Genomic DNA, 57,671 nt, shown 5'->3' with positions numbered 1-57,671 from the left:
ATACTCTTTTTGCTAACCAATTATAAAACATAAATCATGAGATGAGAAGAGATGCAGGGGTGGAATCGAACCATCCATTTGCTGCCGGCCAGCTCCTGCCATTTAGTTTAAAATGAACCCCATTTGCAAACTAATCTGTTGCAAATATATAAATATTCTATTAAATCTATATATTTAGTAGAATTTATTCATGAAAGATTCATCTTCCTTAAATATCCCATTAATTATCAGCATTTTAACTATTCTTGTCAGCGTGGGTCTGACTTGTTAGAACAGATCTTTTCGAAAGGAACAGGGTACTCTTCGCCTAATGACTTTTCATATTCGGCACTGAACTCCTCATAAATTTTCCGGGCATGTTCAATGCCTTTGGTACGGCGCAGAGCTTTAAGTTTAAACTTGATACCGATATCATTAAACGGATCGATATTCAGCACGATGCGTGAGATCTCCAATGCTTTTTTATAATCAAAGGCATCATAAACCTTTTTTATCGCCGGCAAAACAACCGGCATCAGTGCTTCCTCGTACTCCTGTTTAAAATCATCAAGCCAAATTTCAGGAATATGCTGCAACAGCCCGCCACGGGCAACCAAGTCGAAATAATTGAACGCAGACGGCTCACTTCCATTAGTCTGTTTAAGTGACTCCCTCACCACAAAATAATCGCAATAAAAATCTTCGGTGATGATAAAACTATAGGTATCATTCAGAAAGGCAAGTTCCAGGCCATCTATATCCGAAAGGATATTGCGAAGGTGATTGATGGTTACGCCTCGAATATTTTTAGTTTTAACCACATCCTTCTCAGGCCACAACGTAGTAGAGATTTTTTTTGATACCACCCCATTCTTTTCGCGGCTGTTTAACAAAATAAGAATAAACAGCTGCTTGATCTTGGGACTAAACAGGTAAGTAATATCCCGCTTGTTTTTATCGTAAACAGTAAACTCGCCCAGGAGATAAACAGCGTTGGCTTTGTTACCTATTTCAGTTTCACTTTTTTCTTCGGCAATACGCTCTTCGTTAACAACAGGAGCAGGTTCATCGTTCTCCTTTTTCCGCCTTAAGAAAAATACGACGATCCCGCATAACAACACAAGCGCAGACGCACCACCCAATATCCTGTATAAAGTAAAAGATTTGCTTTTGGGTTGGTGGGCGGCTACAAATGCCTCCTGGCTCACAGGCGGTGCAGTTAGTGCGAAGATTTTTATGGTAGACCGGGATGGTGTTTCAAACTCCTGGGTAGTGCAATAAAACACATCCTGTTTAGCATTGTAAAACAGGTTATGATCTGTTTCTATCCGCTCGGACACAACGGGGATAGTACCGCTTACAACATGGTATGAACCATCCTTTATTGAAAACTTATATAAGCGTAAACTGGTTTTAGGCCGTTCGTGCGGATAGCATAACACATAAAAAAAATGCTTATCCTTTGATACGATAAGGTTATTAGCAGGTACAAATGCCTCCTCGTCCGGCTTAATATCCCATAATTTTTTGATGGTACGACTGCTAAGGTTAACCCGGTACAGATCATAATAGTGCATCCCGCCTACTACCTGGTTGCCCGATTGATTGCCGTAACCGCCAAAAATATAAACGTCATTGTTTTGATCGGCCGTACTTGCTGCCGAGAAAAACCGCGGATTGATCACATCGCCGGTAAAGCTTTGCTGCTGCCAGGCATCCGTAATTTTATCGTATTTAAAAAAGTTATTGTAGTATTTAAATGAGCCGTACCCGCCAAACAGGTAAAAGTTATTAAAGTCCTTATCATAAAAAATATTATGATGGTGCCTTTGCTCCATTATGGTCGATTTACCATAAAAATCCCAGTTAAGGCTATCAAGGTTAAAGGAAGCAATGCTTGGAGCAGGCTGCGGGGCCCTGAGCACTTCATATATATAACACTTATTTTCCTTAAGGTTTACGATGCTTTTGCCCAGGTGCAGGGGGACGGCCAGTTTATTTTTGAACGGCTTTGTTCCCACTGCGTCACGCCCTGCATCATAAAACATAAGCGAATCACTCTTAAAAATAAAGAACTGCTCATTTTTTTCATTAAAGTTGATTCCGGCAACCTCATTAAAAGTATGCTCGAACTTTTGCTTCCAGAAATATGATTCATTGATAAGCCATGCCGGATTGTCAACATGGCCCAGGTTATCACCACCGGCTGTAAAAACATCGTTCCCCGTCCATTCACTAAGCGGGAATGTATAGGTTTTATCATCGTTACTGACAACCAGGTTTTTGATGGCCATATTGGGCACGTCCGAATAATGTTCGTTTTTACCGAAAGTGATCTTTGCAGTTATTTTACCGGTAAAACCCAGTTCGTTGGCCCGATACCATTTCCCGTTTACGGAGATGCCTACCTTATCACCTTTCAGGTCAAGATCAACTATCACCTTAAACCATTTACGTCTTTTCAGCAAAGCATCAGGAAGGGGAATGCTGAGTTTGTTGCTCCGGCTATCAATATTAAAGTTGAGGAATGAACCCTGGTTATAAATGGCACTCAGGCTGTATGAGTTGCCCTTGTCATCTGTTAAGTTTAGGATGTAGCCAAGGTGTTGGTTGTCCCATAGTGAAAGATCGAAACCAATAACAAGGCGGTCATGAAAAGTTGGCAAATCATCCTTAAAAACCTGGTAAGAGGTACGCTTGCTCATCAAGCTATCATTTGAACCAAACTGCAACCCCTGCCCCCTGCTCTTAATTGCAGACAGCAGTATAATAAAAAGCAATACAAGCTTACATGCCCTTTTTGAAAGCATTAAAACCTCACTTTTTTTCACCATTGATAATACATGTTTAAACTCGCTGATCAGGACAGCACTACAGGTTAGAATAATATGCTAAAATATACATTTTTTGAGTACCGCAGGAGGGGGATTTTCATCATTTCGACCGTCGGTTTGCTGCAACTGCACCCATTATACCTCAATACGGCCGCGCTAATTAATCAACCGTAAAAAACTTTTTACATAAGCGCGTTAAACCCGCCGCAAGCGCATTTAAGTGCACATTTTCAACTATAAACCTACCCCTCAGGCACTTACCGTAATAAAAATAATACATTACTTATGGGCCTGAGCATAGTCATACTAAAACATTTTGCCCAGAGCAGATATTCTTACTTGCACTAACGAGTAAGTATCAGCCGCTACAGGTATAATTTTAAAAACTATGCCATTGAAAGTAAAACATATCATAACGTTCTTTTTATTGCTCATGGGCTGTTCAGATCTTTACGCCCAGGATAGCACACTGGTGGGCAAATCGCTCAAGTGGGACCTGGCTAAGTGTCTCGACTATGCCAAAAAGAACAACATCCAGATCAACTCATTGCGCCTGTCGCAGCAAACCAGTCAGCAGGAATATTTATTAGCTAAAGCCGCCCGCCTGCCCGACCTTTCGGCCACGGGTTCACAAACCTTTGCTCATGGCAATAATTTCAGCAACGGCGACAACGGAAGGCACTCGGGTTATAACGTATCGGGCTCGTACGGGCTAAGCTCAAATGTTACGCTGTATAACGGCAGCTACATCAACAACAATATCCAGCAAAAAAACCTGCAGGTACAATCGGCCAACCTGGGTATACTTCAGCAGGAAAACGATATTGTTTTACAGATAACGCAGGCCTACCTTACTGTACTGCTGGATAAGGAAACCGTGATCTACAATACCGATCTGCTCAGCACTACCCAGGCACAGGTTAAACTGCAGCAGCAGCGCTACAATGTAGGCAGCGTGGCCCGTAAGGATCTGATCCAGCTGCAGGCCCAGCAGGCTACCGACCAATATACGCTGGTAAATTCAAAAAATGCCGTTCGTAATGATCTGCTTACCCTAAAGCAATTGCTGGTATTGCCAACCGATCTGAGTTTCGATATTATGCAGCCGGATACAGTGATTGCCCCAATTGATAGTATTTCATCATTCCGTGAAGCTGAACAAACAGCCCTGCAAAACCGCCCTGAGGTTAAGAGCGGTGAGTTAGGCGTTAAGATAGCACAATATGACGTGGAGAAAGCGAAAGCTGGTTATAAACCTACACTTACAGCAGGCGCATCGCTTAATACCGGGTATGCCAATGGGCAGGGAGTTTCATTCGGAAACCAGATCAATAATAACTTTTACCAGCAATTGGGGCTTACCCTGGCTATCCCAATCTTCACCAAAAGGGTGGTAAAAACACAGGTTGAAGAGGCAAAGATCAGCGTAAAGCAATCGCAGCTTGATCTTAAAAACACTAAGATCACGTTATCCCAAACCGTTGAGCGGGCTTACATTAACGTACAAAACGCACGCAGCCAGTTTGATGCCGCTGCCGAAGAATATAAATACAGCAAGGAAAGCTACCGCATTGCCAGCGAGCAGCTTAAAGTGGGCGTAGCCAATACGGTTGATTTTTTATTGCAAAAAAACTTGTTTGTGCAGGCACAGCAATCATTTGTACAGGCCAAATACAATGCCCTGCTCACATTAAAGATCTATGATTTTTACAGGGGGGTACCTATTACATTATAATACCGGTTATCATGAAAAGCAGTTATAAAAAGATACTCATTATTGCAGGCATAGTAGTAGCGCTGGCGCTCATCTGGTTCCTGTTCATCAGAAAAAAGGAAGAACCCATTGTGCTGCAAACCCAAAAGCCAGCTAAAGGCTATATAGCCCAAAGCGTAACAGCAACAGGCCGTATCGAGCCGGTGGATACTGTTACGGTAGGCACCCAGGTATCGGGCATTATTAAATATGTTTATGCCGATTTTAATTCGAAAGTTAAAAAAGGCCAGCTCATTGCCGAACTGGATAAGTCGCTGTTACAGGCCACGGTTGATCAGGCTAAGGGCACATTGCTTAATTCGCAAAGCCAGTTGGTTTTTGCGCAAAACAACTTCGGCAGGCAAAACCTGCTGTTCAAAACCGATGCCATCAGCAAAGCTGATTATGACACCGCGCTCAATACACTGAACGCGGCAAAAGCATCGGTTAAGAGTGCGGCAGCACAGGTCCGTTCGGCCGAAAAGAATTTATCTTATGCGGATATCTATTCGCCCATTGATGGTGTGGTACTTAACCGTAACGTGAGCGTGGGTCAAACCGTTGCGGCAAGTTTCAGTACCCCTACCTTGTTTGTGCTTGCTAAAGATATTACCAAAATGGAAGTTGAAGCCAATGTGGATGAAGCCGATATAGGCGATGTAAAAGCGGGCGAGCGGGCTTCATTTACGGTTGACGCTTTTATAAACGACCAGTTTGCGGGCACGGTTGAGGATATCAGGCTGCACCCTTCAGTGTCATCAAACGTGGTTACTTACACCACCATTATCAATGCCCCTAATGATGATATGAAACTGAAGCCCGGCATGACCGCCAGCATCATTATTTACACCAAAGAAGTTAATAACGCCCTGCTGATCCCGGCCAAAGCATTGAGTTTTACTCCCGATTCGGCATTAATGAAAGATTATGAAATAGTAGGTAAACTGGGACACAAAGGCAGCAAAAAAAGAAGCGGCGGTCAGGGAGGCAGCAGCGCTGCGGGCGGGGCAGGAAACGGCGGGGCCAATGACAATGCCCAGGCCATGCATACCGCCAAAAGTCGCAAAGACAGCAGCGGCGTAAACAGACAAACCGCCATAGTATGGATATTACAGGGCAAAAAGATAATTCGTAAAAAAATCCAGACAGGTTTGAATGATAATACCCAGGTTGAGGTATTATCGGGCTTAACAGCTGATGATGCGGTGATCACCGGTATTACCGGCGGGGCTTCAGGCTCGTCTACAGCAGCTACCAAATCAACAGGTAGTCCGTTTATGCCACAAAGACCACGTGGCGGAGGGGGAGGACGCCGGTAATGAGCAAAAAAATCTTAGATATACGTGAACTGAAACGCGAATTTCAGATGGGCAGTGAAACCGTACGTGCGCTTAAAGGTATTTCTTTTGAGGTAGAGGCAGGTGAGTTTGTAACCATTATGGGCAGCAGCGGCAGCGGCAAAACCACATTGCTCAATATTTTAGGCTGCCTGGATAAGCCCTCTATCGGCGACTATTTTTTGGACGGAGTAGATGTAAAGAAGCTTTCCCGGGATGAGTTAGCCCAGCTGCGCAACCGTAAAATAGGATTCGTTTTCCAGGCCTATAACCTGTTACCCCGTACATCAGCATTAGAAAATGTGGAGCTGCCACTTTTGTATAACAAAGAAATCAGCGTAAGCGAGCGCCGCGACAGGGCTATCCACGCGCTGGAAGCCGTAAAACTGGCTGAACGGCTTGACCATACGCCAAGCCAGCTTTCGGGCGGGCAGCAGCAGCGTGTGGCCATAGCCCGTGCCCTGGTGAACGAACCCGTAATGATCCTGGCCGATGAAGCAACAGGGAACCTGGATAGCCGCACCTCCTACGAGATCATGTTATTAATGCAGGAACTCAACTCACAGCAGGGCAAAACCATTGTGTTTGTAACGCATGAGCCTGATATTGCCTCCTTCAGCAGCCGTACCATTCAGTTACGTGATGGCAGGATCCAGAAGGATACCCCGAATACCAATCAACGCTCGGCAAAAGAAGTGCTTGCTGGTTTACCCGTTACTGATGATTATTAAAGTTAAGCAACCATGAATTTATTTAACCTGATAAGGATAGCTTACAAAGCACTTCAGCGTAATAAACTGAGGGCTTTTTTAACTATGCTGGGTATCATTATAGGTGTAGCATCGGTAATAGCGATGGTGGCTATTGGCCAGGGCTCAAAGCAAAGCATCCACGACCAGTTATCAAGCATGGGTTCAAATATGATCACGGTGCTGCCAAGCAGTAATTTAAACGGCGGTGTGCGCATTGCGGGGTCAAGCTTTCAAACGCTCACCCAAAAAGATATCACAGCCCTGCAAAAGGCGCAATATATCACCGCGCTATCTCCCTCAATTACCTCAAAAGGGCAGGCTATTAATGGCGCATTAAACTGGCCTACAACTATACAGGGTGTAAGTCCGGATTACCTCGACATTCGCAAGCTAAGTTTAAAAGATGGCATAGCCTTTACCGAACAGGATGTGATGACCTCGGCCAAAGTTTGTTTGATAGGACAAACGGTTATCGACAATCTTTTTCCTAATGGCGAAAATCCTATAGGCAAGGTGATCCGCTTTAACAAGATCCCTTTCCAAATTATTGGCATACTCAATCCCAAAGGACAAAACGCCTTCGGGCAGGATCAGGACGACATCCTGATAGCGCCTTATACTACCATCCAAAAAAGGATCCTGGCAACTATCTACTATCAAAATATCTATGCATCTGCAGCAAACGAACAAGTGACAGATGCAGCTGTAACCGAAATGACCCAGATCATCCGCGATTCGCACCGTTTGCGCGATAGCGAGGATAACGATTTCACCGTGCGTACCCAGGCCGAACTGATCAATACCCTAAGCTCAACCAGCGGGTTACTTACCGTGCTGCTTACCGTAATTGCCGGCATTTCGCTGGTAATTGGCGGTATCGGCATCATGAATATCATGTATGTTTCGGTAACAGAACGTACCCGCGAGATCGGCCTGCGTATGTCTATCGGTGCACGCGGAAAAGATATCATGCTCCAATTTTTAATGGAGGCTATCCTGATCAGTATTACGGGTGGTGTTATTGGTGTAGTGCTGGGGATTGTATCATCAAACCTGGTTACGCTCGCCTTATCATGGCCAACCATCGTATCTGAATCATCGGTATTACTCTCATTTGTGGTTTGCGCCATTACGGGGATCTTTTTTGGATATTACCCCGCACAAAAGGCCGCAAGGTTAGATCCTATTGAGGCTTTGAGATATGAGTAAAGTGTTATAATCGCCGGCCAGAGGCCGTGAGATGTTCCACCCGGTTGAAGCCGGGCGGCGGCGCAAAAACAATAATAAAGGTCATGTTGAACCTGTTTCAACACCCCACTCGCTAAGCGAACATGCTAAGCAAATCGTCAACCTGTCCCGTGAGGTGCTGAAACAAGTTAGCATGACAATTTGATGCCCGCCGCCGCTCGCCTTTGGCGAGTGGCAACTATACCCCGGCCTCTGGCCGGTCTGCACCATGCTATCATCACCGTATTTTAACATATCCAACCACGACCAAATGTTAAATTTTGGCGATGAAATGTTAAATCTACAGTATAAAATGTTAAATCTCTTGCACAACTAACTATTTAGTTATATTTTGGCTTTCATAATCGACCTTATGAAAATCACAATTATTGGACTACTGCTATTTTTCGTGGGTGCAGCAAACTTATCAGCCCAAACCAATTACAGCATTAAAGGAACGTTAGCCGATACCGTTGCCAATTCAAAATTAGCTAACGCCAGCATCAGCGTTATTAGCGCTAAAGATTCCATCCTGCAAAAATTCACCCGTGTTAAGGATGATGGCACCTTCACCATTAACAATTTAAGCAAGGGTAAGTTTATTGTACTGGCCACCTACCCCGGTTATGCCGATTTTGTAGAGCGCTTTACTTTAGATTCGGCCCACACTACGCATAATTTTGGACGGATCAGCATGTTACTCAAGGAGCGGCTTTTACAGGAAGTTATTGTAAAGGGTAAAGCAGCTGCCATCAAAATTAAAGGGGACACTACCGAATTTAACCCGGCAGCATATAATATCCAGCCCAACTCAAAAGTTGAAGACTTGCTGAAACAATTGCCCGGTATTGAGGTAGATAAAGACGGCAAGATCACCGCACAAGGCCAAACAGTAAAGAAAGTACTGGTTGACGGTGAAGAGTTTTTTGGCGATGACCCTACGCTGGTTACCAAAAACCTGCGCGCCGATATGGTGGATAAAGTACAGCTTTACGACAAAAAGAGCGATCAGGCAGCCTTTACTGGCATTGATGATGGCGTAAAAGACAAAACCATCAACATTAAACTTAAGGAAGATAAAAAGAACGGCTACTTTGGAAAACTTGACGGCGGTATAGGTACCGATGGCTATTACCAGGGCCAGGCCTTGTTTAACCGCTTTAAAGGCAAACAGAAATTTTCACTTTACGGCACCCTCGGCAACACCGGCAAAACAGGTTTAGGCTGGGAGGATAATAACAAGTACGGCGGCGGCGGCAATATGGAGTTTGGCGACGACGGTGGCATTTATATTTTCGGGGGCGGTGACGATTTGGATAGTTTTGACGGCAGGTACAACGGAAAAGGGAAACCCGTAGCGCGTACCGGCGGCGCGCATTATGATACCAAATGGAACAGCGATAAGGAATCGTTAAACACTAATTATAAAATAGGTTCGCTAACTGTTGATGGTACGAGCAATACCCAGCAGCAAAATAACTTTCCGGGTAATATATCAAACAGCAACAGCGATCAGCGTAACCATAATTATATGTTCCGCCAAAAGCTGGATGTAAACTATCAGGTGAAGCTCGACTCGATGCAAAACCTGAAGATCACTGCCGACGGAACTTTAAAAAACAGCAATACCAGGAATAATTTCGCTACTCAAACCCGCCGCCTTGATGGAAGCCTCATCAACAGTAATGATCGTGAAAACACTGCCGATGTTGATGGCAAGGTATTTAACGCCAATGCATTTTACACCAAAAAATTCAAGAAAAAAAGCCGTACACTTTCGATAAACTTCAAAACTGCATATAACGAAAGCGACTCCAAAGGTTTCTTAAAATCTAATACACGGTTCTACGATTCGGTTGGTACCTATGTAAGCAAAGACACTATCGATCAGTACAAGATAAATAAAACCAAAAGCACTAATATCAATACCAACATAACTTATACCGAGCCATTGGCTAAGGATTTTACCCTTGCCATTAGCTATGCCTTATCGGTAAACAACGCTACTACCGACAGGCGCACGTTCAACAAAGATGCAGGCAGAGGACCTTATACCATGCTCGATAGCGTTTACAGCAGCGATTATAAGCTAAACCAGTTGTCAAACCAGGGAGGTATGGTATTTAATGTACAAAAACAAAAATATTCATTCAATTTTGGCACCAAGGTAGCCGGCGTAAGGTTTAAGCAGGTTGATGAATTTGGGCAGATTGCCGATCTGGTACGTAATTTTACCAATTGGTATCCGCAAGCATCCTTCCAGTACAAATTCACCAAACAATCAAGCTTAAGATTGAGCTACAACGGGAATACCACACAGCCCAATATCGATCAGATCCAGCCGGTACATGTAAATACCGACCCACTGAATATACAGGTAGGTAACGCAGCGCTTAAACCATCGTTTACCAACAGGTATAATATCAGCTATAACTCATACAAGGTGATCAGCAACCAGTATATCTGGATCAGCGGATCATACTCAACTACCAGTAACCCTATCGTGAGTAACGTAATGCGCGATACTACTACGGGTATCAGTACTTATCAATCGTCAAACCTTAAAAACAAATCAACCAGCAATTTCTGGATTAATGGTTATTTTGATAGAAAGATCCCCGGCCTGGATATTAACGCAGGGCTTGGATTTAATGGCAATGGCAATACATACTATAACCTGTCAAATAACGTACTTAACGAAACTAAATCATACAGCTACTCGGGCAACATCAGGTTATCTAAATATAAAGAGAAGAAATATGATGCCTGGGTTTCGGCGGGGCCTACTTATACCATTAACTCTTCATCACTTAATACTGTGCTGAACAATAACGGTCGTGGGTTTAATGCTAACGGAGGGTTCAATATTTACCTCCCCGGCAAATTCCAGATCGGCTCGGATGGTAACTATACCTATAACGCCCCGACAAAATCATTCCCGCAGGATTTCAGAAGGTTCCTGCTGAATGCCAGCATATCAAGAACATTCATGAAAGACGCCTTGAAAGCTACTGTATCAGGCAATGACCTGCTAAATCAAAATACTGGCTATAACCGGACAGGATCGGCCAATGTGCTTACCCAGGAGCGTTATACCACCATCAGGAGATATTTTATGTTCTCCCTTACCTGGGATTTTAACAAAGTTGGAGGTGGTGCACCTAAAAAATAACCTATCATGAAAAAGATTTTAAGCATAACAACCATACTGCTATTCAGCGCAAACCTTTTATTAGCGCAGGGCAACAAACACTTTGCATTTAACGGTACCATTGAGTATAACAAAACATCAAATGTATGGGCCATGTTGCAAAAAGCCATTAATAAAGATAACGAAATGTGGTACCAGCCCAGGTATGAACAATATAAGAAAACCAAACCCCAGTTTAAGGTGTTAAAAAGCACCCTGAAGTTTGGCAATAACCAAACGCTGTTTACACCTGTTGAACCGGAAACACCAGCAGCCGGTTACTGGAGTGAGCCAATGATGACAGCTCAAAACAGCACTGTATTTTCTGACTTTAATACAGGAATGAGTACCAGCCAAAAAAGTGTATTTGAAGAAACCTTTTTAGTGAAAGACACCACCCGTCATATCAAATGGAAACTTACCGGCGAAACCCGCGAAATTGCCGGCTATCCATGTCGCCGGGCAAACGGCCTGATTCTTGATTCGATTTATGTAGTAGCATTTTATACTGAAGAAATCCCTGTTTCGGGCGGTCCCGAATCATTTAATGGCTTGCCGGGTATGATATTAGGCGTAGCCCTGCCACACGAAAACGTAACCTGGTTTGCCACTAAAGTTACCGAACAGCCGATCGACGAAAAATCATTAACAGCACCTAAAAAAGGCAAAGCAGCCACGAACAAAAGCTTCATGACCGTATTGCAAAATGCCATGAAAGATTGGGGTACGGAGGGAAAAGAATATTTGAAGGGATTTTCGTTGTAGATAAGTACACAGATTTATACGACCTGTGTACTTAAGACTTACGAAGGTTTTGAAACTTCGTAAGTTTGATAAAAGTAAGTCCATACCCAGCGTCCGTGTCCCCACGGGCGCTTTTTTATATAATTTGACCGAGAGGACACTTCAATGGAGGAAGTAACTCGCTTGGTATTCCTTTACGCATTAGCCAGCGCCCTGTCCAAATGCACATAGCCGCCATCAACATAAATTAACTGACCGGTGGTATGGCTTGATACCGGCGACAATAAAAACACTACGGTATTGGCAATCTCTTCGGATGTGGTCATCCTGTTACCCAGCGGAATTTTCGCTTCGATCTCTTTCAGCTTGGCTTCCGGATCGGGCAGGGTTTTGATCCAGTTGGCGTAAAGCGGTGTCCAGCACTCGGCCACAACCAGCGCGTTTACACGGATGCCATATTTCAAAAGCTCAACAGCCCACTCGCGGGTAAGTGCGTTACGGCCACCGTTTGATGCTGCATAGCCCGAAGTATTTCCCTGGCCTGTATCGGCAGTTTTTGAAGTAATGTTAAGGATAGCGCCTTTTGATTTTTTAAGTTCGGGCAGGGCATGGTGTGCCATCAGGTAGTAATGCACCACATTTTTATGCAAAGAGGCCATGAACCCTTCGTAATCACCGCTTTCCAGGCCAACGCCATCGTTTACACCGGCGTTGTTCACCAACCCGTCAATACGGCCAAATTTGGCTACTACTTCGTTAACCGCGTTTTCGCTTGCTTTAGGATCGGTAAGTTCGGCCACTACCTGGTACGCCTTATGGCCTGCTGCTTCAACAGCCTGAACCGCTTTCATATTATCTGCTTCACCCCTGCCTATAATAACCGGAATCGCACCTTCGGCAGCTAACACTTTCACTATGCCTTCGCCTATGCCCTTGGCCCCTCCGGTAACAATAATTACCTTATCTGTAAGTTGTAAATTCATTTTATTTATTATAGATATATTAATGACTGCCGGCCATTACCAGCTTCTTAACTTTGTGATTATTGATAGCGAATATTAAAATGCCCAGGAAACAAAAGCCCGGCACTATATAAGCCATCTGGATGTTATGTGTAGCATCAGATACCCTGCCCATGATCACCGGGAATATAGCACCACCCACAATACCCATGATCACCAGTGATGAACCAAGTTTGGTTTTAGCGCCCAGGCCACGGATACTTAACGAGAAAATAGTTGGGAACATGATCGACATAAAGAACCAGGTACACATTAACGCGTAAACAGCTACTTCGCCTTTTAGCGTTACGGCCATACCGATCAGGAAAATATTGATAATTGCATAAGTAATAAGCAGTTTAACCGGGTTGAAATAACGCATGAGCAATGTACCAATAAACCTGCCTGCCATGAAACCCGCAGAAGCGATAGTGAGATAAAAAGAAGCTGGTTTTTCAGCAAATCCGGCTACTTTTTCTGAATAGCGGATAAAGAAACTGCTTATGCCAGCCTGTGCCCCTACATATAAAAACTCAGCAAAGATACCGGCCCTTAAACTTTTCACGTGCAACAGCTCGCTTATCCTTACACCAAGCGAACGGTTGTCGTTAACTGCCTCCTCACTGGTTTCTTCAACAATTGGCGGGAAGTGCGTGCGATAAATTAAGAATGCAACTACAAGCACCACTGCGCCAATTACCACAAAAGGAATTTGTACAGATGATGCTTCATGATTAAGATATTCATTCAGCTGCTCGGGCGACATTTTGCTTGATTCCGCATCTGTTAACACTTTTCCGGAGAGGATATATTTTCCACCAATTAACGGCGCGAGTGTAGCAGCGAGGCCATTAAACGATTGAGAGAAATTGATACGGCGATCAGCTCCCTCCGGATCACCTAAAACGGTGATATAAGGGTTGGCAGCTGTTTCCAAGAAAGCTGCGCCCGAAAATACGATAAACCATGCCACGAGAAAGAAAGGATAGCTCCGTACAGCCGATGCAGGATAAATAAGGAAGGCCCCTGTAGCGAAAAGCATAAGCCCCAATAATATACCGCCTTTATAACCGTACTTTTTCATAACAAGCGCGGCCGGAATAGGCAGCACAAAGTAAGCTATATAGGATGCCAAATCAACAAATGATGACTGAAGGTCACTAAGCTGACAAGCCTTTTTTAGGTGTGGTATAAGAATAGAATTAAGATTTAATGCGAATCCCCATATAAAAAACAAACAGGTAACAAGTATTACGGCGAACAGGGTATTATTTTTTTTTGACATTAGTGTTTATCGATTGGTTGTATATAATTACTTTGTTATTTAAATGTTGCCGCGATCTCATCTAACGAAATCCCCAGCGTTTTTAATGCTATTTTATTTAATGCGGCTTTGTTGCCTGTAAAATGGAATACACTGTGTTTATGCGTAAGTTTTTCGCCCGGTTTCAGGAATGCGGCCGGCGATACGCTTTCTATCTCATAAAAAGGCCCCATTTGCTTACCATCGGCCAGCGGTCCATCATTATAAGCATTTACTGCATCGCCGCTGTAAGGTGCTGTATCCGTTTTCCATTCCTGGTTTAAGTAGGAGGCTGCGCTATCTACGTCGAACATGGTTACCGTCAATACATCGTTCTCGGCATCGTAGCTACCGGCCATATTTTTTGCCCGGTTTGGCGGGATGCCCAGTTTACCACGACTTTTACCATCAGCTTTGAATAGCAGTATCCCGTTATTATAAGTGATCCTATCTTTCGGGATCTCGCCAAAATAATTGGTTGTAGCTACTTTACCGGTAGTTTTTTCATTGTATGGTACTACGATCACCACTTTTGGCGAAGGGGTAAACATATCTAAATTCCAAAGGCATGGTGCACCGGTTGTTTTATCCCAAACCTTATCACCTGCATTAATGATAGAATTTACTGTACTAAAGCCTACTGCCTTTACAGATGTGTCGGCATCAATACCAAGTACCTGTTGTATAGCATTTGGCTCCATGATCTCCACATCGCGCTCCAGCTTTATTGATAATTCAGTGCCGGCATAATTTTGCAGATGTGTGCTTTTGCTCATGGATACCTTTTTGTCCGACGACGAAATAAGGTCCCAGCTTTCGCTATCAACAGCGGCAGGCGTGTGCCAGTTGGCAAACTCCATTTTGGCGCCTGGCTTAAAAAACAATGAAAACTGTCCGCCTTCCGGCCCAAGCCACAGGCGGTCTTCACCTCCAAAAGCGTTCATATGCGGGTCGGGCTGCTTTTGGTCGAATGTTTCATACTTGATCCAGCCAAAGCTTTTGCCATTTAAACCGTCGGCAGTTGAGGTAAAAACTTTTGCCTGGTATTTGGGTGAGACGATGACCTGCCCCAAACCGCTGTTATCTTTTAAAACGATAACGCTATCCTTTGCTTTTAAAAAATCAAGATCAGATCCAAAAGTTCCTTTCATCGGTAGTTGAGGGTTGTGCATAGTACATGACGCCAAACCGGCAAGCAGCAAAACTAATGATGACTTTTTTAAAAGCTGCATATTGCCAGTTATTTATGCTTAGGGTTAAAACCAATCACATTCACCATCGTACCAATATGATCTATGCTGATTTCCACCACATCACTGGCTTGCAAAGTAAAGCTTGGCGGCGGTACCAGGCAAGTGCCCGTCATTAAAAAGCATCCGTTAGGGAAATCACATTCACTATATAAATAGCCGGTGAGCTCGGCAAAGGATCGTTTAATGCGCGATACAGTTGTTTCGTCTTCAAAAACCAACTCTCCATCGCGTTTAATGTTCATACTAATCACCGTTTCGCCGGGGATGGGCGATGATGTAACGTAAAGACAAGGCCCAAGGGCTGCGCTTTTTTCATACACCTTGGCCTGCGGCAGATAAAGTGCATTTTCGCCCTCGATACTCCGTGAGCTCATATCATTGCCAATGGTATATCCCTGGATATTACCATCGCTATTCACAAATAGCGTAAGCTCAGGCTCTGGCACGTCCCACTCCGAGTCTTTACGGATGTAAACCTCACCGTTATGCCCGGATACCCGATGAGCAAGCGCTTTGAAAAAAAGCTCCGGGCGCGGTGCGTCATAAACCTTATCATACAGGCTCGCGCCTGTTTCCGATTCTTCCATGCGGGCATCACGGCTGCGTAAATAAGTTACGCCGGCAGCCCATACTTCCTGGTTGCCTACGGGCGGTAATATCTTGCCGTTTAGATATTCATTCTCTACCTCGGCACTTAAAGCCGTGGTATCGGCAGTGATCGATTCAAGGTAGGCGGCTAAACCATCCCTGTTAATCAGTTTGTCCCAGTCATCATCAATAATATATGATGAACCGCGATGTTGTAATAGGCTGCCTTTGGCAAGTTTATATAGTTTCATTAGTTTACTTCCAGTTCGTCTTTTGAGGGAAATTTAGGGAAAGGGCCGTGTTCGCCCGTTTGGTACCAGAATACGGTTGAAGCGATATCATCCTGCAAGGGCATATACCGGCCATCATGTCGCCAGCCCAATGCTTGTATGGTAACCTTCAGACTTTTTTCAAAGCGGATGGGATCAACGATATGCCAACGGTACAGGCCGAAGCGTTGAGCAATGTTATAATGCCCATCACCGCGGATCACCTGCGGCAAACCGCTGTACGGGCTGCAAAATTCGGTATATTCGGTTCCGGGCTTCTCTTTTCCATCGGTATCTTTATGATGGGTATCAAAATCATACGATCCGCAAAAATAATCCTCGGTACCGGTTCCGTTTATTGTAGGGAATTTGGTGTCACCATCCATAAAAAACTTGATCTCACCTTCGCCCCACCAGCCATTTTTGTTGGAGCCATAAGCTATGTAAGTACCAACATATTGCCCTTTGCCTTTAATGCTATCCACCAAAACAAAATCCCTTTTATAAGGCAACGGATTTACCCTGCGAAACTGCGCGTGAAAATATCCGGCATCTTCAGGTACATCGGTCAGGGTATAATCAACCTGGTAATATAGCACCATATCCGCATCGTCGATATTTTCCATAGTGATGCGGCATTTTTTTCGGAAGGGCATAGGCCAGTAACAATTAAATGCACTGCCAGGGTTTACCGCCACAGCCAGTGAAGTGACGGGCGCATATTTACCCCAGCCCATGCAAAAGAAATCACCCACGGGCACCTCAACTGATGGTGTAGTTTCATCGTCCCAATAAAAGCGGATGATAGAATAGCGCCAGTTGCCGGTCGGCGTCATCCAGATATGCTGAATAGCGCCCGAACCATTAATTTCGGCAACGGTAAAAGTTGTATGCTTTTTGATGACAACGCTTGGGCTCACTTTCCAGGTCTGGCCCAGATCGCGCGAGGCGTTGGCACCCGTGCCGGTTGTGGCCATCCCTCCCTTACCCTTCTCACCAGTAAAATTCTCAGGACTAATAGACCGTGTTTTAGCATCAGAGGTACGGTAAAGGTTACCGAGCCCAACATCAAGACCATTAAATTTCTGCTGCGCATTAACAAACGAAGTGACAATAACACACAGGCAGATCGTTAAAAAATAATTTTTCACCATAAAACTTATCTTTAAAATCAATTAACGCAGTAATTGGTAATGCGCTCCAGGTTTATTTGTTTATGCTTCAGGCCATATTTAAAAAGCCATTCACAATCATATTGATAATTTTTCGCTATCCATACCGCTTTATAAGCATAACATGCGCATATTTTGGCATGGCATATTTGGCGGTTGATAAAGCTAATTTAAAATTTATTAAATAAATGCCCTACGCCTGTAAAAAACAGGATATATTAATTGTTCAGCCCTCGGTAATGCGCCAAATAAAAACCATTTTTGCATATGCCGCTTGATCTGATACTTAATAATCTGGAAAAACATATCCATTTAACCCGTGAAGAACAGGAAATCTTTAAAGACTTTCTGCAACCAAAAAAAGTAAAGCGTAAGCAATTTTTGCTCACTTACGGCGAGGTATGCAAGTATTCGGCTTTCGTAACAGCCGGATGTTTACGGGGATATACGGTAGATAAAAGCGGTATCGAACACGTGTTGAGCTTTGCCCCTGCAGATTGGTGGATAGCCGATATGTACAGCCTGATTTCGCAAAAGCCGGGGATCCAGAATATCGAAGCGCTGGAAGATACAGATGTGCTGCTGCTTTCAAAAGCAAACCAGGAGAAGTTGTATATGCAGATTCCTAAGTTTGAGCACTTTTTCAGGATCCTGACCGAAAACTCATTGGTAGCCAGCCAGCAACGCCTGATTGACAGTCTGAGTCTTACCGCCGAGGAGCGTTATAATAACTTTTGTAAACGTTATCCTACCCTCATCGATCATCTGCCTCAAAAACAAATAGCCTCATACATAGGCGTAACCCCCGAATTTTTCAGCCGGATGAAGGGTGAGATGGTGAGGAAAAAGTAAGTGAACGGTTGATTGAGTTGATTAGGTGAATGGTTCTAAGCTATTCAACTACTTAACCATTCACTTAATCAACCACTCTCCAATTTCTTAACCTACATCAAGTGCCGTCAAACCACGCTCCCTTAAATTTGCATTATAATTTAAAGGAAGCACACAATGGCACAAACCGTTTTACATAAAGCTAACACCCGCGGACATGCAGACCACGGATGGCTGCACAGTTACCAATCATTTAGTTTTGCAGGTTACTATAATCCGCAACGGATGAACTTTGGCGCGTTGAGGGTGCTGAACGATGATACCGTCGACCCGGGGATGGGTTTCGGCAAACATCCGCACGATAATATGGAAATCATTTCCATTCCGCTGGAAGGCGACCTGGAGCACAAGGACAGCATGAACAATGTGGCCGTAATAAAAAACGGTGATATCCAGGCGATGAGTGCCGGCACCGGAATTTTTCATAGCGAATACAACTTTGACCGTACCAGCGAAGTTAAATTTTTACAGATCTGGATTTATCCCAATAAAAGGAACGTTGAACCGCGTTATGATCAGATCTCATTAAATCTTGAAGACAGGCACAATAAATTACAGCAGGTATTATCTCCAAATCCGGATGATGCCGGCGTATGGATCCACCAGGATGCGTGGTTCCATTTGGGTAAATTCGATAAAGGTGTAAGTACCGAATATAACATCAAGAAAGAAGGCAACGGAGTTTATGCGTTTATTTTAAACGGAGAAGTAAATATCAACGGCGAAACATTGAGCAGCCGGGATGCTTTAGGTATTTGGGACACCGACAAATTCACTATTGAAGCAGGTACTGATGCCGAATTTTTACTGATAGATGTGCCGATGAAATTTTAAGATCATGGAAAAGATTCAGATATTGGTAATTGGCCGGCACCCAGAAATATTAGCCACGGTAGTGAGATTAGTGAATAATAATCCCGACTGGAACGCAACCGGCTGCCTCAGCGATGAGGAAGCCATTGCGGCGTTCTCAATGCAGGACTTTAAATTGGTACTGATGGGAGGCGGAGTTGATGAAATTTCGGAAGGTAAATTGAGAGAATATTTCTGTGCCGAAAAGCCCGGTATCAAAATAGCTCAGCATTTTGGCGGAGGTAGCGGGTTGTTAAGTGCCGAGATTTTTGAGGCGTTGGATGGATAGCCATTTTTATTAATCCCCACCGCTACAACCTGAAGATGAGCAGCCCGAACAACCACTGCCACAGCCGCTATGCCCGCCGCAACCTGAATGGCCCCCGCTATGACAGCCGCTCCCCGAATGATCCGAATGATCACTGTGATGCCCGGAATGAAAATTTCCGTCGGTACCGCAGGTTGCTGGATGGCAGCTCCCGTCGCCCTTATCATCCCTATTCCGCCCTTCCTTCTTATAGCTAAACGCAGCGATAAGTATAAAAGCCCCTAAAAAGATCAGCGCAAAGATCTCATTGTCGGATGCCTGTATAAATATAAGCCCGGTTATTACTACCGTTGATGCCATACCAATGGTTTTACTGATCCCAGGCTTACGAACAAGCCAGTACCTGTTCATATTTACCCGTTGAAAGTTGATCTCAGAAAATCGCGTTTGGTTAGTAGGCCATATATCAGTTGGCGGAGAACCTGCAAAGCTCTCTTCATATAATTTATGAGTACCTGTATAAAATCCATCATATTTCAAAGCTTCACTATTACCCCCTTTAGTCGGATTATGATGAATTTCTTTACCAAGTGTGTCGCGGCAGAGATCTATCCAGTACGACTTTGTAAAAGTTAAATGCAGGTGCCAGGCCTGGTCAACCGCATCAGAAGGGGTAACCCCAGTTTCAGCTACGCAACAAAGGAAGATAAAACGTTTATATTCTGTGATCACCCGATTGGTATAGTCCTTGCTCCAAGTATTCTCACGCCCCAGCCGTTCTGAAAATTTAAAAACAGCATCCGGATCATCTATTTGAAAGTCCAGGATCTTTTGCCAAAGTGCAGCTTGTTCGGCTGTAAGCATATGTTTAGGTATATAGCTTAAATTTAGCAAAATAATATCAAATGAGAAATTAGGACACCACTCTGGATTTTGGATCCTTATTTATGCTTGTAAGATAAAAATTGGGTTGTCATGGGGAGCTTACGAAAAGGCCGTTAACGCAAAAAGCCTTAGGGATTAGCTAAGGCTTTTGCAATGTTGCACCATTAAAGGTGATAAAGGTTGGCACCGACCTACTCTCCCACGTTTTACCGCAGTACCATCGGCTCTGGCGGGCTTGACTTCTCTGTTCGGAATGGGAAGAGGTAGACACCGCCGATATAGGCACCTGAATATTTTTAAGTTAGTGGTTGATTGGGTGAGTGGTGAGTGGTTCTTGTATGGTGTATAGCTTTTAAACTACTCACCTAATGAACCTAATCAACTATTCACCCCCATTAACATGACATATTATTGAAAGAAGTACTTGATTGAAGAGAAAACAACAGCTTTTGTTGTTTATCTGTTTGTTTTGTTTCAGATGAGTGATCGCTTTGGTTTTTTATTTGTGTAGTCTTGCAACCACTCTCCTAATCAACTTAATCAACCACTCACCTTAATCCGTCACGAAGAAAGCTTCGGGCAATTAGTATTACTCGGCTATGATGTCACCACCTTTATACCTGTAACCTATCAACGTAGTAGTCTCCTACGACCCTCAATGGAAGTCTCATCTTGTGGCTAGTTTCGCACTTAGATGCTTTCAGCGCTTATCTATTCCCAACGTAGCTACTCTGCAGTACACCTGGCGGCATAACAGATTCACCAGAGGTTAGTCCAACCCGGTCCTCTCGTACTAAGGTCAGCCCCACTCAAACTTCCTGCGCCCACAACAGATAGGGACCGAACTGTCTCGCGACGTTCTGAACCCAGCTCGCGTGCCACTTTAATGAGCGAACAGCTCAACCCTTGGGACCTTCTCCAGCCCCAGGATGTGACGAGCCGACATCGAGGTGCCAAACCTCCCCGTCGATATGAGCTCTTGGGGGAGATCAGCCTGTTATCCCCAGCGTACCTTTTATCCTTTGAGCGATGGCCCTTCCATGCAGAACCACCGGATCACTATATCCGTCTTTCGACCCAGCTCGACTTGTCTGTCTCACTGTCAAGCAAGCTTTTGCTATTGCACTCCGCGTACGGTTACCAAGCGTACTGAGCTTACCTTTGAAAGCCTCCGTTACCTTTTTGGAGGCGACCACCCCAGTCAAACTACCCGCCAAACAATGTTCTCCGCTTTGCAGAGTTAGACACCAAATACAGAAAGGGTGGTATTTCAACGTTGACTAAATGACTCCTGGCGAAGCCACATCACAGTCTCCCACCTATCCTACACATCCTGTATCCGATATCAATGTTAAGCTATAGTGAAGGTGCATGGGGTCTTTCCGTCCCGTTGCGGGTAACCGGCGTCTTCACCGATACCACAATTTCACCGAGCTCATGGCTGAGACAGCGCCCAGATCGTTACACCATTCGTGCAGGTCGGAACTTACCCGACAAGGAATTTCGCTACCTTAGGACCGTTATAGTTACGGCCGCCGTTTACTGGGGCTTCGATTCAATGCTTCGCCTTGCGACTAACATCCCCTCTTAACCTTCCAGCACCGGGCAGGTGTCAGGCCTTATACGTCATCTTGCGATTTTGCAAAGCCATGTGTTTTTGTTAAACAGTCGCCTGGGCCTTTTCACTGCGGCTGCCATTGCTGACAGCGCCCCTTCTCCCGAAGTTACAGGGCCATTTTGCCGAGTTCCTTAGCCATGATTCACTCGAGCACCTTAGGATTCTCTCCTCGACTACCTGTGTCGGTTTACGGTACGGGTTTTTATTACCTGAAGCTTAGCGGGTTTTCTTGGAAGTCTGATTACCTGAACTATCACATCCCCCGAAGGTTCTGTGTACTATCAGCTTTCAGCAAAACATGCGTACTTAACTACACGTCTTATACCTACAGCCTTTAACGAACTATTCCGTCAGTTCGCGTCAGTGTCACTACTCCGTCACCGCATCGCAGTAATAAAAAGTACTGGAATATTAACCAGTTGTCCATCGGCTACGCCTGTCGGCTTCACCTTAGGCCCCGACTAACCCTGATCCGATTAGCGTTGATCAGGAAACCTTAGTCTTTCGGTGGGCGGGTTTCTCTCCCGCCTTATCGTTACTTATGCCTACATTTGCTTTTCTATTCCCTCCACAGTCAGTTACCTTCCTGCTTCTCCGACAAATAGAATGCTCCCCTACCAGTGCATTTACATGCAATCCATAGCTTCGGTATACTGCTTGATGCCCGTTTATTATCCATGCCCGATCGCTCGACTAGTGAGCTGTTACGCACTCTTTAAATGAATGGCTGCTTCCAAGCCAACATCCTAGCTGTCTGTGCAATCGGACCTCGTTAGTTCAACTTAGCAATAATTTAGGGACCTTAGCTGATGGTCTGGGTTCTTTCCCTCTCGGCCATGGACCTTAGCACCCATAGCCTCACTCCAGCGTATATTATAAAGCATTCGGAGTTTATCTGGATTTGGTAGGATTTGACTCCCCCGCACCCAATTAGTAGCTCTACCTCTTTATAACTCAACCGCCAGGCTGTTCCTAAAAACATTTCGGGGAGTACGAGCTATTTCCCAGTTTGATTAGCCTTTCACCCCTACCCACAAGTCATCCGGAAACTTTTCAACGTTTATCGGTTCGGTCCTCCAGTACCTGTTACGGCACCTTCAACCTGCCCATGGGTAGATCACAAGGTTTCGCGTCTACCTCCCCTGACTATACGCCCTTTTCAGACTCGCTTTCGCTTCGGATCCGTGTCTTAAACACTTAACCTTGCCAGGGAAGAGTAACTCGTAGGCTCATTATGCAAAAGGCACGCCGTCACCCGTTGCCAGGCTCCGACCGCTTGTAAGTACACGGTTTCAGGTTCTATTTCACTCCCCTGTTCGGGGTTCTTTTCACCTTTCCCTCACGGTACTGGTTCACTATCGGTCTCTCAGGAGTATTTAGCCTTACCGGATGGTGCCGGCAAATTCCCACAAGGCGTCTCCGACCTCGCGGTACTCAGGATACCACTATCCTACTATTCATTACCCGTACGCAGCTCTCATGCTCTATGGCCGGGTTTCCCACCCCGTTCCGGTTCTGTTTAATATTCATGTTGTGGTCCTACAACCCCTGCTATGCCGTAACATAACAGGTTTGGGCTTCTTCCATTTCGCTCGCCACTACTCTGGAAATCACTATTGTTTTCTCTTCCTCTGCTTACTTAGATGTTTCAGTTCGGCAGGTTAGCGCATTTATGCAATTAGTCTTCAACTAATTAGGTTTCCCCATTCGGAAATCTGCGGATCAAGTCATATTTGCTGATCCCCGCAGCTTATCGCAGCTTATCACGTCCTTCTTCGCCTCTGAGAGCCAAGGCATCCCCCGTGTACCCTTTCTTACTTTCTTCTACTCATGCGCCTTTTGCGCCGCATGGTATGTCTTTATTTTAGATAATTGTTTGTTAGCGTCAAGAGATCAGGAATCAAGAACCAGGACCGAAGTCTTGTCTCTTTTTTCTTGCAATCTTGCCTCTGAGCAAACAACGTCTCTATCTGTTGTTTTCTCTTGTTTCAATTACTTCTTCCAATATGTCAAAGAACGTTTTGATCCTCCGTCATTCTTTCATTTAGTCACTACGTCATTTTTCAATGACTCAATGACCAGATGACTTAATGACTTCCGGTTCAATGTGGAGAATAACGGATTCGAACCGTTGACCCCCTGCGTGCAAGGCAGGTGCTCTAGCCAGCTGAGCTAATCCCCCCTAAGATGAATTATCGAATTATTGATTTTTTGAATTATTGATTATTTTTCACTCAATAATTCAGTAATTCTATAATTCAATCATCGCCTCTTTTGTAGTCCCGAGCAGATTTGAACTGCTGACCCCTACATTATCAGTGTAGTGCTCTAACCAAGCTGAGCTACAGGACTTTTTTGTATTTCGGATCTCCGATCTTCGATTTTAGATTTTTTTATTCTTCAAATCGTCAATCGTAATCTCTTACAATCCCGCCTCTCAGATGTTATTGCCACTGATGGCTTCATCTTCTGGGTGTTTCCTTTTGCGTGTGTGTTATCAGTATATGACTGCTCATGTTTTGTGATCTTCGCTTTTCAACTACTCACCACTTAACCTAATCAACCATTTAACTAACTTTAAGAAATATCATGCAGCGAACAGTTCTGAGCCACTCAGAGGGCCTGCTCCAGAAAGGAGGTATTCCAGCCACACCTTCCGGTACGGCTACCTTGTTACGACTTAGCCCCAGTTACCGACTTTACCCTAGGACGCTCCTTGCGGTTACGCACTTCAGGCACTTCCAGCTTCCATGGCTTGACGGGCGGTGTGTACAAGGCCCGGGAACGTATTCACCGCGTCATTGCTGATACGCGATTACTAGCGAATCCAACTTCACGGGGTCGAGTTGCAGACCCCGATCCGAACTGTGAATGGCTTTAAGAGATTGGCATCCTGTTGCCAGGTAGCTGCCCTCTGTACCATCCATTGTAGCACGTGTGTAGCCCCGGACGTAAGGGCCATGATGACTTGACGTCGTCCCCTCCTTCCTCTCTATTTGCATAGGCAGTCTGTTTAGAGTCCCCACCTTAAATGCTGGCAACTAAACATAGGGGTTGCGCTCGTTGCGGGACTTAACCCAACACCTCACGGCACGAGCTGACGACAGCCATGCAGCACCTAGTTTCGTGTTCCGAAGAACTGTGACGTCTCTGTCACATTCACTAACTTTCAAGCCCGGGTAAGGTTCCTCGCGTATCATCGAATTAAACCACATGCTCCTCCGCTTGTGCGGGCCCCCGTCAATTCCTTTGAGTTTCACCCTTGCGGGCGTACTCCCCAGGTGGAACACTTAACGCTTTCGCTTAGACGCTGACCGTATATCGCCAACATCGAGTGTTCATCGTTTAGGGCGTGGACTACCAGGGTATCTAATCCTGTTTGATCCCCACGCTTTCGTGCCTCAGCGTCAATCATACTTTAGTAAGCTGCCTTCGCAATTGGTGTTCTGTGACATATCTATGCATTTCACCGCTACTTGTCACATTCCGCCTACCTCAAGTACATTCAAGCTCTTCAGTATCAAGGGCACTGCGATAGTTGAGCTACCGTCTTTCACCCCTGACTTAAAAAGCCGCCTACGCACCCTTTAAACCCAATAAATCCGGATAACGCTTGGATCCTCCGTATTACCGCGGCTGCTGGCACGGAGTTAGCCGATCCTTATTCTCAAGGTACATTCAACTTCTTTCACGAAAGAAGGTTTATTCCCCTGCAAAAGCAGTTTACAACCCGTAGGGCCGTCTTCCTGCACGCGGCATGGCTGGTTCAGACTTCCGTCCATTGACCAATATTCCTTACTGCTGCCTCCCGTAGGAGTCTGGTCCGTGTCTCAGTACCAGTGTGGGGGGTCATCCTCTCAGATCCCCTAAACATCGTAGCCTTGGTATGCCGTTACCACACCAACTAGCTAATGTTGCGCATGCCCATCTTAGTCCTATAAATATTTGATCACAAAGCGATGCCACTTCGTGATGTTATGCGGTCTTAATCTCTCTTTCGAGAGGCTATCCCCCTGACTAAGGTAGGTTACATACGTGTTACGCACCCGTGCGCCACTCTCATCAGGTGCAAGCACCCGAATCCCGTCCGACTTGCATGTATTAGGCCTGCCGCTAGCGTTCATCCTGAGCCAGGATCAAACTCTCCATTGTAAAATGTTTTGTTTTAATCACTGACCCTATTATTAATTAATAGAATCTGTATTATTATCTCTTTATACAGGCTCTCTTTATTTTGTAACTCTTCAGCTCAGTTTAACCTTGGTTAGACTTCGCCTCCCGTTACGCTACATGATTTCCATTTCTTAAAAGAACTTTCCCGCTTCCCTATCCAGTTCAGCTATATAATCTTTCAGTTTTACCTGAGTTGATTTGTCAATTTTTTTAGTGTGGGAATCGCTCCCTTTCACCCTTGATTCCTAAGGCCTAAAACCCTCATCCTCTTTTCTTTAGAAGCTTTTAAACTTCTTCCCCGCTTGGGGCTGCAAAGGTAGAAAACCTTTTCTTCTTTCCAAAATTTTTTTACTTTTTTTATTTTCTAAAAGTTTCGGGGTGTTTATCTTTCTTCTCTTTTCCTTTTCAACACCAATCTTTCTACCCTTTGTATGAACTACCGCTCCCGTTTGAAGCGGCTGCAAAGGTGCGAATTTCATTTTGATTTAGCAAGTGAAAATTTCACTTTTTTAAATCTTTTTTATTCGCCCTTAATTTCAAAAAACAACGCCTCTTTTTCTAAAGCGGTCACAAATGTACGCAGAAAATCAGCTACCAACCAAGATATATTTTCAAATAATTAAACCTGATTTACAACTACCTGTAAATTAAGGCCAAATATATCCGCGAGTGCCCCTATAATTAAGTAAAGACAGGCATTTAGCTAATGTGTATATTTGAAATGTATATGAATGAGCATAATTTCCCTCCGCATTTCATCGCATCATTGAGCGCGGAAAACGGTTTCGACGAAGAAAATTTTGTAAAAGCGCACCAGTTTGAGGATGCTCCAACCTCGATAAGGGTTAATCCTTTTAAACCATCTGCCTTAAAAATCACACAAAATGTACCCTGGTGCGCCAACGGATATTACCTTGAAAGCCGCCCGTCGTTCACATTCGATCCTCTTTTTCATGCCGGCTGCTACTATGTACAGGAAGCGTCATCAATGTTTATTGATCATATTTTTAAAACAATCAACCAAAATAATGATGATGCGATAAAAGTACTTGACCTTTGCGCGGCCCCCGGAGGTAAAAGCACCCTGCTTAATTCGGCCCTACAGCCTGCCGATTTGTTAGTGGCAAACGAGATCATTAAAACCCGTGTACCTATATTAACAGATAATTTGAACCGGTGGGGTACTGCGAATACCATTGTCACCAATAATGATCCTAAAGATTTCAGCAGGTTGAAAAGCTTTTTTGATATCATACTCGTTGATGCCCCCTGCTCGGGCTCGGGCATGTTCCGAAAAGATCCGGATGCGATGAACGAATGGTCGGAAGGGAACGTGAACCTTTGCCATCAGCGACAGGAACGCATACTTGCCGATATTTACCCGGCCTTAAAAGAGGACGGCTACCTTATATATAGTACCTGCTCGTACTCACATCAGGAAAACGAGGACATCCTGGACTGGCTTTGCACCGAGTTTGAGCTGGAAAGCGTTCGCATAGCTATTGATAAAGACTGGGGAATTGTAGAAACACAATCGCCGGAGAAAAAAGCCTGGGGGTACCGTTTTTATCCGGGCAAAGTAAAAGGCGAGGGCTTATTTGCCTCCTGTCTGCGTAAAAAAGAAAACAGCGGCGATCTGGCATCCTTTAAAAACAACGCCCAGCAAAAACTGCCGGGTAAGGAGCTTGACCAGGTACGCTCATATATTAATAATCCCGACGATTTTTATTATTTTAAGGTAAATGACAACTGGATGGCTATTAACCGCACACATAAAGAAAGCCTTAATATATTACAGCGCCATCTTTATATTAAAAAATCGGGGGTAATTATCGGTAAGCTTGCCGGTAAGGACCTAATCCCCGATCACGAACTGGCACTAAGCCTAATTGTTAATAAAGCTGCTGTTTTGGAAACTTCATTAGATAAAGACCAGGCTATCCAATACCTGCGCCGGGATAATATAGAACTGACCACAACAGATAAGGGCTGGACACTCATGACCTATGAAGGGCATCCGCTTGGCTGGGCCAAACTATTGCCAAACCGCATCAATAATTATTATCCTAAAGAAATAAGGATCCTATCGACGCATCCTCCAAGGGAATGGTAACATATATTATAACACAGCACGAATTAAAGTTCACGCAAAGACGCTAAGCCGCAAAGTTTTGAAAACATTTCCTCTTGCGTCTCCACGTCTTTGCGTGAAAATCAAATGCTATAATAAAGAACCTTATTGCTTACTGAAATTTAAACCCTAAACCAATTTGCCAAACCTGGTTACGATAGTTAGGCAGGTCCTGATCGGCATAAGGACGGTTTTCACCAAGGTCGATATTATAACGGCCGCGAATCTCTACATTTCGGTTAATGTCAAAGCTTACGCCTACTACACCCGCTACGTAGCTATGATCGGCATCATTGTCGATATGATCAACACTGGTGCCCAAGCCACTTTCGTAAGTGTTTTTTGTTGACGTTAAAAAGGTAAGCTGCGGACCAACCAGCAGATTAAAGCCCCGTACCACCCTAAATTTAGCCAGCAAAGGCACATCGATATAATTGGTGCGCTGTGTAAATTTCCCGTCCCGGTCATTTACCTCATATCCTTTTTGCGAAAACAATACTTCGGGAGCAAATGATAGCGGGTAGATAATAGGTACATCAAAGGTTAAACCCGCATGCCACCCGGCAAGTGAACTTGAACTGTAATTGCTGTTATAAGCATCAACCGTGTTTGAAACGTTTAAACCTACTGCCAACCCAACTTTGGGGGTGTAAAAATCATCATAACGGCGTTGGGGCTGGGACCTTTCAACAACCCGGCGGGGCGGGCGGCGGTGGCGCGGACCATAATAATATCCCTGCGCGCTAACTGTACCAACGGTAAACAGGCATATCGCCAAAAAAAGTAATTTTTTCATCGTCTTTCTCTGTTTTAAATAAGTGGCAGGAAAAGCCATTGGCCAATTAATTTACCGGTTGCCGCCGGCCTTCCCCTGTATGTATGTTAATAACGTGATAGATTAATAAAAAACGCAAAGGTTTATTAACGGTTTAATTTTTGTGATAGTTGTAACATCATTTTCATCAAAAATTCAGAATAACGCTACATTTGACCTATGCAAGCTTCTAAAACCCGCATTTTTTATCCGCTAATTATCATCTTCACATTTTTTACCGCCGATGTTTTTGCACAAAAAGAGAGTTACATCCAGCTGTTAGGTAAACAAAACCGCTGGGTCGACTCGGTGTATCATAAAATGAGCCGCAAGCAGCGGATTGCACAATTACTATTTGTTCGGGCACATACCAATAAAGGGAAAGCCTATGAGGATTCGGTTGGACAGGTAATTAAAGAGCAGCAATTGGGGGGCGTTGTATTTTTTCAGGGCGGACCAGTGCGCCAGGCCAATCTTATTAATAAGTATCAAAAATTGGCCAAAGTACCTTTAATTATAACAATGGACGGTGAATGGGGTTTGGGTATGCGCCTCGACTCTACTATATCCTATCCTTATCAAATGACCCTTGGCGCCATACAGGATAATAACCTGATATACAAAATGGGACAACAGGTGGCTTATGATTTTAAGCGACTGGGCATGCAGATGAACCTTGGGCCGGATATGGATGTGAACAACAACCCTAACAATCCAGTCATCAATTACCGCTCTTTTGGCGATAACATGTATAACGTGGCCAAAAAAGGTATTGCTTATTTTAAAGGGATGCAGGATGCAGGCCTACTCACTTCGGCCAAGCATTTTCCGGGACATGGCGATACCAATGTTGATTCGCATTTTGATTTGCCGCTGCTGCCTTATAGTCGGGGCCGGTTAGACTCATTAGAGATGTACCCGTTCCGGGAGGCTATCAATGCTGGTATCAGCGGCGTAATGATCGCTCATATGAGTATTCCTTCGTTAGATAATACGCCTAAACTCCCCTCAACCCTCTCCCGCCCTATTATTACCGGTATTTTAAAAGATTCGCTGAAGTTTAAAGGCCTGGTGATTTCAGACGCCATGGAAATGAAAGGGGTAACCAAATATTTCCCCAACGGCGAGGCCGATGTAAGGGCATTTATCGCAGGCAACGATATCATTGAATTATCTGAAAACTCCGACCGGGCCATCGGCTTGATCCGTAAGGCTGTTAGGCACGGCAGCGTTAGTGCTGTTGAGTTTGAAACGCGGATCAAAAAGATTTTGGCTGCCAAATACTGGGCAGGGCTTAATCAATATAAACCAACATCGACCGTTAACTTAAGCCAGGATATTAACAGCGACGCCGCCAAAGCACTGGTACAACAACTAAGCGATGCCGCCGTTACACAATTGAGGAACAATAACGCAAAGCTTAATCCATTTTTAAAAACAGCCATAGTGAGTATAGGCGTAAGCTCACCAACGGTTTTCCAGATGGAGGTTGTAAAAAGCTTCCCGAACAGCCGCATATTTATAGTTAATAAAGATGCACCGGCCCTTGAAGTTACCAATATCCTTAACTGGCTTAAACAGTATCAGCAAATAATTGTGGGCATACATGATACCCGGCTGCGCCCCCAAAGCAAGCTTGATTACAGCAGCGATGTAAAACTGATGATTACCGACCTGGCATCGCGAAAAAACACAGCGTTCAGTGTGTTTGCCAACGCTTATACCATAGCGGGCCTGCCGGGGCTTGAAAAAGCAGGGAGCCTGATGGTTTGTTACCAGATGTCGCCCGAGTTACAACAGTCGGCAGCGAAAGTGCTTAGTGGTAGGTTAAAGCCTACGGGTAAATTGCCGGTTAGTGTGAATGCGTTTTTCCCTACAGGGACGGGGTTATAGTTAAAGATTAGAGACTGGAGGTTAGAGATTAGGTGCGTCGAGGTTACAATATTTTAACAGGCCATAACTGTTATTTAAATTGGCTTTCTGTTAATATCCGTTTACTCTTCATAACGTTAAGCAGGTATTTTGCCTCGGGCTCATAAAGATCTTCTCCAAAGCAGAAGTTTCGCATGCCATAGTCGAATGCAATAGTTCCCCTTTCTTTATTTCTGTAATAAAATATGAACCAGTGTTTCCGGTCGGATTCTGAATCCACTTCCCTGATCCTGAACTCTCTGCACTCGTTAAGGTCATAAACTTTTTCACGGGTAAACAGATCATTTTTCCGGCTGATACTGAAAGTGCCCATCCCAATTTCAATAATCTCTTCACCCCAAAATAGCCAGATAATCGTTTTTACAGTCATAATTCCGCCAAGGGTCCAACCGCTTATCCAAAAGATCATAAAACCACGACCAAAATCGCTTGAGGGATGCAAAAGTTCATCGATAGCAGACGATCCGATATACCCCCATACAGCCAGCGAAAAACATATATATACTAAAAAGAGATAATTACGTTTTGCCGGAATAGTGATTTTGAGATAGTCGAAATTATCCTCAACTACCGCCCTGCCCTGATAAGGTTTTTCCATGGTTTTTATAATTCGATTTAAAATATGCCGGAGCGTTTTAATCTGCTATAAATCCCCTATTCTTTATTATATTGAGTATATATCGTCCCTCGGCGGCGGCAATCCCACTCCCAAACTTTACATCTTTCATGCCGTAATCAAATATAATAAGCCCGGTACTGGCAGAAACCAGCGGAGCAAATAAAACCAAGGGAGTGCCAAATGGATAAGGCAGGCTCTCCTGTACCCTAAAATTAATGCATTCCTGTAAATTGTAAGTTTTGGGTTTTCTAAAAAACAGGCTTGGCCGCTCTATATAAATGGCTTCGTCACTCACTTCAATAATTTCTTTTCCTTTCAGTATTAACCAAAGCGCCCTAAAAACAAAAACGTATGGCATTAACATAATACCGAATGGCAATAATATAATGGGCTGAGTTATAATTTCGCTCATTCCAAAACAAATAACCACAATCCCTACACTCAGGTTTAACAACAAAAAGCCTATAAAAAAAAGAGTAGCGAAATTCCGCTTTACCGGAATAGTTATTTTGACTGATGCAGGCCCATCTTCAACTATCGCCCTGCCTTGATAAGGTTTTTCCATGGTTAATATTATAGCCTAAATATCTTATTTATTATCCTGTTTGCAAATGCGGCGCCAACCTTTTTTATCTTTACTAAAATATTATGCAACCTACATTCAATAAATATAACGCCAAATTCCAGGAAGCTTTAGCCGGTTTAAACCCTGAGCAGTTGGCCGCGGTTAATAAAATGGATGGCCCTGTGCTCGTTGTGGCCGGTCCCGGTACAGGCAAAACCCAGATCCTGGCTGCCCGCATAGGCAAGATCCTGACCGATACCGATGCCCTGCCAAGCGAGATCCTGTGCTTAACGTATACCGATGCCGGCGCTGTAGCCATGCGCAAACGCCTTTTTGAATTTATCGGTCCTGATGCTTACCGGATTAATATATATACGTTCCACGCTTTTTGTAACGAAATCATCCAGGAAAATCTGGAGTATTTCGGAAAACTGAACCTGGAATCGCTTTCCGACCTGGAATCGGCCATGCTGTTCCGTGAGCTGGTTGATGAGTTCCCGAACGATCACCTGCTTAAGCGCTTTACCGGCGATATTTATTACGACGTTCCCCGGCTTAAAAGCTTGTTCAGCACTATGAAGCGGGAAAACTGGAATGCCGAAATGATTGAGCAGGCCGTAAATGATTATCTCGAAGATTTACCTAATCGCGAGGAGTTTATTTATAAACGGGCTAATGCCAAAGCAGGCATCAAGATTGGTGACCCCAAGCAAAAAGATATCGACGCCGCGCACGATGTGATGAAAAAACTGCTGGCTGCTGTTGGAGAGTACCAAAACTATACAGAAAAAATGAAAGCGCGCGGCCGTTATGATTATGACGACATGATCATTTGGGTGCTGCGCGCGTTCCGCGATAATGAGGAGATCCTGCGCCGCTACCAGGAGCGTTATCAATATATTTTGGTTGATGAGTTCCAGGATACCAGCGGATCGCAAAACGAGTTACTCCGTTTCCTGCTTAATTATTGGGATACCCCGAACGTTTTTGTGGTAGGCGATGATGATCAGTCGATCTTCAAATTTCAGGGGGCCAACATGAAAAACATCCTTGATTTTGCCAATGACTATGTAGATACACTATACACCGTAGTGCTAAAACATAACTATCGCTCCAGTCAGCAGATCCTCGATATTTCAAAAGCGCTTATCGACAATAATTTTGAGCGATTGACCAGTCAGCTTAATTTAGATAAAGCTTTAAAATCGTCACATCCACGTTTTAATAACCTGTTGGTCGAGCCGGTGATCCGCGAATACGAAAACCCGGATAAAGAGCTGGTTGATGTATCGCTGCAAATAAAACAGTTAGTGTTTGATGGCGTACCTCCGGGCGAAATAGCGGTAATCTATCGCAACCACAACCAGGTTGAAGAAATGATCAAATTTCTGGATGTGCAAAAGATCCAGGTAAATAGCAAACGTAAAATTGATGTACTCACCCAACCTTTTGGCGAAAAGATCATCAACATACTGCGCTACCTTGCCATGGAGCTTGACTCGCCATACAGCGGGGATGAATTGCTGTTCGAGATCATGCACTATGATTTCTTTAACATCCCCCCTATTGAAATTGCCAAAGCAAGCGTGGCGGTATTTAAGGAAAACTTTGGCACCCTGGCCTACAATCAGCCTAAAACTTCTATCCGCCGTTACGTAAGCGAGATGAGGCCACCCAAGCAAGCAGATCTTTTTAACCCCGATCAGCAGCAGGAAATGCGGTACCTCGTTAGCAATGTTGACTACCTGCTTAAAGAAGCAGTAAGCGTTACGCTGCAGCAGCTTTTCCAAAGTGTGATAGCTAAAATGGGTATCCTGAAATACATTATGCAACAACAGGATAAAGGCAGTTACATGCAAATGCTCACCAGCTTTTTTGATTTTCTGAAAGATGAAAGTCGTAAAAAGCCTGATATCAGCCTGGATGACCTTATCTCGACTATCGAGATGATGAAGAAGCACCAGATCCGCCTGGAGCTTAACCAAAGTATTTTTTCGGAAAACGGCGTCAACTTCCTTACCGCGCACGGCTCAAAAGGGCTTGAGTTTGAATATGTGTTTTTTATTGGCTGCGACAAACGTACCTGGGACAGCAAGGGCCGGAACAGCGGTTTCAGCTATCCCGACACACTTACCCGCTCCGCCGCTGATGAAATAGCGCAGAAGGAGGAAGCCCGTCGCCTGTTTTATGTGGCAGTAACACGCGCCAAGCAGCACTTGATGATCTCATACGCCGCTAAAGACAGGAAGGACAAAGATCAGGAGGCAAGCCAGTTTATAGGCGAGATATTAGCCAGCACCAATATGCAGGTACAATACCCTAAAGTGGACGCTATGGATATGATCGAGTTCCAGGCAACCCAATTCAGCGAAGCCGAAAAACCAAAGGTAGAACTGCTGGATAAAAACTATATTAACCAGCTGCTGCAAAACTATACATTATCGGTAACCCACCTGAGCAGTTACCTGGATTGCCCGCTGCGCTTTTATTTTCAGTGTTTGATCAGGGTGCCATCGGGTAAAAGTCCGGCGGCAACTTTTGGACAGGCGGTACACTGGGCACTTAACAAAACTTACAGGCAGTTGAAGGATAATGACAATGAGTTTTTGAGTACGGAAAGTTTCATGCGCGAGTTTAGGTGGTACATGGCCCGCAATCGCGATTCTTTTACTAAAGATGAGTTTAAACTGCGCTCGGCCTATGGAGAAAAGATCCTGCCGCCATACTATGAACAAAATGTACCGCACTGGAACAAAATAGCGGTAACCGAGCGCCCTATCAAAAATATTGAAGTACACGGCGTACCCATTAAAGGCAACCTGGATAAAATTGAATTTGACGGTAAGCAAGCCACAGTTGTGGATTACAAAACGGGTAAAGTAAAAAATGCCAAAGAAAAATTGATGCGCCCAACCAATGATTTGCCCAATGGAGGTGATTACTGGCGCCAGGCAGTTTTTTACAAAATCCTTGTTGATCATGACCGCAGCAACGACTGGGAAGTTGTAAGCACCGTATTTGATTTTGTTGAACCCGTAGCCGATAACGAATATTACCGCGAAAAATTTGTGATAACACCCGATGACATGGAAACCGTAACCGGCCAGATCACCGAAACCTACGCCAAAATCATGGCACACGATTTCAGCACCGGCTGCGGCAAAAAGGAATGCAACTGGTGTCATTTTGTAAAAAGCAATTTTAAACAGGCCGATGAGATTTTAGGAATTGTTGCGGATGAGGAAGGGGAATAAGATTTTTGTGTAGAGACGCATCACATGCGTCTCCCGCAGGACAGGCAATCGGAAATAAATAGTTCGATAGACGCACGTGATGCGTCTCTACATTAAAAAAAATCACTGCCATGCCATATGAAATATATCCTCCCATTTTGCTTTGGCGGTGCGATAACACTGACCACATACAGAAACGACAGGGGTTAACAGGGTTAACACAATTTCGGATATTTCTTAACACTAACCTAATAATCAGATACTTACAAAACACACAGGGTTACACTAAAAATACCCAATGGTCGGTGTTACCGCCTTGAACGTACAAATTTAAACTCGCCATTGAACGAATCGCATCACGTGATTATTACAATGCGCTTCATTCTGCAAATTCATTAATTCCATAAATTCGGGTTTCAGACAATCACCATATGAAACACATCGTCCCATTCCTCCTCCTCATCCTAATCTTGCCGGCTACCGCCCAAACTATTATTAAACAGGACGCCGGTATTAAACAAATGGTTGATGAGGTATCGGCCAAAAACATTGAGGCTACCATTCGCAAACTGGTTAGCTTTAAAAGCAGGCATACGCTGAGTGAGACCACAAGTAAAACCACAGGCAGCGGGGCGGCGCGTAACTGGATCAAAGCCGAAATGGAGAAATATGCAGCGGAATCAAGCGGCAGGATGACTGTTCAATTTGATACGTTTACCCAGCCCAAGGGCACACGGATTGATAAACCTATCAAACTAAAAAATGTATTGGCAATATTAAAAGGTACTGATCCGAATGATACCCGGGTATACCTGGTTTCGGGCCATTACGATTCGCGGATCAATGATGTGATGGATGCCAACGGGGTTGAACCCGGCGCCAATGATGATGCCTCGGGTACCGCACTTTCAATGGAGCTGGCCAGGGTGATGGCTAAAAAATCATTCCCGGCTACTATCATTTTCATGGCTGTAGTTGGTGAAGAACAGGGTTTGTACGGATCTGCCAACGTGGCCAAACGGGCCAAAGCCGAAAACTGGAATGTGGATGCCATGCTGAATAATGATATCGTTGGCAATACCTACGGCATGGAAACCGACCTGAAGGATAACCGCAGTGTAAGGGTTTTCAGCGATGGGGTACCTACTGCCGCCACGGACAAACAGGTAGCAGCACTAAAATCATTAGGGGGAGAAAATGATAGTCCATCGAGGGGGTTGGCGCGGTATACCAAAGAAATTGGAGAGCGATACGTTGACCAACTGGATGTGAAGCTTATTTACCGGCGCGACCGATACCTGCGAGGCGGTGATCACCTGCCATTTTTGGAACAAGGCTTTACCGCTGTACGGTTTACCGAAATGAATGAAAACTTCAACCGCCAGCACCAGAACATCCGCACCGAAAACGGCATTGAATATGGCGACCTGCCCGATTTTGTCGATTTTAACTATGTGCAAAAAGTAGCGCGTATGAACCTTTCGGTATTGGCCAATCTTGCCTTGGCTCCGGCCGAACCACAAAATGTAAGCCTCATCACCAGCGATCTCACCAATAAAACCAAACTGAAATGGGAAGTACCTGCCGCGGGTAAAAAACCTGCTGGTTATTATGTGCTGATGCGTGAAACCATCAGCCCTTATTGGGAAAAGAAATTTTATGTTACCGATACTACGGCTACGCTAAATTATTCAAAAGATAATTATTTCTTCGCAGTACAGTCGGTTGACGAGCAAGGGCATGAGAGTTTACCGGTGTTTCCGAAGCCGGTAAGGTAGTTTAGAGGAAATTAGTATGCCCGAGTTCATTTTATAAATGATTGCATTGAAAAACACAATAAGCCCAAACCTGTTAAATTCATGCCCAATCTTACCGTTCAGAGCCCGAGCCGGTTATCAATTTGCCGCGTATGTATTGTTTTTTTGGATGGATAACAGATTTATTACCATCTTTAACAATAAAACGTCCTAAACTTTATGGCATTCAGCTTTACTCCTTCTTTCCACAAAGAAACTGATCTCGATGGCCTGGATCAAAAACGCTATCTCGTTATAGCACTTGAAACCGCACGGCATCTTCAATGGAAGATCATCTATACCGGCAAAAACGGTTTCATAGCGATGGCAGGAGGAGGCTTCCTAACCCCAATTCAGGAGTTTCGCCTTATTATTAAGGAGGGCGCCGCATCGATAACCAGTAAGAATGCGGATGGAAAACTCAATGACTGGGCCGAATTAAATCAAGAAAATGTAGATACTTTTATTGAAACGTTCAACCAGTTCAAAACATCTGTAACAGATGATCAGGTGGAAGAAATACTGGCCGAACTTGCTCCCATATTTGAATCGGCAGAAGATGATCTCCTAAATGCCCCTTTGCCATCAACTAAACAAAACCTTTTAAAGTTCCTTGGCTTTTTTATTCCTCAAAAAGGATATATCATAACTCCTTTGATTATTTATATCAATGCAGCCATATTCATTCTTATGATGATATGCGGAGTATCTTTTTTTGAACCCTCTATAAAAGATCTGTTGAGCTGGGGTGCCGACTACGGGCCTCTAACTTTAAACCATGAATGGTGGCGTTTAATCAGCAGTACGTTTCTTCACAACGGGATTTTTCATCTCGCCATGAATATGTATGCATTAATATACATCGGCATTTTGCTTGAGCCGGTGCTTGGAAATCTAAAATTTGCCGTTGCATACATTCTCAGTGGATTAGTTGCAAGTTTGGCAAGTGTTTCGTTCCATGGTTATGCGGTTGGTGTGGGTGCATCAGGCGCAATCTTTGGCATGTACGGGGTCTTTCTTTCTTTGCTCACTACCAATGTAATTGATAAATCTGTACGTAAGCAGCTTTTGGTAAGTATAGCGTTATTTGTAGGATTTAACCTGTTGTACGGTACCAAATCAGGCATTGATAATGCGGCACATATAGGAGGCCTGCTCAGCGGGTTTGCTATCGGCTATCTGTATTATCCAAGCATTACCCAGCCGGATAAAAAAGGGACAGAATTAATAGTTATCATGCTTATTGCTGTTGTTACGTTAGGCGGAAGCATTGTAGCTTACCGCATGATCCCTAATGTAGTTGGCATTTACGAAACCAAAATGAAAGATTTCGCTATAAAAGAATCAATGGCCTTAGAAGTAATGAGTATGCCTAAAGATACGAGCAAAGAGCTTTTACTCTCTGAGCTTAAAGACCGTGGACTATATTATTGGCAAGAAAACATCAGTCTTCTCAATGCCGTCGACTCGCTCCCGCTTCCTGATGTGTATAAAGAACGGGATGCCACATTAAAACGATACTGCGAATTGCGGATTAAAAGCTATAATCTTTATTATAAGCAGATTGAAGGAAAGCAAGCTGTTTCACAAAGCACTATTGATTCGCTTAATAAAGAGATAACTGATATTATTGACGGCCTTAACCAGAGTTCGAAATAAATGCGTAAAATACCTCCGACCTTTAATCACTAAAACTACTTTACACTCTTACGCTGTACGATAAAATATCCTGCCACAAATACTACAACTGCAATAGCCATACTTACAAATACATCTTTGGTAAAAACATCTATCTGTAACCTGTTAGAGGGATCGCCATGATTATTTTTTAACATGCTGCTGATAGCAGCCATGGGATGAGCATATGGAAATAAGTAACTATATTCCCAACCTTTTGTGGCTGCCACAACTCCGGCTATAGTACATACAAAGCCTATCCCCATCGGCTTTAAGAAATCGGCCCAAAAAAGGCTGAGTAAAAACTGGATAGAGAGAATGCCCAATGACGATAGGAACAGCTTAAAATAGATCTGTGCCAGTTCTTTCTCCATGTGGAAATCGTCGAACCGTAACTCTGGTTTTACTATGCTTAGTAAATTGCCGAAACCAATGGTAAACAGTACAAACAATGCAAGGCAAACAAATACAAGGAATACCGCATAAAAAAATTTAGCTGCATAAACCGACCAGCGCGGGATTGGCAGGTTAAACAATGTTTTCCAGGTATCAGCCCGGTGTTCGATGCTGTTTACCGAATAAGCAATAAAAATAATGTACATCGGCAATATCAGCGAGCCCATGATACCCAAAATGGCACCAGCAAACTGCAGCCAAAGCATCATTGGCGGCATTGACACCAACTTTTCGCTCTTGGTATAAAACCCCACGAACAGCAAAACACCTATAAATAAAGGCAACATGACAGAAGCCCAGAAACCAAGCGTTTTACGGCTTTTGTAAAACTCCGAACGGAATGACAGTATAAATCCTTTCATGGCTTAGGCGCTTTGGGTGATATCTAAAAATAGTTTTTCCAGGTCTTTTTGCTGTTTACTGATGCTGTAAACTGTTTGCCCGTTTTTATTGAGCAGGGCGTTGATCTCGCCCATTTGTTGTTTGGAGATGTAGGGTACCAGTAAATGTTCGTCGGTTACTTCGGTAACGTTAATATGGTTGCGGGTTAACAGGTTGGCGGCGTCAACAGTATTTTCGGCATCAACGCGCACCAGTGGTTTGCTGATGGCCTGCAGGTCGGCAACACTCCCCTGAAAAAGCATGGCGCCATTATTTATAATGCCCACATGCGTGGCCATCCGTTCAATCTCGCCAAGCAAATGGCTCGATATAAAAACAGTTTTGCCATGTTTGGCCACAAGCTTTTTCAACAGCTCGCGGATCTCGATAATACCGTTGGGGTCGAGGCCGTTGGTAGGCTCATCTAAAATCAACAATTTAGGATCGGCCAGCAGGGCCAGCGCAATGCCAAGGCGCTGCTTCATCCCTAATGAATATTGCCCGGCCTTTTTATTGGCGGCGGCGGTTAACTGTACCAGGTCAAGCATATCTTCAACGCGCCGAGCAGGCACCTGTAATAATAAGGCCCTGTTTAATAAATTTTCCCTCCCGGTTAAATGCTGATATAAAGCAGGCTGCTCAATAAGCGAACCTATTTGCGAAAGTATGTTGATGCGGTTTGTTTTAATATCCTGCTCAAAAATGTGGATGTTGCCTGCATCGGGTTTTAGCAGGTTAAGCAGGAGTTTGATGGTAGTGGTTTTCCCGGCACCATTGGGACCGAGAAAACCATATATACTTCCTTCAGGAACTTGCAGCGCCAGTGATTTAACTACCTGCTGCTTACCAAAGGTGAAGGAAAGGCCTTCGGTAGTAATTACCATATATTATTGTTTTTTGCTATTGAGCAAACGGTTTTAACCATTACAAAACCTTTGTGAAACAATGAGGTAGCATGTACTGCTGTGCGGCCAATTATTGCTGTTTCCTTTTTTTGTTCGAACTGGTAAGTAACACCCAAAATAAGGGCAAACATTACCGGGATCAATAACATGATAAAAGGATTTGAATTTTTGATAAGCGTTTTCATTGTGAGTGGTGATTTTATACAACAAAGGAATATTAAAAAAATAACCTGCTAAAATCATTTAGACCAACACACTTTGTTTATAGATGAACGCTTTTCTATACCTTTTAACCGGTTCATCGATAATAAAAGCCAGTTCATCGAAAAAAAGGGCAGCTATATATAAATAACAGGCTGATATCATTATCAAAATATTAAATTAGATGCCACACCCGTAAACATAAAAGGGATTTAGAAACAGCGAATGGAGGCTTCATTACCATTACCGAAATCCAGAACCGGCATAAAAACTGCCTGGATAATTTTTTGGCACCTGTTTTTTTGGACGGGCATTATATCCTTTTTTGTTTTTTTGGCAAGGCTAAACGATGCGCAGCTCAGTACCAAAGAGCTGCTGGTGATCTTTTTGCTTTATCCCGCTATCAACATCAGCCTGTTTTATCTTAACTACCTGGTTTATATCCCCAATTTCCTTAATAAAAAACATTACTGGGAATATGCCACCTTTGTACTGGCAAGCATTATAGTTTACGGCGTAGGCAAGTACGGGGTGGGGCTTATATTTAAGGATATTGTATTAGTACATCAAAAAGGTCATGTAACCAGTTTTGCCACCTATTTTTACAGCAGCATTTTTACCAGCTTGATATTTGTTTTCCTGAGCACGGCTTTAAAGTTCAGTACAGACTGGTTCCTGAACGAACGCATTCAGCGCGACCTGGAAAACCAGCGCCTGATTGCCGAGCTGGCTTTTCTGAAGTCGCAAATCAACCCCCATTTTTTGTTCAACTCTTTAAACAGTATTTATTCGCTGGCCTATCAACGTTCCGAAACCACGCCCGAGGCCATTTTAAAACTTTCGGAAATTATGCGTTACATGCTGTATGAGTGTAACGATAATAAAGTCGACCTGGATAAAGAGCTCCAGTACCTGCAAAACTATATCGACCTTCAAAAGATCCGCTTTGGTAGTAAAGCCTTTATTGATTTTAAGGTAGATGGCAATATCACCGATCAAAAAATAGAGCCGTTATTACTGATCGCTTTTATCGAAAACGCTTTTAAGCATGGCGTTGCTAATGATATCAACTCGCCTATTAAGTTACTTATTAACGTAGCGGATGGCAAACTGCATTTTTACATCCAAAACAAAAAACATAACAATAACCGGGATGCTGTGGGCGGCATTGGTTTGATCAATGTACAGCGCCGGCTTGATCTCCTTTATCCCAATAGGTACTCTTTAAAAATAAGGGACGAAGAATATACCTATACCTGCGAATTATCAATAGATTTATAGTTATAACCCATTATAACCATGCCCTGTTTGAAAAAATTGCTCCCAGCCCTGTTTTTTGCAGCATCGGCCATTACAGCATCTGCGCAAACTGATCCTAAAGCAACCGAAGTTTGGGACCCTGAACCTGAAGTGGTTTTACCTGGCGCCGGCAACAAACCGCCATCTGATGCTATTATTTTGTTTGATGGCAAAAACCTGGATAAATGGACAAATCAAAAAGGCAACAAACCGGGTTGGATAGTAAAGGATGGTATGGTAACCGTTAAGCCGGGCAGCGGCTCCATCATCACGAAACAAAACTTTGCCGATTGCCAGTTGCATATTGAATGGCGTACCCCGGCCATTGTTAAAGGTGAAGGCCAGGAGCGCGGTAATAGCGGCGTAATTATGCAGAGCCGCTACGAACTGCAGATCCTCGACAGTTATAAAAACCGCACCTACTCAAACGGCCAGGCAGGTTCTATATATAAACAATATGTACCGCAGGTAAACGCCTCGCTTAAACCGGGCCAGTGGCAAAAGTATGATATCATCTACACAGCCCCACGTTTTAATATCGACAGCTCTGTTAAAACACCGGCTTACATTACCGTATTACACAATGGCATACTGGTACAAAACCATGTAGCTATAAAAGGAACAGTGGCGCATGTTGGTCAACCCAAATATCAAAAACATGCCTTCGCCTTACCTTTATTGCTACAAGAGCATGAGTTCCCGGTATCGTTCCGCAATATCTGGATCAGGGAGATTGGGGTTCAAAAATTATTAAACGGCAAGGATAAAAAGGGTTGGTATACTTACCTGGATACTTTGGGCAAGGATAACGATGTGCATAATAACTTCTCCATTGAAAATGGGATGGTGCATGTAATGGGTAAATACTTTGGCTACATGGCTACCCAAAAATCGTACGATAACTATTATCTCAAGGTGGTATTTAAATGGGGAACAAAACAATATCATCCGCGCGAAAAGGGCGTACGCGATGCGGGTATCTTATATCATTTTGGCGAGGCTGATAAAGATATTGTTTGGCCAAGATCGATAGAATGTCAGATCCAGGAGGGTGATTGCGGCGATATTTGGTGTGTACAGCATACCAATGTTGTTACACCCAATAAATCGGCCATTGAGTGGGACCAGCAGCGTGTTTACCGCACCGCCAATTTTGAAAACCCGCGCGGCGAGTGGAACACCATCGAAATTATTTGCAACGGCAGCCAGATTGAACATTATGTTAACGGGCATTTGGTAAACTGGGGAATAGCCTCATTATCGCATGGCCGCATTCTGTTACAATCGGAAGGAGCCGAAATCTGGTATAAATCTGTTGAATTGACGCCGTTATAACAAAACAGCACATTAAAAAATTTAAGATAACCATTATTACATTATTTTTACGCTATGATAAGATGTTTGGTAGTTGACGATGAGCCTTTGGCGCTGCATATTTTGGAAGACTATATTTCCAAGATGCCTTTTTTGCAATTGGTTAAAGCGACAACCAACCCCATCGAGGCGCTTACCATGGTACAGGCGGCCGAAGCCGACCTGGTGTTTTTAGATGTTCAGATGCCCGAGCTTACCGGCATCCAGTTCCTGAAAATTGCCAACGGAAAAGCTAAGGTTATTTTAACCACAGCCTACCCGCAGTACGCGCTTGAAGGTTATGAGCTTGATGTAGTTGATTACCTGTTAAAGCCTATCGCATTTGATCGTTTTTTTAAATCGGTACAAAAAGCACAAAGTATTATCCAGCCGGTTGCAGCCAAACCACAGGTAGTGATGCAGGCTGAACCCGTGCAGCAGGATGATTTTTCAACCGATTTTATCTTTGTAAAAACCGAACATAAGATCCAGAAGGTATACCTGCATGACATCATGTTTATTGAGGGCTTGAAGGATTATATCAGCATTTTTACCTCTGCCGAGCGGATCATTACCCTGCAGGGCATGAAAAAGATGGAAGATGCACTCCCCGAAAAACATTTTGTTCGGGTACACAAATCATACATTGTAGCCCTTAACAAAATTGACAGCATTGAACGCAGCCGCATCCAGATAGGCGACAAGATCATCCCTGTAGGGGATACTTACCGCGATGAGTTTTTCAGGATGATTGAAAATAAAAATATTTAGGTTTAAGGACTTACAACTCATTCTGCTTTTATTGGAGACACGCATAAGATAAATCTACCTACAAAATAAAAGCATCATGCTGAGTTATTAAACCCGGCGGCCTCTGAAGGTAGCATGACATCTCTCCGTCGTCATGCCGAACTTGTTTCGGCACCTCACAAGAAAGGTAGACGGCTTGATTTGCAAGCCGCTTAGCAAATGGGATGTTGAAACAAGTTCAACATGACCGTAATTTTTATTATGTCATGGGTAACTTGTTTCAGCACCTCACAAGCTAAGTTACCATCATGCAAAGCAATTGCTGAACATGTCCTGTGGGATGCCGAAATAAATTCGGCATGACGGAGGGTATTTAAACACACAACAAAGGCGATGTCAAATATCGCCTTTGTTGTTTTAATAAAATATACTTTTAATCCAGCGCGTCTACCGTATCCTTCTCCCCTATCTGTTGCCTCCACATAGCATAATATAAACCTTTTTGGGAAATAAGATCAGCATGCTTACCCGATTCAATAATACGGCCTTTCTCCAATACGTAAATGCTGTCGGCATGCATAATGGTTGATAAGCGGTGAGCGATCAGGATCGTGATATGATTTTCCTTTTCGGATACATTACGGATGGTTTCGGTGATCTCCTCCTCGGTGATGGAATCAAGCGAAGAGGTTGCCTCGTCAAATACCAGGATATCCGGCCTGCGTAATAAAGCACGGGCTATAGAAAGGCGTTGTTTTTCGCCACCTGACACTTTTACACCGCCCTCGCCAATTACGGTGCTTAAACCTTTATCGGCACGGGCAAGCAGGGTTTGGCAGGCTGCACGCTGTAGCACATCCATACATTCCTCGTCGGTAGCCCCCGGGCGCACAAACTGCAGGTTTTCGCGGATAGTACCCGAAAACAGTTGCGTATCCTGGGTTACAAAGCCTATTTTTTCACGCAGCTGATCAAGATCAATCTCTTTGCTTAAGATACCATTGTATAAAATATCGCCCTGCAAGGGCTGATATAAACCAACCAATAATTTAACGAGCGTAGTTTTACCCGAGCCCGAAGGGCCAACAAAAGCGATTGTTTCTCCGGAATTGGTTTCAAAACTAATATGGTTGAGCGCGTTACGATTTGCGGTTAAATGTTTAAAGCTAACATCATTAAACGTTAAGGTATTCACTTTTTCAAGCAATACAGGTTTTTCGGGCTTTTTATCAATAGGGATACTCAATATCCGGTTAAAGTTGCCAAGGGAAACCTCAGCCTCGCGCCAGGAAAGGATTACGTTGCCTAACTCCTGCAAAGGGTTAAATAAAAAGAATGAGTAAAATAAAAAGCTGAAATATTGTCCGGGAGATATTGTTTCCTTAAAGATAAGCATCAGTAATACCACAACCATCACACTTCTTACCAAGTTCACCGTAGTGCCCTGTACAAAGCTCATGCTGCGTACATACTTTACTTTTTTCAGTTCCAGGTCAAGGATTTTGTAGGTTGTATTATTTAACCTTTCAATTTCCTGCTTGGCCAAACCCAAACTTTTTACCAGCTCAATGTTTCTTAACGATTCGGTAGTTGAACCTGCAAGCGCGGTAGTTTCGGCCACAATTTTCTTCTGGATGGTTTTGATACGGCGGCTCATAGCCATACTCACAAAAGTGATGATCGGTATCGCTGCAAAATATACCAACGTAACTTTATAGCTTACACTTACCGAATATACAATTACAAACACCATCCCGATCAGGGATACAAAAAGGATCCCGATAAAAGAAGTGATAAATTTTTCGCAATCTAAACGTACTTTTTGCAATATGCCCAAAGTTTCGCCGCTCCGCTGGTCTTCAAATACCTGGTAAGGCAGCTCAAGCGAGTGCTTTAAACCATCGGCATACATTTCGGCACCAACTTTTTGGGTAATTATATTGGTAAAATAATCCTGAAAGTTTTTAGCTATACGCGATACCATGGCAACACCGATGGCTGCACCAACCAGCATCAGCACCTGGTTCAGGTATGCGTCATATTTCAGCTTACTGCGTTGTTCAATAACACGGTCAACAATGCGGCCGGTTATCCATGGGTCGAGCAGTGAAAAGCCTATATTCATTGCCGCCAGGAAAAGTGCAAATACAACTATCCCGCGGTGTTTTTTTAAGTAAGAGATTAATACATTCATGTTTCGGCAGCAAACATAAAAAAAGGGAATGGCTAAGTAGCTCATTCCCTTTTAATTTGACACAAGGTTAATATTAAACCGTCATGATATCTTTTTCTTTAGCTTCTGAAAGCTGGTCGACTTTAGCGATGTAAACATCAGTAAGTTTTTGTACTTCAGCTTCGCCTGTTTTTATTTCATCTTCAGAAACACCTTCCGATTTTAATTTTTTGATCTTTTCGTTGGCATCCTTACGAATGTTACGGATAGCTATTTTACCGGTTTCAGCTTCACCTTTGGCTTTTTTAACCAGGTCACGGCGGCGTTCTTCGGTAAGCGGCGGTACGTTAATACGGATAATGATACCGTCGTTTTGTGGGTTAAGCCCTAAATTTGCTTCCTTGATGGCTTTTTCAATTGCGCCCAGTAATGATTTTTCCCATGGCTGAACAACGATAGTACGGGCATCAGGAGTATTTACACTGCCGATCTGGCTAAGAGGTGTTGGTGTACCGTAGTAATCAACTTTAACGTCATCCAATAATGATGGGCTTGCTTTACCTGCACGTATTTTATTTAGTTCGCTGTCCGCATGCTCAATGGCCTTATCCATATTGGCCTTTGCATCGTTTACTTGTTTTTTAATGAGTTCGCTCATCGGTTTTTAAATTTTCAACAAAAGTAATAAAATCTATCATTTTACGGCTTGGGTATTTGGGTTCAATTAAAAAGCATTTAACAATAAATAACATTATTTAACATTTAAATATTATTGAATGATAGGTATATTAGTATAAAATATTATCGCCATGAAAAAAGCCTTACTCTTTGTTGCTATTTTAGCCTGTGCAAGTCGGCTTAAAGCACAAAATTTAAATAAAGCTCCCGGTAACAATAATGCTGTCGATAAGCTATTTAACCTGAAACCATTCAAGGCCGATACCAACCTGTCAAAATTAATCCCGGTACTTCCGCAAAACGGACTATTAAACAATAATGGCACACGGTTAAACACACGCGAGCTTATTGCAGATGAAACCGTTTACAGCCGCATGCCGGTTATTAAAACCTATCCACGCGATAATATGCCGGTTGTTAAAACAGATGAACCGGGGACGAAATATCACATGCTGATTAAAAAGATAGATGTTGTTAATCCGGATGTTGTTGAGGTTAAAAAAGATAAGGTTACTCCTTGAAATATACATTAACTGGGGTGTCACAAGTCATCCCTGCACTATCCTTCACACAAGACTTGCGCCAGTTGACGAACAAGCTTTTTCATTATGAGCCTGACCTTTAAAAATCTTTATTCAAAACCTTTTCCAATTCAGCAAAACTGATATTCATTTTAATCCGGCCCTGCTTGGCGTAAGAGATTTCACCGGTTTCTTCAGATACAATGATCGCCGTTGCTTCATTAGCTTCCGTTACACCAATGCCTGCCCTGTGGCGCAGACCAAACTGTGCCGGCAGGTCTGTTTTTTCGGTAAGTGGTAAAATACAACTTGCCGATTTTATCTTATTCTCCGAAATCACCACCGCACCATCATGCAGCGGACTGGTTTTCTGAAAAATACTCTCGAGCAAACGTTTTGAAATTTTGGCCTCCACCACCTCGCAGCTATTTTGATAAAACTGTTCGTCATAATACTTAGCAAAAACGATAAGCGCCCCTGTGCGGGTTTGCTTCAGGCTTTTGCAGGCATCAATAATAGGTTTTATACGGGCGTAGTTATTTTTTTCCACTTCAGATTTTCCGAAGAAATACTGCCACCAGGCTTTATTACGCTGTAAGGATGCATTTTTCCCTACCAGCAATAAAAACCGCCTTACTTCCTGCTGAAATACCACGATAATGGCAATGATCCCAACATCAACAAACTTGCCCAGGATAATGGTAAGCAGCTTCATGTCTAAAGCCTTTACCACAAAATTAAGGGCAAAGATCACTGCGAAACCAATGAAGATATTAGCCGCAATGGTTCCCCTGATGAGGTTATACAACTGGTAAATGATCAAAGCCACCAGCAATACATCAAGGATAGAGAAAAAACCTATTTTGGGAAAAAGGGATTGTATGGACTGCATTTACGAAGTTAATAAGTTTACCCGAACATAAACGCCGGAAGGATGGTAATTATGATGTGCCGACCCGGTACACCGGTCATTTTACATGCCCGTGTTATTATTCAGGGAATGTATGGTCCGCCCGGTACACCCCAGCCCCATTTCGGCATAGGTGTATCGGCGCTTTCAGTTGTATTATCCGTTTGGGAGTTCAACACCGCTATCCGCGTGCCCCACTCCAGGTAGGCCATAAAAGCCGAACGAAATTCAGGGTCATCTGGCAGCGATAGTTCATCGGCGGTTTGCAGCAACAGTTCAATCCAGCGCTTACGGTGTGCTTCGTTTAAATACCTTTGCAAATGCTTATTGATCATGGCATAATGGCTGCCTTCAGTTTCACTATAGGTTTTGGGCCCGCCGAATACTTCGCTTACAAAATGCGCCACATGCATTCGGTGCTGGGGCGACATGTGCTTAAATACAGGCTCCAGCAATTCATCGGCTAAAACTTTATCATAAAAATTATTGAAAAGCTGTTCAAAAGCAGGTGTGCCGCCCGCCCATTCAAACAGAGTGGGAATTGTAGCTGTCATAATTGTAAAAACCGGTTATGATAAAGATAAGCAGTGCATCTTTAAAAAGCCAGTTATTTATATACAGCAATAAAATTGATTTATTTGTCCCTTTCGGTAGTAAACCTAACCAGTTGCTCCAGTCCGCGGTGCGAGTCGCTGTCGGGGAATGTGTTCAGGATCTCAAAAGCCTCCTCCTGGTACTTTTTCATCTGGGTTTCGGCGTATTGCAGGCCCCCGGTATCCTTTACGAATTTGATGATCTCAGCAATTTTTTTAGGCTCTTCATTATGGTTCTTCACCAGGTTGATCACTCTCTTTTTTTCTGAGCTGCTGCAATTGGCCAGCGCGTAAATCAGCGGCAGGGTAACTTTTTTCTCTTTAATATCAATACCTAATGGCTTACCCACATCATCGGTACCAAAATCAAACATATCGTCCTTGATCTGGAAGGCGATACCTATCTTTTCGCCAAAGAGGCGCATTTTTTCAACTACTTCATCACTGGCCCCCGCCGATGCAGCGCCGCATGCACAGCATGATGCAATAAGCGAAGCGGTTTTCTGCCTGATCACTTCGTAATAAACAGGTTCGCCAATATCCATACGGCGTACCTTTTCAATCTGCATCAGTTCGCCCTCGCTCATTTGCTTAACAGCATCGGATACGATACGCAGCAGTTGAAAATCGTTGTTATCGATAGAAAGCAATAAACCTTTTGATAGCAGGTAATCGCCCACCAAAACGGCTATCTTATTTTTCCATAAAGCATTGATAGAGAAAAAGCCGCGGCGCTGGTAGGAGTTATCAACCACATCGTCGTGCACAAGTGATGCCGTATGTAACAGCTCAACCAATGCCGCTCCGCGGTGCGTTGCCTCATTGATGCCTCCGCAAATGCTGGCCGAAAAGAACACGAACATGGGGCGGATCTGCTTGCCTTTACGCTTTACGATATAATGCGTGATACGGTCAAGCAGAGGAACGGAACTTTTCATTGAGTTCCTGAATTTCTCCTCAAACGCATCAATATCGGCAGCAATAGGTTTTTTAATGTCGTTGATGCTCAGCATTGCAACCAAAACAGTATTTTACGTTAACCACCGCCATGTGACAGTGCGGAGCAAACATAAGCTAAAATTATGTATCTGCATTACGGCCTAATATTTTTTACTCAAATTAAACCAAAGCACACAATAACCGTCATACTTATGCTAGTGCAATTTTTATAAGTAGAGTTAAGTTTTTGTGAAAGCGAAGCCAGTTAAAACTGGCTTCGCTTTTTTATTGATAGTAAGGGCAAATATTTTACCTTTGCAATCCACATTTACACGGAGAGGTGTCTGAGTGGTCGAAAGAGCACGCCTGGAAAGTGTGTATACTCCAAAAGGGTATCGAGGGTTCGAATCCCTCCCTCTCCGCTGATTTTCATACCAAAATAACTAAAAGCCTGGATATTCCGAAGCCGTTGATCAATGCGTTCCGGCGAAGAGTTCAGAGCGTTCTGTTACACTATAACCATGTTATCTTCCTGAATTACATATTTGAAATTTGATATTCCTCACACAACTCGCTGGTCTAATGGGAACGAAACAGCATGGTTAAGCATGCCGGAATTTCCAATTGCACCAGTATTCCCCATCTTTTTGCTGATGCCATAAACAGTGGTGGGCTCAGCGCGGGCATGCTGACGTGATGCACCTATTGCCGGATGACATCAACCATGTAAAGAAAATGCTCCAGTTTCTTTATGATCACGGACGGATATATAGAAGTACTACAAATTGAGCTATTTTTTGTTTCCGATGCCCTTAAAGCGGCGATAAAATACAAAATTCACTCAATCGTTACAGGTTAATACTTTTTTAATGTTTTATTAAGCCGGGGCAATTTATTTGTACTATCAATCAACCAATAAGCCAGCCCGGACGGCGTCACAAAGTATCATTTTAAGCGGTTTAAAACAAGGGGCACAGGCGAGGCTGAACGCTCCGCTTTCTTCAGGCGGCCTTAAAGCTTTGCCGGTATTGCAAACCGTTGTGTTGAAAGTACAGGGCGAGAGCATTCGCCGGTCAACGCCGGCGGCGGTTTGCTCGCCGGTCGATAAATACACATATTATATAATCATTATAACAATCTACAATATATTTCATAATGAACAACAATCTTTTAAAGTACGCCTGCCTCACTTTTTTAGCCTTAAGCATAACCAAAACCGAAGCCCAAATCGTGGCGGCTGTTACAGATTCCCTACTCGATAATTATAACGTCACCTGGGATGTGCCCGGGCCAACTTCGTCGCAGTCAATGCCGTTGGGTAATGGGGACATAGGCCTCAATGTGTGGGTGGAAAAAAAAGGCGACCTGGTTTTCTACATCAGTAAAACCGATGCCTGGGGCGGCGAATTGGATGCCCAGAAAGACCCCTGGATGCAACAGGGTGGCGTACTCATGAAATTGGGTGCCATTCATATTTCGGTAAGTCCCAGCCCGCTGGCCAAAAGCGCAGCCTTTAAACAGATATTAAAATTACGCGGTGGCGAAATATTAGTGCAGGAAGGCGAAGGCAGATCAGCAGTTAAGCTGAGGGTTTGGGTTGATGCCAATAACCCGGTAATAAGGGTAGAGGCACAGAGCCATATTCCTGTTTCGGTAAACGTAAAGCTTGATAATTGGCGCGCCGGCCAAACAGACACCGTGCTGAACAACGAGAAAAACCGCATTGTCTGGTATCATCATAATTCGGCAACTGCCGATCCGCATTTGGCTAACCTTACTTTTGGGGCTGTTGTAAAGGGTAAAGGATTAGTGAGTAAAGATGCATCGACACTGCAATCGGGCAATGTAAACACACAGCTCGTTTCCATTTATCCTTTAACAGCGGTTGCGGGCACCGGTAAGAAGTGGCTTGCTCAGCTGGACAAACAAGAGACAGCAATGGGGAACCTAAATGTGGAACAAACCCGGCTGGCACATCAAAAATGGTGGCAACAATTCTGGAACCGCAGCCACATATTTTTAAAAGGTGATGACTTAGCCACACAGGTTACACAGGGTTATATATTGCAGCGCTTTGTTACTGCCTGCGCGGGGAGAGGAACCGGGCCTATAAAGTTCAATGGGTCGATATTTGTTGTGGATAACCCCGGCTGGAAACATGATGGCAAACCCGACCCCCAAAATGCTGATTTCAGAGCTTGGGGCGGGCAATATTGGTTTCAAAACACACGAGCAATGTACTGGCCCAGGCTCATGGCCGGCGACTTCGACATGATGATGCCCCTGTTCAATATGTACGCTAAGATACTAACGGCCAATAAAGCACAGGTAAAACAGTTTTACAATCATGACGGCGCTTACTTTGCCGAAACCGCGCCTTTTTGGGGCGGACTGCAGTTTATGGGACCCAATGTAAAAGCCAATTACACTAATCATTATTTTACGCCGATACTGGAACTGAGCATGATGATGCTTGATTATTACGAATACACGAGCGACACCCGGTTTGTTGAACAAACACTGCTGCCGGTTGCAACTGCCGGGATAGAATTTTTCGACAAGCATTTTGGTCGCGATAGTACCGGTAAGCTATTACTCGATCCTGACAACTCTATTGAGATGTTTTGGAAGGTGCATAACCCCGCGCCTGATATTGCCGCCCTACGCGCGGTAATCAGTCGCATGATAACATTATCAAATACTTTAGTTGATGATAAAACCCGGCAGCAATGGCAAAAACTATACAACGAACTACCTCCATTACCGATGGCCGAAGTAAATGGTAAAAACGTGTTACTACCTTATACCGGCCCGCAAACTGCCAAATCGTTCAACAGCGAAAACCCGGAGCTATATGCAGTATATCCATTCAGGCTGTACGGTATAGGCAAGCCCGATCTGGAGTTGGCACTAAATACTTTTAATACCCGTAAACAACGAGCCAAAGGCTGTTGGGTACAGGATCCCATACAGGCGGCCATGTTAGGCCAGGCTGATGTGGCAAAGGATTATGTGAGCTTTGCCTTCACCCGCAAATCGCCCGATTTGAAGTTCCCGGCTTTTTGGGCCAGTGGTAACGATTATCATCCAGACGAAGATAATGGCGGTAACGGCGAAAACGGGTTACAGCAAATGCTGATGCAGGCCGATGGTAAAAAGATAATCCTGCTGCCCGCCTGGCCGGCAGGCTGGGATGCCGATTTTAAACTGAATGCCCCTTACAACACCAGGGTGCAGGGTAAGGTAGTAAATGGTAAACTACAAAACCTGAAAGTGACCCCCGCCAACCGCATGGCCGATGTCGTGGATATGACTAAAAAACGCCATGGACCCCGATTTTAAACACCATCTGCATAGTTTGCTTAACCCCGCCCCTATTGTTGAATTATTTTAAAAGCTACAGGATATTAATTATCCCGCTGTTTAAAGCCCTTGCTCCGATAAAAACAGAAACAGGGTTAAAAAAGTATCACAACACCTTTTCAAAGCCGTTTAATATAATTTTCTGCGGTTTTGTTTCGGGGTCGGTTATTCCTTATATAATCTTTGATTGTAAGCTGTTTTGTTGTAATTTAGCCAATGCCGTCAGCTAAATATGGTAATATTTTTTTGACCTAAATTATAAATACAACACGGGTACTTAAGTTGTAATACTTAATGTGTACTGATCAACATGAGATTTTTTTTATCGGGATTAATTGCGGTTGTTTTTTCAAATATACTATTGGTACAACCTGTTCGTGCTCAATCATACGGACTCGGTTTTTATAGTCATGAGGTAGTACAGGATAAGCGCACCACATTAGATCTCGGCCTGAATAATGTTGCCCCCAAAGATAATCTCGATGTTTCCTTTGATCTGGCCTTTATCCCCAACCGGCAAATATATTTTGGCTATATACTACGACTGGTGGGCGACGACAAGCAGAATATTGATCTCGTTTATGACAACCAGGCCAATACCAGACACTTTAAAATCATTATAGGTGAAAAGCTTTCCAAAATTTCATTTAATATTGATGAAAAGATATTGTTTAATAACTGGAGCCGGCTCCGGATACTGATTGATTTTAAGAACAACAAGCTTACCGTTTTTGCCGGCAAAGAAGCCTTCAGCGAAGCAGGTACGCATTTAAAACAAAGCACCAGTTATAAATTGCTTTTTGGGGCAAACGCTTACCGGCAGTATCAAACTACCGATTTACCTCCGTTTAAACTACGCGATGTAAAGGTGGCACAAAACGATAAGCTGCTGGCATGGTGGCCGCTGAGCGAGTGGCAAGGGGATATGGTGCAGGAAAAGGTGAACCAGAACAATGGCAAAGTCATTAATGCGCTGTGGATAAAATCACGCCACCGTAACTGGCAAGCAGAACAGGAGCTCACCGTTGGCGGAACCGCCAGCCTGGCCTTTGACCCCCTTACGGAAACAGTGTACATTATTACTGCCGATTCATTGCTGTCATACTCGGTAAACAGCAATACACCTTTAAAAAGTATGGCGTACAGAACAGGCCGCCAGCAACTGATACCCGGCGATCAGGCCCTCTTCAACAATAACAAACTATATTATCTATATATAGATCAGAAAGTTATTGCTACCTATAACATCAATGACGATGCGTGGGATAGGAGCTTTAAAAACATGCCCATTGAAACTAATAACGGGCATTTAAATAAGTTTTTTTGCCAAACAGATACTTCCATTTATACCATTGGAGGGTATGGTCAACTGGTATATAAAGATAGTGTAAAACAATACCGGGTAAATACCTCAACCTGGCAAAACATCAAAATTAAAGGCGATACATTTACCCCCCGCTACCTGGCAGGCCTGGGTATCAATGCCACCGGCGATACCGCATACGTAATTGGCGGTTATGGCAGCGCATCGGGTCAGCAAATTGTGAACCCACGTAATTTGTATGATATGATGCGTTTTGATGTGAAAACTAAAACGTTTAAGAAACTTTTTAATATTGAAGTTAAAAACGAAGATTTTGTGTTTGCCAATTCCCTCATTATTAACTCAAAATCGCATATCTATTACGGCCTTATTTTTCCGCAGCATAAGTTCAACTCCAATTTGCAGCTTATACAGGGTTCGCTTGACAAGCCCGCTTATAAATTAGTGGGTGATACAATCCCCTATCTGTTTCATGATGTGAACGCCTATGCCGATATTTATTACTGCCCGCGAAGCAATAAGTTTTTAACGGTAACACTTTTTAAACAGAACGAACAAACCCGGGTTAAAATATACTCGCTGCTAAGTCCGCCGGAACCATTGGAAACCCCGGTGCTCAGCTACGGTGTTAATTATATCTGGTGGATAAGCGGTCTGCTGATAATTAGTTTGGGTATAGCGGCAGGTGTAACCATCAGCAAAAAAAAGAACAAAAGTGAAGCCGTCCACCCCCCTCCGGCACCTGTGGGTGTGGAGGTTGTTAAACATATCCCCGAACAAAAAGAACTACCCACTGAAGCCGACCATGACAATAAGCTCAACAGCAACAAAAACGCTATATTTTTATTTGGCGATCTGCAGCTTTTTACCGCCGGGGGTCAGGAAATCACCAAATATTTTACACCTCTGTTAAAAGAATTGTTCCTGGTTATTGTACTTTACTCCATAAAGCTGGGCCGTGGGGTAAGCTCCGAAAAGCTGAACGAGATATTGTGGTTTGATAAATCAGAAAAGAGCGCCCGTAACAACCGCTCAGTAAATATTGCCAAGCTTAAATCGCTGCTCGACAAAATGGGGCATTGCCATTTATCAAAAGATACCGGCTACTGGAAAATCGAGATAGATTATAACGAGATCATGGTTGATTACCATACCTATCTCAACATCGTATCAAACAAAAGCAAGCTCAATAAACAAAAAATCATACAGCTTACCCATATTACACAAAGGGGTAATTTTTTATCGAACATTGAATACGAATGGCTGGATACCTTTAAATCAGAAGTATCGAACGAAATCATTGATTCTTATATCCAGTTTGCAAACACCATTGCCATTGCTGATGACGCGGAGTTCCTGATAAAGCTGGCCAATGATATTTTCTACTTCGACCCTGTGAATGAAGATGCAATGATACTGAAATGCAAAGCCCTATCCTACCTGGGTAAGCATTCGCTGGCTAAAAATACCTTTGAAAGCTTTAGTAAAGAGTATAAGGTAATTTATGGCGAAAGCTTTGAGCGCGATTTTCATTCTATTTTAGAATAATAAAAACGCCCGGAGGAAAATAATTAATAAATTTTTAAGAATTAATTAAGGCTCCGGCACAAATTTGGGTTTATAACCATTTATAATAAACCTAATGTCCAAAAAACATTTATTTAGCCTGTTATTACTGTTTATAACCGCATCGGGTTACAGTCAGTCGCCTAAACATAGTAAAACATCGGCCTTTACCAGCTATAAGGGCCTCGTAATGGCCGGTTACCAGGGTTGGTTCAACGCGCCGGATGATGGCGGCGGCCGCGGCTGGAATCACTACAACTCCCATGGCAAATTTGAACCCGGAAGCACCAATATTGATGTATGGCCCGACGTAAGCGAATATGAAAAAACCTACCAAACTTCCTTTAAACATTCCGATGGCAGCTACGCTTATGTCTATAGCTCGCACGATGCCTCATCAACCGAAACACATTTTAAATGGATGCAGCAATACGGTGTTGACGGGGTGTTTGTGCAGCGTTTTATAGCTGATGTGCAAAGAGGCCGTGGCCGCGCGCATAATGATGTTGTTTTGAGTAATGTGTTAACATCATCACGAAAACACCACAAGGCGATAGCGCTCATGTACGACCTGTCGGGCATGCGCGAGGGGGGCGACTCGATAGTGATTAAAGACTGGAAACATCTGGTAGACAGTTTAAAACTAACCAACCGGGGTAATAAACAAACTTACTTATACCACAACGGTAAACCATTAGTAGCTGTTTGGGGCATAGGGTTTAACGATAACCGCAGGTACGGCCTTGCCGAAGCTGAAAGAATTATAGATTTTTTAAAGAACGATCCCGTTTATGGCGGTTGCGCCGTGTTACTGGGCGTACCCACCTACTGGCGGGATTTTGGAAACGATACCGAAAAGGACCCGCACCTGCACGCCGTACTGCGCAAGGCCGATATTATTCATCCCTGGTTTGTGGGCCGGTATAATGAAGACTCGTATCCCCAATTTCAAAGCCGTATTGCCGATGACATTGCCTGGTGTAAAACTAATAAGCTCGACTATGTACCGGTTGTTTTTCCTGGCTTTAGCTGGCATAACATGAACCCGCGCAGCCTGCAAAATCAAATTCCGCGCAACAGGGGGCATTTTTTCTGGAAACAGATCTACGGAGCCATCAGCAGTGGTGCCGAAATGCTGTATGTAGCCATGTTTGATGAAGTTGATGAAGGTACAGCTATATTAAAAGCTTCTAAAAATCCGCCTGTCGGGTTAAGCACTTTTGTAAAATATGAAGATGATATCCCTAACGATTATTACCTGTATTTAACCGGTTACGCGGGTAAAATGCTCCGGAAACAAATACCGCTGCAAAAAGATGTGCCATTGCCTGTTGGTATAAACAAGAAATAAAAAGTTTGTTGTCTTATGCATTGATAACGCCCTGCCCAATGTTTGCAACTTT

Annotated in this window: 40 protein-coding genes, 3 tRNA genes and 3 rRNA genes; 22 read left to right on the top strand and 24 right to left on the bottom strand. The window is 43.8% G+C overall.

The features are described from left to right. Window positions 1–248 precede the first annotated feature (248 nt). Entirely contained in the window at window positions 249–2,813 is a 2,565-nt protein-coding gene (locus SNE26_RS27185) for a kelch repeat-containing protein (protein ID WP_321556979.1), read from the bottom strand. A gap of 388 nt (window positions 2,814–3,201) precedes the next feature. Here SNE26_RS27185 and SNE26_RS27180 point away from each other — a divergent pair, with 388 nt between their 5' ends. The 6 genes from SNE26_RS27180 (at window position 3,202) to SNE26_RS27155 (ending at window position 11,837) form a co-directional block, all read left to right on the top strand. Next, window positions 3,202–4,548, top strand: a complete 1,347-nt coding sequence (locus tag SNE26_RS27180) for a TolC family protein (RefSeq protein WP_321556978.1) — start codon at window positions 3,202–3,204, stop codon at window positions 4,546–4,548. An 11-nt stretch (window positions 4,549–4,559) separates the two neighbouring features. Next, the gene (locus SNE26_RS27175; protein WP_321556977.1) at window positions 4,560–5,885 is read left to right on the top strand and encodes an efflux RND transporter periplasmic adaptor subunit; all 1,326 of its coding nucleotides are present in this window, start codon (window positions 4,560–4,562) and stop codon (window positions 5,883–5,885) included. Continuing rightward, on the top strand, window positions 5,885–6,634 hold the full coding sequence (locus tag SNE26_RS27170; RefSeq protein ID WP_321556976.1) for an ABC transporter ATP-binding protein: 750 nt from the start codon (window positions 5,885–5,887) through the stop codon (window positions 6,632–6,634). The genes SNE26_RS27175 and SNE26_RS27170 overlap by 1 nt, the downstream gene beginning before the upstream one ends. 12 nt (window positions 6,635–6,646) lie before the next feature. Next, a complete protein-coding gene (locus tag SNE26_RS27165; protein WP_321556975.1) occupies window positions 6,647–7,864 on the top strand; it encodes an ABC transporter permease in 1,218 nt (405 codons plus the stop codon). 391 nt (window positions 7,865–8,255) lie between these two features. After that, window positions 8,256–11,054 (top strand): outer membrane beta-barrel family protein, encoded by a 2,799-nt coding sequence (locus SNE26_RS27160; RefSeq protein WP_321556974.1) that lies wholly within the window; start codon window positions 8,256–8,258, stop codon window positions 11,052–11,054. A gap of 6 nt (window positions 11,055–11,060) precedes the next feature. Beyond that, window positions 11,061–11,837, top strand: coding sequence for a GLPGLI family protein (locus SNE26_RS27155; RefSeq protein ID WP_321556973.1), 777 nt, complete (start codon window positions 11,061–11,063; stop codon window positions 11,835–11,837). A 173-nt stretch (window positions 11,838–12,010) separates the two neighbouring features. Here the strand turns inward: SNE26_RS27155 and SNE26_RS27150 are convergent, their stop codons facing one another. The 5 genes from SNE26_RS27150 to SNE26_RS27130 are packed head-to-tail and all read right to left on the bottom strand — an operon-like array spanning window position 12,011 to window position 17,384. After that, a complete protein-coding gene (locus SNE26_RS27150) occupies window positions 12,011–12,799 on the bottom strand; it encodes an SDR family oxidoreductase (protein WP_321556972.1) in 789 nt (262 codons plus the stop codon). Between the two features lie 19 nt (window positions 12,800–12,818). Next, complete coding sequence (fucP, locus tag SNE26_RS27145) at window positions 12,819–14,102, bottom strand: L-fucose:H+ symporter permease (RefSeq protein WP_321556971.1); 1,284 nt, start codon at window positions 14,100–14,102, stop codon at window positions 12,819–12,821. Window positions 14,103–14,137: 35 nt separating this feature from the next. After that, window positions 14,138–15,352 (bottom strand): DUF6786 family protein, encoded by a 1,215-nt coding sequence (locus tag SNE26_RS27140; protein ID WP_321556970.1) that lies wholly within the window; start codon window positions 15,350–15,352, stop codon window positions 14,138–14,140. Between the two features lie 8 nt (window positions 15,353–15,360). Further along, window positions 15,361–16,212 (bottom strand): fumarylacetoacetate hydrolase family protein, encoded by an 852-nt coding sequence (locus SNE26_RS27135; protein WP_321556969.1) that lies wholly within the window; start codon window positions 16,210–16,212, stop codon window positions 15,361–15,363. Further along, window positions 16,212–17,384: a glycoside hydrolase family 172 protein gene (locus SNE26_RS27130; RefSeq protein ID WP_321556968.1), complete on the bottom strand. Its 1,173-nt coding sequence runs from the start codon at window positions 17,382–17,384 to the stop codon at window positions 16,212–16,214. The genes SNE26_RS27135 and SNE26_RS27130 overlap by 1 nt, the downstream gene beginning before the upstream one ends. Window positions 17,385–17,669: 285 nt before the next feature. Here SNE26_RS27130 and SNE26_RS27125 point away from each other — a divergent pair, with 285 nt between their 5' ends. The 3 genes from SNE26_RS27125 (at window position 17,670) to SNE26_RS27115 (ending at window position 19,434) form a co-directional block, all read left to right on the top strand. Continuing rightward, entirely contained in the window at window positions 17,670–18,254 is a 585-nt protein-coding gene (locus SNE26_RS27125; RefSeq protein ID WP_321556967.1) for a Crp/Fnr family transcriptional regulator, read from the top strand. A gap of 156 nt (window positions 18,255–18,410) precedes the next feature. Continuing rightward, the gene (locus SNE26_RS27120; RefSeq protein WP_321556966.1) at window positions 18,411–19,127 is read left to right on the top strand and encodes a pirin family protein; all 717 of its coding nucleotides are present in this window, start codon (window positions 18,411–18,413) and stop codon (window positions 19,125–19,127) included. A gap of 4 nt (window positions 19,128–19,131) precedes the next feature. After that, complete coding sequence (locus SNE26_RS27115) at window positions 19,132–19,434, top strand: hypothetical protein (RefSeq protein WP_321556965.1); 303 nt, start codon at window positions 19,132–19,134, stop codon at window positions 19,432–19,434. 9 nt (window positions 19,435–19,443) lie between these two features. On the opposite strand, the gene SNE26_RS27110 is transcribed toward SNE26_RS27115, so the two are convergent. The 7 genes from SNE26_RS27110 to SNE26_RS27080 all read right to left on the bottom strand — a co-directional run bounded on the left by SNE26_RS27110 (window position 19,444) and on the right by SNE26_RS27080 (window position 26,568). Then, the gene (locus tag SNE26_RS27110; protein ID WP_321556964.1) at window positions 19,444–20,277 is read right to left on the bottom strand and encodes a hypothetical protein; all 834 of its coding nucleotides are present in this window, start codon (window positions 20,275–20,277) and stop codon (window positions 19,444–19,446) included. Between the two features lie 199 nt (window positions 20,278–20,476). Then, a 5S ribosomal RNA gene (gene rrf / locus SNE26_RS27105) occupies window positions 20,477–20,588 on the bottom strand. A gap of 273 nt (window positions 20,589–20,861) precedes the next feature. Next, window positions 20,862–23,741: ribosomal RNA gene (locus SNE26_RS27100) — 23S ribosomal RNA — on the bottom strand. Window positions 23,742–24,024: 283 nt separating this feature from the next. After that, window positions 24,025–24,098: transfer RNA gene (locus SNE26_RS27095), tRNA-Ala, on the bottom strand. 95 nt (window positions 24,099–24,193) lie between these two features. Next, a tRNA-Ile gene (locus tag SNE26_RS27090) sits at window positions 24,194–24,268 on the bottom strand. 279 nt (window positions 24,269–24,547) lie between these two features. After that, window positions 24,548–26,068: ribosomal RNA gene (locus SNE26_RS27085) — 16S ribosomal RNA — on the bottom strand. The 16S, 23S and 5S rRNA genes sit together here with 2 tRNA genes alongside, the layout of an rRNA operon. Before the next feature lie 296 nt (window positions 26,069–26,364). Then, a complete protein-coding gene (locus SNE26_RS27080; RefSeq protein WP_321556963.1) occupies window positions 26,365–26,568 on the bottom strand; it encodes a hypothetical protein in 204 nt (67 codons plus the stop codon). A 227-nt stretch (window positions 26,569–26,795) separates the two neighbouring features. Here SNE26_RS27080 and SNE26_RS27075 point away from each other — a divergent pair, with 227 nt between their 5' ends. Continuing rightward, the gene (locus SNE26_RS27075; protein WP_321556962.1) at window positions 26,796–28,202 is read left to right on the top strand and encodes an RNA methyltransferase; all 1,407 of its coding nucleotides are present in this window, start codon (window positions 26,796–26,798) and stop codon (window positions 28,200–28,202) included. A 130-nt stretch (window positions 28,203–28,332) separates the two neighbouring features. Here the strand turns inward: SNE26_RS27075 and SNE26_RS27070 are convergent, their stop codons facing one another. Beyond that, complete coding sequence (locus SNE26_RS27070; RefSeq protein ID WP_321556961.1) at window positions 28,333–29,016, bottom strand: porin family protein; 684 nt, start codon at window positions 29,014–29,016, stop codon at window positions 28,333–28,335. A gap of 198 nt (window positions 29,017–29,214) precedes the next feature. Between SNE26_RS27070 and SNE26_RS27065 the strand changes: the two genes are divergently transcribed. After that, a complete protein-coding gene (locus SNE26_RS27065; protein WP_321556960.1) occupies window positions 29,215–30,927 on the top strand; it encodes a glycoside hydrolase family 3 N-terminal domain-containing protein in 1,713 nt (570 codons plus the stop codon). Between the two features lie 70 nt (window positions 30,928–30,997). Here the strand turns inward: SNE26_RS27065 and SNE26_RS27060 are convergent, their stop codons facing one another. Together SNE26_RS27060 and SNE26_RS27055 are read right to left on the bottom strand one after the other, a co-directional pair. Beyond that, window positions 30,998–31,564, bottom strand: coding sequence for a hypothetical protein (locus SNE26_RS27060; RefSeq protein WP_321556959.1), 567 nt, complete (start codon window positions 31,562–31,564; stop codon window positions 30,998–31,000). A gap of 37 nt (window positions 31,565–31,601) precedes the next feature. Beyond that, the gene (locus tag SNE26_RS27055; RefSeq protein ID WP_321556958.1) at window positions 31,602–32,150 is read right to left on the bottom strand and encodes a hypothetical protein; all 549 of its coding nucleotides are present in this window, start codon (window positions 32,148–32,150) and stop codon (window positions 31,602–31,604) included. Window positions 32,151–32,233: 83 nt separating this feature from the next. Here SNE26_RS27055 and SNE26_RS27050 point away from each other — a divergent pair, with 83 nt between their 5' ends. From SNE26_RS27050 to SNE26_RS27040, 3 genes are all read left to right on the top strand, one after another. Continuing rightward, window positions 32,234–35,404 (top strand): ATP-dependent DNA helicase, encoded by a 3,171-nt coding sequence (locus SNE26_RS27050; RefSeq protein ID WP_321556957.1) that lies wholly within the window; start codon window positions 32,234–32,236, stop codon window positions 35,402–35,404. Between the two features lie 410 nt (window positions 35,405–35,814). Beyond that, complete coding sequence (locus SNE26_RS27045) at window positions 35,815–37,161, top strand: M28 family peptidase (protein ID WP_321556956.1); 1,347 nt, start codon at window positions 35,815–35,817, stop codon at window positions 37,159–37,161. 198 nt (window positions 37,162–37,359) lie between these two features. Next, the gene (locus SNE26_RS27040; RefSeq protein ID WP_321556955.1) at window positions 37,360–38,838 is read left to right on the top strand and encodes a rhomboid family intramembrane serine protease; all 1,479 of its coding nucleotides are present in this window, start codon (window positions 37,360–37,362) and stop codon (window positions 38,836–38,838) included. A gap of 35 nt (window positions 38,839–38,873) precedes the next feature. Here SNE26_RS27040 and SNE26_RS27035 read toward each other — a convergent pair whose 3' ends face one another. From SNE26_RS27035 to SNE26_RS27025, 3 genes are read right to left on the bottom strand one after another with little or no spacing between them, the layout of a single operon-like run. After that, a complete protein-coding gene (locus tag SNE26_RS27035) occupies window positions 38,874–39,674 on the bottom strand; it encodes an ABC transporter permease (RefSeq protein ID WP_321556954.1) in 801 nt (266 codons plus the stop codon). Window positions 39,675–39,677: 3 nt separating this feature from the next. Beyond that, window positions 39,678–40,577 (bottom strand): ATP-binding cassette domain-containing protein, encoded by a 900-nt coding sequence (locus SNE26_RS27030; RefSeq protein ID WP_321556953.1) that lies wholly within the window; start codon window positions 40,575–40,577, stop codon window positions 39,678–39,680. Continuing rightward, the gene (locus SNE26_RS27025; protein ID WP_321556952.1) at window positions 40,571–40,783 is read right to left on the bottom strand and encodes a hypothetical protein; all 213 of its coding nucleotides are present in this window, start codon (window positions 40,781–40,783) and stop codon (window positions 40,571–40,573) included. The genes SNE26_RS27030 and SNE26_RS27025 overlap by 7 nt, the downstream gene beginning before the upstream one ends. Window positions 40,784–41,132: 349 nt before the next feature. On the opposite strand from SNE26_RS27025, the gene SNE26_RS27020 reads away from it, so the two are divergent. Genes SNE26_RS27020 through SNE26_RS27010 form a run of 3 tightly spaced genes read left to right on the top strand, consistent with a single transcriptional unit; the run spans window position 41,133 to window position 44,222 of the window. Further along, window positions 41,133–42,080 (top strand): sensor histidine kinase, encoded by a 948-nt coding sequence (locus SNE26_RS27020; protein ID WP_321556951.1) that lies wholly within the window; start codon window positions 41,133–41,135, stop codon window positions 42,078–42,080. A gap of 27 nt (window positions 42,081–42,107) precedes the next feature. Next, a complete protein-coding gene (locus SNE26_RS27015) occupies window positions 42,108–43,433 on the top strand; it encodes a DUF1080 domain-containing protein (RefSeq protein ID WP_321556950.1) in 1,326 nt (441 codons plus the stop codon). A gap of 54 nt (window positions 43,434–43,487) precedes the next feature. After that, window positions 43,488–44,222 (top strand): LytTR family DNA-binding domain-containing protein, encoded by a 735-nt coding sequence (locus SNE26_RS27010; protein ID WP_090530824.1) that lies wholly within the window; start codon window positions 43,488–43,490, stop codon window positions 44,220–44,222. Window positions 44,223–44,634: 412 nt separating this feature from the next. Here SNE26_RS27010 and SNE26_RS27005 read toward each other — a convergent pair whose 3' ends face one another. Then, the gene (locus SNE26_RS27005) at window positions 44,635–46,395 is read right to left on the bottom strand and encodes an ABC transporter ATP-binding protein (RefSeq protein ID WP_321556949.1); all 1,761 of its coding nucleotides are present in this window, start codon (window positions 46,393–46,395) and stop codon (window positions 44,635–44,637) included. Between the two features lie 73 nt (window positions 46,396–46,468). Beyond that, window positions 46,469–47,032, bottom strand: a complete 564-nt coding sequence (frr, locus tag SNE26_RS27000) for a ribosome recycling factor (protein WP_321556948.1) — start codon at window positions 47,030–47,032, stop codon at window positions 46,469–46,471. Between the two features lie 151 nt (window positions 47,033–47,183). On the opposite strand from frr, the gene SNE26_RS26995 reads away from it, so the two are divergent. After that, a complete protein-coding gene (locus SNE26_RS26995) occupies window positions 47,184–47,573 on the top strand; it encodes a hypothetical protein (protein WP_321556947.1) in 390 nt (129 codons plus the stop codon). 100 nt (window positions 47,574–47,673) lie between these two features. On the opposite strand, the gene cdaA is transcribed toward SNE26_RS26995, so the two are convergent. From cdaA to SNE26_RS26980, 3 genes are all read right to left on the bottom strand, one after another. Continuing rightward, window positions 47,674–48,465, bottom strand: a complete 792-nt coding sequence (cdaA, locus tag SNE26_RS26990) for a diadenylate cyclase CdaA (RefSeq protein WP_090530839.1) — start codon at window positions 48,463–48,465, stop codon at window positions 47,674–47,676. A 101-nt stretch (window positions 48,466–48,566) separates the two neighbouring features. Beyond that, on the bottom strand, window positions 48,567–49,037 hold the full coding sequence (locus SNE26_RS26985) for a group II truncated hemoglobin (protein WP_321556946.1): 471 nt from the start codon (window positions 49,035–49,037) through the stop codon (window positions 48,567–48,569). A gap of 80 nt (window positions 49,038–49,117) precedes the next feature. Continuing rightward, window positions 49,118–50,089, bottom strand: coding sequence for a polyprenyl synthetase family protein (locus SNE26_RS26980; RefSeq protein WP_321556945.1), 972 nt, complete (start codon window positions 50,087–50,089; stop codon window positions 49,118–49,120). Between the two features lie 260 nt (window positions 50,090–50,349). Here SNE26_RS26980 and SNE26_RS26975 point away from each other — a divergent pair. From SNE26_RS26975 to SNE26_RS26960, 4 genes are all read left to right on the top strand, one after another. Next, window positions 50,350–50,437, top strand: a tRNA-Ser gene (locus tag SNE26_RS26975). 733 nt (window positions 50,438–51,170) lie between these two features. Next, on the top strand, window positions 51,171–53,357 hold the full coding sequence (locus SNE26_RS26970) for a DUF5703 domain-containing protein (RefSeq protein ID WP_321556944.1): 2,187 nt from the start codon (window positions 51,171–51,173) through the stop codon (window positions 53,355–53,357). Window positions 53,358–53,688: 331 nt separating this feature from the next. After that, window positions 53,689–56,250 (top strand): galactose oxidase, encoded by a 2,562-nt coding sequence (locus tag SNE26_RS26965; RefSeq protein ID WP_321556943.1) that lies wholly within the window; start codon window positions 53,689–53,691, stop codon window positions 56,248–56,250. Between the two features lie 94 nt (window positions 56,251–56,344). After that, complete coding sequence (locus tag SNE26_RS26960) at window positions 56,345–57,619, top strand: glycoside hydrolase family 71/99-like protein (protein ID WP_321556942.1); 1,275 nt, start codon at window positions 56,345–56,347, stop codon at window positions 57,617–57,619. The last annotated feature ends 52 nt before the right edge of the window (window positions 57,620–57,671 follow it).

Origin of the sequence: Mucilaginibacter sp. cycad4, assembly GCF_034263275.1 — a bacterium.
Lineage (GTDB): Bacteria > Bacteroidota > Bacteroidia > Sphingobacteriales > Sphingobacteriaceae > Mucilaginibacter.
The sequence above is the reverse complement of the archived record's forward strand: the minus strand, read 5'-3'. Positions and strand labels throughout refer to the sequence as shown.

Excerpts from the sequence above, each read along its gene's own strand:
- SNE26_RS27185 (WP_321556979.1), bottom strand. The coding sequence starts at position 2,813 with ATGGTGAAAAAAAGTGAGGTTTTAATGCTTTCAAAAAGGGCATGTAAG.
- SNE26_RS27180 (WP_321556978.1), top strand. The coding sequence starts at position 3,202 with ATGCCATTGAAAGTAAAACATATCATAACGTTCTTTTTATTGCTCATG.
- SNE26_RS27175 (WP_321556977.1), top strand. The coding sequence starts at position 4,560 with ATGAAAAGCAGTTATAAAAAGATACTCATTATTGCAGGCATAGTAGTA.
- SNE26_RS27170 (WP_321556976.1), top strand. The coding sequence starts at position 5,885 with ATGAGCAAAAAAATCTTAGATATACGTGAACTGAAACGCGAATTTCAG.
- SNE26_RS27165 (WP_321556975.1), top strand. The coding sequence starts at position 6,647 with ATGAATTTATTTAACCTGATAAGGATAGCTTACAAAGCACTTCAGCGT.
- SNE26_RS27160 (WP_321556974.1), top strand. The coding sequence starts at position 8,256 with ATGAAAATCACAATTATTGGACTACTGCTATTTTTCGTGGGTGCAGCA.
- SNE26_RS27155 (WP_321556973.1), top strand. The coding sequence starts at position 11,061 with ATGAAAAAGATTTTAAGCATAACAACCATACTGCTATTCAGCGCAAAC.
- SNE26_RS27150 (WP_321556972.1), bottom strand. The coding sequence starts at position 12,799 with ATGAATTTACAACTTACAGATAAGGTAATTATTGTTACCGGAGGGGCC.
- fucP (WP_321556971.1), bottom strand. The coding sequence starts at position 14,102 with ATGTCAAAAAAAAATAATACCCTGTTCGCCGTAATACTTGTTACCTGT.
- SNE26_RS27140 (WP_321556970.1), bottom strand. The coding sequence starts at position 15,352 with ATGCAGCTTTTAAAAAAGTCATCATTAGTTTTGCTGCTTGCCGGTTTG.
- SNE26_RS27135 (WP_321556969.1), bottom strand. The coding sequence starts at position 16,212 with ATGAAACTATATAAACTTGCCAAAGGCAGCCTATTACAACATCGCGGT.
- SNE26_RS27130 (WP_321556968.1), bottom strand. The coding sequence starts at position 17,384 with ATGGTGAAAAATTATTTTTTAACGATCTGCCTGTGTGTTATTGTCACT.
- SNE26_RS27125 (WP_321556967.1), top strand. The coding sequence starts at position 17,670 with ATGCCGCTTGATCTGATACTTAATAATCTGGAAAAACATATCCATTTA.
- SNE26_RS27120 (WP_321556966.1), top strand. The coding sequence starts at position 18,411 with ATGGCACAAACCGTTTTACATAAAGCTAACACCCGCGGACATGCAGAC.
- SNE26_RS27115 (WP_321556965.1), top strand. The coding sequence starts at position 19,132 with ATGGAAAAGATTCAGATATTGGTAATTGGCCGGCACCCAGAAATATTA.
- SNE26_RS27110 (WP_321556964.1), bottom strand. The coding sequence starts at position 20,277 with ATGCTTACAGCCGAACAAGCTGCACTTTGGCAAAAGATCCTGGACTTT.
- SNE26_RS27080 (WP_321556963.1), bottom strand. The coding sequence starts at position 26,568 with ATGAAATTCGCACCTTTGCAGCCGCTTCAAACGGGAGCGGTAGTTCAT.
- SNE26_RS27075 (WP_321556962.1), top strand. The coding sequence starts at position 26,796 with ATGTGTATATTTGAAATGTATATGAATGAGCATAATTTCCCTCCGCAT.
- SNE26_RS27070 (WP_321556961.1), bottom strand. The coding sequence starts at position 29,016 with ATGAAAAAATTACTTTTTTTGGCGATATGCCTGTTTACCGTTGGTACA.
- SNE26_RS27065 (WP_321556960.1), top strand. The coding sequence starts at position 29,215 with ATGCAAGCTTCTAAAACCCGCATTTTTTATCCGCTAATTATCATCTTC.
- SNE26_RS27060 (WP_321556959.1), bottom strand. The coding sequence starts at position 31,564 with ATGGAAAAACCTTATCAGGGCAGGGCGGTAGTTGAGGATAATTTCGAC.
- SNE26_RS27055 (WP_321556958.1), bottom strand. The coding sequence starts at position 32,150 with ATGGAAAAACCTTATCAAGGCAGGGCGATAGTTGAAGATGGGCCTGCA.
- SNE26_RS27050 (WP_321556957.1), top strand. The coding sequence starts at position 32,234 with ATGCAACCTACATTCAATAAATATAACGCCAAATTCCAGGAAGCTTTA.
- SNE26_RS27045 (WP_321556956.1), top strand. The coding sequence starts at position 35,815 with ATGAAACACATCGTCCCATTCCTCCTCCTCATCCTAATCTTGCCGGCT.
- SNE26_RS27040 (WP_321556955.1), top strand. The coding sequence starts at position 37,360 with ATGGCATTCAGCTTTACTCCTTCTTTCCACAAAGAAACTGATCTCGAT.
- SNE26_RS27035 (WP_321556954.1), bottom strand. The coding sequence starts at position 39,674 with ATGAAAGGATTTATACTGTCATTCCGTTCGGAGTTTTACAAAAGCCGT.
- SNE26_RS27030 (WP_321556953.1), bottom strand. The coding sequence starts at position 40,577 with ATGGTAATTACTACCGAAGGCCTTTCCTTCACCTTTGGTAAGCAGCAG.
- SNE26_RS27025 (WP_321556952.1), bottom strand. The coding sequence starts at position 40,783 with ATGAAAACGCTTATCAAAAATTCAAATCCTTTTATCATGTTATTGATC.
- SNE26_RS27010 (WP_090530824.1), top strand. The coding sequence starts at position 43,488 with ATGATAAGATGTTTGGTAGTTGACGATGAGCCTTTGGCGCTGCATATT.
- SNE26_RS27005 (WP_321556949.1), bottom strand. The coding sequence starts at position 46,395 with ATGAATGTATTAATCTCTTACTTAAAAAAACACCGCGGGATAGTTGTA.
- frr (WP_321556948.1), bottom strand. The coding sequence starts at position 47,032 with ATGAGCGAACTCATTAAAAAACAAGTAAACGATGCAAAGGCCAATATG.
- SNE26_RS26995 (WP_321556947.1), top strand. The coding sequence starts at position 47,184 with ATGAAAAAAGCCTTACTCTTTGTTGCTATTTTAGCCTGTGCAAGTCGG.
- cdaA (WP_090530839.1), bottom strand. The coding sequence starts at position 48,465 with ATGCAGTCCATACAATCCCTTTTTCCCAAAATAGGTTTTTTCTCTATC.
- SNE26_RS26985 (WP_321556946.1), bottom strand. The coding sequence starts at position 49,037 with ATGACAGCTACAATTCCCACTCTGTTTGAATGGGCGGGCGGCACACCT.
- SNE26_RS26980 (WP_321556945.1), bottom strand. The coding sequence starts at position 50,089 with ATGCTGAGCATCAACGACATTAAAAAACCTATTGCTGCCGATATTGAT.
- SNE26_RS26970 (WP_321556944.1), top strand. The coding sequence starts at position 51,171 with ATGAACAACAATCTTTTAAAGTACGCCTGCCTCACTTTTTTAGCCTTA.
- SNE26_RS26965 (WP_321556943.1), top strand. The coding sequence starts at position 53,689 with ATGAGATTTTTTTTATCGGGATTAATTGCGGTTGTTTTTTCAAATATA.
- SNE26_RS26960 (WP_321556942.1), top strand. The coding sequence starts at position 56,345 with ATGTCCAAAAAACATTTATTTAGCCTGTTATTACTGTTTATAACCGCA.